Genomic DNA, 57671 nt, shown 5'->3' with positions numbered 1-57671 from the left:
CTCTTGGTATAGAACTAGGTGCAATGTACTGGCACTTTTTGGACTTGCTGTGGGTTTTATTATTTTTATTTTTATATTTCTTTAAATAAGAAAAAAACGTAAATTTGGAAACTTTTTAACGAATAACTTTTATGGAAGCGACAGTTACTACTGCAAATAGTGAAGAAAAAACTTGGGGAGGCGGCAATGAGCCAATGAGAGCAAGTTATGGAAAAATGATGATGTGGTTTTTTATCGTATCAGATGCCTTAACATTCTCTGGATTTCTAGCAGCTTACGGTTTTTCTAGATTTAAATTTATTGAAACTTGGCCTTTGGCTGATGAAGTGTTTACTCACTTCCCATTTTTACACGGAGTTACTGCTCCTATGTATTATGTAGCATTAATGACATTTATTTTGATTTTCTCTTCTGTAACGATGGTTTTGGCTGTTGATGCAGGACATCAGATGAAGAAAAACAAAGTAATTTTGTATATGTTCTTAACCATTATTGGTGGTTTGATTTTCGTTGGTTCTCAGGCTTGGGAGTGGAAAAACTTCATTCAGGGAGAATATGGTGCTATCGAAACAAAAGGTGGAAGTTTATTGCAGTTTGTTGATAAAGACGGAAAGCGTGTAGCGCTTGCTGATTTTGCTGCGACTTTACCGGAAGAAAGAGCTCAGTTGTCAAGAAGTAAAGCAACCTGGTTTATGGAAGAGGCTGATTTGCCTTCTTACTCAGTTGCTGAAGTACAGGCCGGATTTAAAGCGCACCCTGATTTATTAATTAGAACTGAGGTGTTGACTGAGAAAAAAGAGAAAACTGTTCTTTCCAGAGCCGAATCAGAAGAAAGATTAGCTCAGGCAGCTTATGTAGTGGAAGGAGCTAACTTAGAAAGAAACGAATACGGAAGTAAGTTGTTTGCTGATTTCTTCTTCTTTATTACCGGATTCCACGGATTCCACGTTTTCTCAGGAGTTATTATCAATATCATTATATTCTTTAATGTTCTGCTTGGAACATACGAGAAAAGAAAAAGTTATGAAATGGTGGAGAAAGTTGGGCTATACTGGCACTTTGTTGACTTAGTATGGGTATTTGTTTTCACAGTTTTCTATCTGGTTTAATTTTTTAAAGTTATTATTATGTCACACGCACATGAATCAAACACTGCTAGAATCTGGAAAGTATTCGCGATATTATCAGTAGTTACAATTATAGAGGTTATTTTAGGTATTTATAAACCTGCGTCATTAAATTTCAGCCATTTTCTTGGTATGAATTTGTTAAACTGGATTTTTTATATACTAACTGTTTTTAAAGCTTATTACATTGTTTGGGCTTTTATGCACATGGAAGGAGAAACTTCCAGTCTTAGATGGTCAGTAGTTTTACCAGTAGTTTTTCTTGTATTATACTTGCTTTTCATTCTGTTGACAGAAGGGAACTATATTTATGGGGTTTTTAAAGATTCAACCATTAAATGGAATTTTTAACACTATATTAATTCAAAAAAAGGGCACGCATTGCGTGCCTTTTTTTATTTTTGCACTTAAAATTAATTTTTCTCTGATGAAAAAAAATATAGTTCTTTTTACCCTCTTTATTCTTCCTATTGTTGCTTATCTTTTTTTTGCTTCTGGTGTGAATAGTTTTACTAAGCTGCCTGTAATTACCCCTAAGGTTGCCGATTTAGGTGATTGGAAATCTTTAAAAGGTGAAAAGGTAACTTTAGATAATAAAATTACTATTCTGGGGTTTTCCGGAACTGAAATTCTGAAAAACAGAGGAAATCTTTTTAATTTGAATGAAAAAATTTATCAGCGCTATCATTCTTTTAAGGATTTACAGTTTGTAATGGTTTGTCCGTTAGGAACTGAAAAAGATATTCAAAATATTATGGATGCTTTTGATGATTTTACAGATGTTTCTCAATGGCATTTTGTTTTTGCAACTCCCCAAGAAATACAATCCTATTACAAGCAATTAAAATTAGAACATCAGTTAGATGCTAATGTGGGGACTTCTAATGTTTTTATAATCGATAAACAAAGAAATTTAAGAGGAAGAAAAGATGCTAAAGAGTATAAGGAAGGTTACAATACTTTTCATCCTTCAGAATTGAGCAATGAAATGTTAGACGATTTTAAGATTATTCTTTATGAATATCGTGCTGCGCTTAAAAAGAATCATAACGCTACAAAAAAGCTGTAAATACAAATTATGTTAAAAAATAAATCATACATCGGGATTGCTTTTATTGTTTTAATTTTTGGAATTTATGCCGTTCCAAAGATTGTTTCCCGTATTCAAAATGGTGCTGTTGTAAAAGGTAATCGTTTGGATAAAGTGGATTCAGGAATGAGTTCGGAAGAGTCTTTGGTAAAAATTGGACCGGCTCCAAAATTTGAGTTAATCAATCAGGATAATAAAAAAATTAATAATGCTACTTATAAAGGGAAAGTGTATGTATTGGAATTTTTCTTTACAACATGTCCTTCCATTTGTCCAAAAATGAATCAAAGTATGCTGGTTTTAGAAAAGAAATTCTTTGGGAATCCTAATTTTGGAATCGTTTCTATTACCATTGATCCCAAACACGATACTCCCGAAGTTTTGAAATCGCATGCAGAATTATTAGGTGTTAAATCGTCTAATTGGAATTTTCTAACAGGCGACAGGCAAACCATATTTGATTTGGCCAACAAAGGTTTTAATCTTTATGCAGGTGAAAATAGTAAAGTGAGTGGTGGATTTGAACACTCGGGGATGTTTGCTTTGATAGATAAAAATGGTAATATCCGTTGCCGAAAAGACGAATTTGGGAATCCGATTTTATATTATGACGGTTTAGAAAAAGCAGGAGTTAGAGATATTCAACAAGATATTAGTGTGTTATTAGCGGAATAGGTTATGGAAAAAAAATTAGAAACAAAATACAATAAGTGGATTGTAGTATTATCGGTAGCAATTCCGTTAGTGGTGGCTTTACTTTTTGGTGTTAATTTGAGAAAATTAGGGTATGATGTTGAGCCGCTTTCGTTTCTGCCGCCTATTTATGCAACAATAAACGGAATTACAGCAATCTTGCTGGTTTTAGCGGTTATTGCAGTAAAAAAAGGGAATATTAAATTGCATGAAAATTTGATGAAAACAGCAATTGCCTGTTCAGTTGCCTTTTTAGCAATGTATGTGGCTTATCACATGACTTCTGACTCGACCAAATTTGGCGGTGAAGGAATTGTAAAGTATGTTTACTTTTTTATTCTGATAACTCATATACTCTTGTCTATTGCGATTATTCCGCTGGTTTTAATTACCTATGTCAGAGCTTTGGCTCAGGTGTTTGATAAGCATAAAAAAATTGCTAAAATTACTTTTCCTATCTGGTTGTATGTGGCTGTTACTGGTGTTATTGTTTATTTAATGATTGCTCCTTATTATGTTCACTAAATTTAAAAGTCAGAAGTTAGAAGTTGGAAGTAAAAATGCCCAATATCAAATTTTAAATTGCTTCGCCAATTCGCTAGCGCTCGGGTTCAAATTGAAGACTGTTCTTTTTGGAATTTGTTTTTTCTTTTTTGGAATTTCTTCTTATGCCCAATGTGCTATGTGTCGTGCTGCCTTGGCCGGAGATGCTAATGTGGAAAAGGCAAAAGCGGTCAATGACGGTATTGTTTTTTTAATGGTGGTGCCTTATTTGTTAGTAGCTGTAATTGGTTATTTTGTTTATCAAATGAGAAAAAATAAAACGAAGTAAGTTTATTTAAAACCGTCAACGGTAATGTTGATGGCTCCGTTTACTTTTACAAAAGCGATAATGGCATTTTGGCTTAGTTCGATCTTTTGAAATTGAATATCGTCCATTTTTCCATTTACAAAAACACCTGGCATTGGTGAATAATTATTCAGGTAATTGAGCATGGTTTTCTTTCCTTCTTCGAGGTTAGGTTTGATGGAATAGCGGCAGTTCTCCTGAATTTTTTTTAAAATAATACCCTGAGCCAGCCAGTTGGCAGTGCGCATTAATTTGTTTTTAGTGTCTAAGGCATAATCCAGTCCGTCAAAGTATATTTCTTTTTTCTCAGGATTGTATTTTGGAAATCCTGCCAAATAAATTGTTCCGTTTAAAGAGCCACTCAAATCTAAGGCAATAACCATTTTTCCGCTTTTGTGCCAGATGGCAACGTCTTCGACTTTAATTTTTCGGCTGCCGGATGAAAATTCTTCTCCTGCGAAGTTTTTCTTTATTATTCTCGAAGCGTCGGCATAACTTGATACAGCAGTAATATTGGCTGTAATCTGATTGGGTATTTTGCTCACCGCTTTCAGTGTAATTTGATTTGGGTTGAATTTGGTTTCCGGTACTTGCCCTATTATGGTTTCCATGTTGCATTTCATACCCATTTGCAATAGAAAAGATTCGTTTTTTAAATGAGCAGCTGTTGAATAAATTTCGGTTGGAACAATACGGAGCCAGCTTTCATAGGCTTCATTCATTTGAAAAGGAGAGCATATTTTTTCTAATGCCGAAAGCACATTAGGCTTAAAATCAGTTGATTTTTCAATAGCGGCATCAATTTTATGTTCAATTTTAGATTTGAATAATTTGATTGAAGGGTTAATAAGGTACGTTACGGGCATATTTTTGCCAAAAATGCTCATAGTAGGACTTTCATTCCAGTCTAAAGAGGCTAACTCTGTTTGTGTTTTGAGTTTCCAGTTGTTTAAACTTACGGTGCTGTTTAGGGTGACAATTCCGTTTAGGTGAAATTCTTTGGTGTTGTACATTGAAACGCCCATTGTTTTGGTTCCGATACGGTATTTTATGGTTGCTTTTAGAGGAAGTACAGTGGTGATTTTGTCTGAAGTTGTACTGTTGCCATTTTTGATGGTGATAGGGCCTAATTTCCAAATTGTCATTTCTATATCATCATCCTCAATATTGTTGTCTTCGTATATCAAGCCATTTAGTGCTGTGTTGGTTTGATTTTCAATGTCTTTTAGTTTGATACTGATAGGTAAATTGATAAATGACGGAACATTGTTGTAAACAATTGGGCTCGCATCGTCCGGTTCGGGTTTTAGAGTAGCTATTTTTTTTGATGTTGAACAGCCGATAATGGTCAGCAGGTTTGTGAAAACAACTAAAAAGACAATTTTTTTCATGAGATTGATTTGAGGCTGTAAAATTAGAAAAAGCTTTTATTCTCTTGGCTAATTTAAGTGAGTATATTTTAATTTGTTAGACTGTTAAATGTTTTTAAAAGTTGTGATTATTCTTAATTATAAAAAGCTATTTTTGTGTAGTAACTTTACTTCATTTAGTTCGAATAAATATGAGTCCAAAAATATATTATAGTTCGTTATTTTTTATAATAATTAGTTTTTATTCGAATGCACAATCGCGTCTTTGGTCCTTAGAAGACTGTGTAAAATATGCTTTGGAACACAATATTTCCATCAGACAGTCGGATTTGGATATTCAAACTGCTCAAATTGATAAGAAAGATGCTTTTGGCGGTTTTTTACCTAATGTTTCAGCCAGTGCTTCTCATTCCTGGAATATTGGTTTGAATCAGGATATTACCACCGGACTTTTACAAAATCAAACCATTCAGTTTACTTCGGCCGGAGCTAATGTTGGGATTGATATTTACAAAGGTCTGCAAAATGTATATACTTTAAGAAAAGCCAATCTTTCTATAGTTGCTGCCAAATACCAATTGCAAAAAATGCAGGAAGATATTGCGCTGAATGTAGCTAATGCTTATTTGCAGGTGCTGTTTAATAAAGAAAATTTAAAGGTTCAGAATGAGCAATTGGCTATTGATAATAAACAATTGAACCGGACTCAGGAATTAGTAAATGCAGGTAATTTGCCCAAAGGTGATTTGTTGGACGTCAAAGCCACTATTGCAGCCGATAATCAGAAAGTAATTAATGCCCAAAATACCTTGTTGATTGCAAAGTTAAGCTTGGCTCAATTATTACAATTGGATAGTTTTGACAATTTTGATGTTGTTGATGTTAATGAGTTTCAAATGGAACAGTCTCTTTTGTCGCAAACGCCAACATCAATTTATGATAAAGCAAAACAGCAACGGGTGGAGTTGAAAATTGCACAGACCAATCTTGAAATTGCCGAAAAAAATGTGGCTATAGCAAGAGCGGCTTATCAACCCACTTTAAGAGGTTTTTATAATTTTAACAGCCGTGTTTCTTATGCTGATATTGCTCTTAGAGACAACACCGGTGCTATTATAGGAACGCAGCCGCCTCCTAAATTTATGGATCAGTTTAATGATAACAAAGGTCAGTCTTTTGGTGCACAATTGAACATTCCTATTTTTAGTGGTTTTGCTGTTCGTAATAATGTGGAGCGAAATAAGGTGAATTTAGAAAAATCTAAAATTGCTTTAGAACAACAACAATTGGATTTGCAGCGTAATGTTTATACCGCTTTTACCGATGCTAAGGGAGCTTTGAAAGCCTATGAATCGGCAATTGAAGCCTTAGATGCCAGAATGCAGTCTTATAATTATTCAAAAGAAAAATTTGAAGTAGGTTTGATGAATGCTTTCGAATTGAGTCAGTCGCAAACGCTGTTGGCCAATGCGCAATCGGAAGTAATAAGAACCAAATACGATTATATTTTTAAAACTAAAATTTTAGAATTCTACTTTGGAATTCCCATCATAAAAAAATAAATAAGTTATGTCTAAAAAAAATATTTATATCCTTGCTGCTGTTTTTGTAGTTGTAATTGGTTCATTGTTATACTTTGGGAAAAAAGGTGTTTTTGGAAATAAAGACGATGTCAAAGAAATAGAAACCGCCAAAATTGTGCCTATGACTATTGTAGAGACCGTTTCGGCAACCGGGAAAATTCAACCTGAAATCGAAGTGAAAATTGCACCGGAAGTTTCTGGCGAAATCATTTTGTTGAATGTAAAAGAAGGTCAGGTGGTTAAAAAAGGGGATTTGTTAGTAAAAATAAATCCTGATTTATATACCTCAAGTTACAATCGTTCGGTTTCTAATTTATCCGGAACAAAAGCTGGTTTGACTCAATCCGAAGCCAGTTTCAAAGAAGCTAAAGCCAATTACGAAAGAAATAAAACCTTGTATGAAAAAGGAGTAATCTCAAGATCAGACTGGGATAAATCTATTGCCTCATTTGAGGTTGCAAAAGCAACCAGACAGTCGGCTTATTACAATGTGCAGAGTGCTTCGGCTTCTGTTAATGAAGCCAAAGATAATTTAGGGAGAACGACCATTTATGCACCGGCCGACGGAACAATTTCAGTATTGAATGTCGAGATAGGTGAGCGCGTTTTAGGAACGCAACAAATGGCAGGAACCGAGCTTTTAAGAGTAGCCAATTTGAATAATATGGAGGTTGAAGTAGATGTAAATGAAAATGATATTGTGAAAATTAAAGTTGGTGATTTGGCGAATGTTGAAGTAGATGCCTATTTGAAAAAACAATTCAAAGGAGTTGTAACTAGTATTTCTAATTCCGCCAGTTCCACTTTGACCGCCGATCAGGTGACTAATTTTAAAGTAAAAGTTCGAATTCAAAAAGAGTCTTATCAGGATTTATTAGTTGGAAAACCAGAAACCTATTCACCATTCAGACCCGGAATGACTGCTACGGTGGATATTATTACCAAAACCAAGAAAAATGTTTTGGCAGTACCAATTAGTGCTGTTGTTGTAAAATCGGATACGACGGCTGTAGCGATTTCAGATAAAGAAATTCCTGATCCGAAAGAGGAGAAAAAGGAAGCGCCTAAAAGTGATAAGAAATTTGAATGTGTTTTCCTGAAAGTAGGTGATAAGGCTAAAATTAAGATTGTGAAAACAGGAATTCAGGACGATACTAATATTGAAATTATAAGCGGTGTCAAAAAAGGCGATGAAGTCATTACCGGACCTTATACAACTGTAAGTAAAGAATTAAATTCAGGCAATAAAGTGAAGCTTAAAACGGAAGAGACTAAGAAATAAGACTGTTCTTTTTCGGACACATTTGAATTTTTTTCGACCTTTGCAAAAAAAAAATAAATACCATTGAACTATATACTGAACATAGAAACGGCTACTAAAAGATGTTCTGTTTCCATTGCCAAAGAAGGGAAAACGATTGTTTGTAACGAAATAGCAGAGGAAGGTTATTCGCATGCCGAACGTTTGCATGTGTTTATTGAAGAAAGCATTGCAGCAGCGGGAATCAGCTATTCTGATTTGGCTGCTATAGCGGTAAGTCAGGGACCGGGTTCTTACACTGGACTTAGAATAGGCGTTTCGGCGGCAAAAGGTTTGTGTTATGCTCTGGGGATTCCGTTGATTGCTGTGGATACCTTGCAATCATTAGCAGCTCAGGCAAAGATTGAAAAAGGGTTAATTGTTCCGATGTTAGATGCCCGAAGAATGGAAGTCTATAGCGCTGTTTTTTCGAGCAATTTAGAATCAAAAAGAGCTATTCTTGCAGAGGTTATCACGGAAGATTCTTTTCAGGAATTTGAGGAAACCTTGTATTTTGTGGGTGATTGTGCCGGGAAATGTAAAACGGTTTTAACTAAAGAGAATTTTGTGTTTTTGGATGAAATTGTATATCCGTCTGCAAAAGAGATGAGCGCATTGAGTTATGATAAATTTTTAAAGAATGATTTTGTAGATGTAGCTTATTTTGAGCCTTATTACTTGAAAGATTTCATGATTACGACTTCTAAAAAATAATAAGTTATTTTAATCTTATTTTGATAAAATTTAAAGCCCAAAAGTACTCCATAGTAAAGCAATGCTTGATTAGCATAATATTAATATTTGTAGTATCTGTAATTTGTTTTTTTTCGTCAAAATATATTGATTATCGTATTACAGCTCTCGTTTTGTTAATGATTGTTTCGTTTGTAGCGATGCTTTTTGATATTTTTCCTGTGTTACTGACGGCTGTTCTGAGCGGTTTGATTTTAAACTATTTCTTTATTGAGCCACTTTTTACATTTCACATTACGGATACTGAAAATATCCTGTTGTTTTTAATGTATCTTATCATTGCGTTAGTAAGTGCTGTTTTTACTTTTAAAATCAGGGAAGCCGAAAATAAAGTACGTGAAAAGGAAGAAAAAGTAAAAACATTACAGCTTTATGATACCTTGCTGAATTCACTTTCTCATGAGTTGCGAACTCCAATTGCTACTATTATTGGTTCTGTCGATATTCTGAAAGAAAATAAAAACAAACTTTCTGAAACTAATCAGGCAGAATTATTGGAAGAAATTGATAAGGCAGGTATTCGACTCAATGGACAAGTTGAAAATTTATTAAACATGAGCCGACTGGAAACGGGGATGTTAAAACTAAAAGAGGATTGGTGTGATATAAATGAACTTATTTGTACTCTTATTCAGAAAAATACTCCTACTAAACACAATCATACCATTCATTTTACTCCAAATGAACAACTGCCATTATTCAAATTAGACACTGGGTTGATTGAAGAAATTATTCAAAATTTAGTCACCAATGCGATACAATATACTCCTGAAAATACCATTATAACAATTGATGTTCAGTATCAATCAGATTGTTGTGTGTTTTCCGTTTCGGATAACGGAAATGGTTTTCCTGAGAAAGAAATTCCATTTGTATTTAATAAATTTTATCGTTTACCCAATACAAAAACAGGAGGAAGCGGTCTGGGTTTGTCTATAGTAAAAGGTTTTGTTGAAGCGCACAACGGAACAATTGTATTAAAAAATAATCCAAATCATTCCGGGGCTTGCTTCACTATAAGTATACTGGCAGAAACGTCTTATTTAAATCATCTCAAAAATGAATAAAGCAGAAATACTGGTTATTGATGATGAAGCACCAATTAGAAAATTACTCGAAATAACTTTAGAGAGTAACGACTACAAAGTCTGGTTTGCTGAAACAGGAAAAGAAGGGATGATTTTAGCCGTGAATCATCCCCCTGAATTAATTTTACTGGATATTGGTTTACCTGATAAAAGTGGTCACGAAATTCTTCAAGAACTCCGTGCTTGGTACAATAAGGCAATTGTTATACTGTCGGTTCAGGATAGTGAAGAAGATATTGTAAAAGCCCTTGATAACGGTGCTACCGATTATTTGACAAAACCTTTCAGAACTGCCGAACTTCTTGCCCGAATTCGTTCGGCCATTCGTAGAAACCAATTACATAATGACAGTAGTATTCTTTCTTGTGATGATTTACAAATAGATTTTGGAGCACGAATAGTAAAGCGAAACAACGAAATAGTTAAACTTACTTCTACCGAATTTAATTTATTGGCTCTTTTTATGAAGAACGAAGGTCGGGTTTTGACCCATCAGTATATTTTAAAGGAGATTTGGGGTATTGGTTATCAGACCGAAACCCAATATCTGAGAGTTTTTGTTGCAACACTGCGTAAAAAAATAGAAGAAAATCCAAATCAGCCTAAGCACATTATTACAGAAAGTGGCGTGGGCTATCGCTTTAGTTAATCTTTATAAAATCTTTATATCAGGCATATTTATCTTTATATTCTGTAAATACCATTTGGTTGAACTTTGTATCATTAGAATTTTTAATCAAATATATAATGAATACAACAAAAAATGGAGTTGCAAATAAGGTAACAATTGCGTCTCTTTTAGTCGCACTTGGGATTATTTACGGAGATATTGGAACGAGTCCGCTATACGTTTTCAAAGCAATAATTGGCACCAAAGAGATTAATACAATGTTGGTTTATGGTGGAGTTTCCTGTGTGTTTTGGACCTTGATTTTTCAAACCACCATCAAGTATATCTGGCTCACCCTTCGAGCCGATAATCAGGGAGAAGGCGGGATTTTCTCTCTCTACGCATTAGTGAGACGCTATGGTAAAAAATTAGTAATCCCAACGATACTGGGAGCGACCACTTTATTAGCTGATGGTATTATTACACCACCCATTTCTGTTTCATCAGCTATTGAAGGACTGAGTATGGTTAAGGGGTTGGAAAACACAATTATCCCGGGTAATTTTTTGACCATAGGCATTGTGGTAGCTATTTTGTCGTTATTATTTTTCTTCCAGCGTTTTGGGACACAGGTAATAGGGGAGACTTTCGGTCCTATTATGACTGTTTGGTTTACCATGTTATTTGTTGCCGGAATCAATCAAATCAATCATCATCCGGATATTTTGAAGGCATTAAATCCATATTATGCCTATGATTTATTAGTTAATTATCCCAATGGGTTTTGGTTGTTAGGTGCTGTTTTTCTTTGTACAACAGGAGCTGAAGCTTTATACTCTGATTTAGGACATTGTGGAATTAAAAACATTCGTATTACCTGGATTTATGTAAAAATAAGTTTAGTTATTGCATATTTAGGGCAGGCAGCCTGGTTGATGCATCAGGGAGAGCCATTGTTAAATGGCAGAAACCCATTCTTTGAAATCATACCTACTTGGTTTTTGCTTCCTAGTATTATGATATCAACCTGTGCTACAATCATAGCTTCGCAAGCATTGATAAGTGGTAGTTTTACGTTAATTAGTGAAGCTATGAATCTTAATTTCTGGCCAAGAGTTACTGTAAGACAACCCAGTGATAGTAAAGGTCAAATCTACATTCCAAGTATCAATGCGATACTTTGGTTTGGTTGTGTTTTAATGATGATTTATTTTAAAGAAAGCGCTCACATGGAAGCGGCTTATGGTTTTTCTATTACCATAACAATGATGATGACTTCCCTGTTATTAAGCTATTTTATTTATTACCGATTAAAATGGAAAAAAATATATGTTATTTTATTTCTTACTGTTTTTGGGGCTATAGAAATTTCTTTTTTTATTGCCAATGTGGCTAAAATTAAGGAACGTTGGATGTTTTTATTTTTTGAATTGTTTATTTTTATAGTAATGTATGTTTGGTATTTTGCCCGAAAAATCAATAACAAATTCACTCAATTTGTACAATTAGGCAAGTATAGTACTCAACTGGCCGAGTTAAGTCAGGATGATGCTATTCCTAAATTTGCAACCCATTTAATTTATCTTTCTAAAGCCGACAGAAGATATGAAATAGAAGAAAAAATCATCAAATCTATTTTTTCCAAAAAACCGAAACGAGCGGATGTATATTGGTTTTTACATATTAATCGCACCGAAGACCCTTTTACGTTGTCTTATGATGTGTCTGAATTGGTTGAGGATAAAGTGATTAAGGTAAATATTAATGTTGGTTTCAGGATTCAGCCTAAAACGGAATTGTATTTCAAATATATTGTCAAAGAATTAGTAGCCAATAAAGAGCTCAATTTGCATATTAGATCAGATGGATCCAGCAAATACAACAATGAACCCGATTTTAAATTTGTTGTTATCGAGAAATTTTTGTCAATTGAAAACGAATTTGCCTTGCGTGAAGGTCTTTTGTTGAATGGTTATTTCTTCTTGAAACGTTTGGGAGTAAGTGATGAGAAAGCGTTCGGATTAGAAAAATCAGATGTTGAAATAGAACAAATTCCGTTGGTTTATCAGCCAATAACCAACATCAAATTGAATCGGGAAATGAGGTGATAATCAAAAAAAGGAGTGATCTCCATTGTGTGATCAACTTGATGAGATTCCTCCTTCATCGGAATGATAAACTAAATGTTATATTCTGATTCGAGATCATAAAAAAAGCGTTTCAATCGAAACGCTTTTTGCTTTTTAAGAGGGGCTGTTTTAAGCATTAATAGCTTCAACCTGAATTCTGTCATCATTTAGCATGCTTTTCAACATGTTTTCGATTCCTGATTTTAAGGTAAAAGTTGAAGAAGGACAGCCACTGCAAGCTCCCTGAAGAATTACCTTTACTGTTTTGCTTTCTTCGTCATAAGATTCAAAAGCAATATTTCCACCGTCGGCAGCTACTGCGGGTTTTACGTATTCTTCTAAGATATTGATGATTTGTTGCGAAGTAACATCCAGTTTTTCGAACTCCTCGTTTTTAATTTGCTCTTGCTTTTCGGCATTGATTACAACACTGTCATCAAGTACAATTCCGCCATTTTCAATATATTGTTTGATGAAAGTTCTTAGTTCTAAGGTAATTTCGTCCCAGCTGTTTAAGTCGTATTTGGTTACAGAAATATAATTTTCATCAATGAAAATTTCTTTCACATAAGGAAATTTGAATAATTCTTTTGCCAATGGTGAAGAAGCAGTTTGGTCGATGTTTTTATATTCGACTGCGTTTTTAGTCAGCATTCTGCTTACTACAAATTTTAATGCCGAAGGATTTGGAGTTGTTTCTCCGTAAACTGTAATGGGTTGTTTTTTAGGTTTGTTGTCATCAAGGTTAATAATGACACCTCCATTGTTTACAAAGTTTTCAATTTGCTCAGCAACAGCTTCTTTAACATCGTCCCATTCTACAATGCTGAATCTTTCGATAGCAATAAAATTGCCCGAAATATAAACGGTTTTTACAAATGGTAAATAAAATAATTGTTGGGCAAGAGGAGAAGATTTGGCTTCATCTATGTTTTTAAACTCAAAACTTTCGTTTCTGGTAATAAAATCCTCAAATTCAAACTTTAATATCGTAGGGTTTTGTGTTTCTTTAACGGTTATTTTTGTCATGATTTTTGTAAATTTTTACAAATTTAGTAAAGTTATTTTCTATGATTAACTATATTTGGATTATTAATGAATAAATTAACTTAACTTTAGTTTTTGGCTAAAGTTTTGGTTGTTTTATAAAGCATCCTGATGAATATAATCTATTACATGAATACTAAATTCAACTATTTTTTAATCTGTTTTTTTATTGGTTTGTATTCCTATTCTCAGGAAGGTATTCCTGTATATTCAGATTATCTTTCAGATAATTATTACCTGCTGCATCCTTCGATGGCAGGAGCTTCTAATTGTGCTAAACTGAGATTAACAGCCCGTAAACAATGGTTTGACCAGGAAGATGCACCTTCGCTTCAAACCTTAAGTTATAACGGCAGAATAGGCGAGAAAGCCGGTGGAGGAATTATTCTTTTCAATGATAAAAATGGTTATCATTCTCAAAAAGGAATGAAACTGACTTATGCTTATCATTTGATGTTTTCCAGAGATGAAATCGATTTGAATCAGTTGTCTTTTGGTATTAGCGGAGGTTTGATTCAAAGTCAGTTGGATGAGACTTCTTTTATACAATCAGGAGATTTTGATCCAATAGTTGACGGGACAATTGTTCAAAAAGCGTCTTATTTTAATGTAGATATTGGGATGTCTTACAACTATTTGGATTTTTATGTACACGGAACTATTAAAAATGCAATTGAAACCCGACGTAAGATTTATTCCGGATATGAAAGTGATAATTTGAGAAAATTTATTTTAAGCACAGGCTATATTTTTGGTGACAGAGACCGAATTTTATGGGAACCTTCGGTGTTGTTTCAATATACTAGCCAAACTACTGAAAAGGCTATTGATCTTAATATGAAAGCATACAAAGCCATGGATTTTGGTACATTATGGGCCGGTTTGTCGTACAGAACCAGTTTTGACGGAGCTGAATTTAACAACGGCAATGGAACATCAAGACAAAGATACCAGTCTATTACCCCTATTTTAGGTGTGAACTACAATAATTTTATGTTTGCTTATACCTATTCTCAATTGGGAGGAGATGTGAAATTTGGTACAGGTGGTTTTCACCAAATTACATTAGGTCTTAATTTGTTTTGCAAACGTGAAAAATACGAATGTCACTGTCCTGCAATCAACTAATACCGATTGTATATTCAATAGTCCAATGCATAGTACTATTTTCATATTACATCGGCATTACACCAGTCCCGAACTATCGGGAGAACTTTAATATAAATTCATTTGTATAAAATAATTTACACTTAGAAATGATAATAAAAGCGGTTAAAGGGAAATCACCCAGTATTCCTGAGGATTGTTATGTAGCTGAAAATGCTACCATTGTTGGCGATGTTACTTTTGGAGCTTCTTGCAGTGTTTGGTTTAATGCAGTAGTAAGAGGTGATGTGAATTATATCAAAATTGGCAACAAAGTCAATATTCAGGATGGAGCCGTTATTCATTGTACCTATCAAAAATACCCAACGATAATAGGAAATAATGTTTCAATTGGACACAATGCAATAGTTCACGGCTGTGTGGTACAGGACAATGTCTTAATAGGAATGGGAGCTATAGTAATGGACAATTGTACTATCGAAAGTAATTCTATTATTGCAGCAGGTGCGGTAATTACTCAAAATACCGTGGTCACTTCAGGTTCTATATGGGCGGGAGTGCCTGCTAAGAAAGTAAAAGATATCAACCAATCTAGTTTTGCGGGCGAGATTGAGCGTATTGCCGAAAATTATTTGTTGTATTCCAGTTGGTTTAAAGAACAGGAATAATTACAAATTAATTTTTTCAAAGAAAGCGGTTTTGTAGCTTTCGCTGATAGGAATTCGCTTGTCGGCAATTAATACCTTGTTTTTTTGTATGGATTTCACGTATTTGATATTGATAATATACGAGCGGTGAATTCGGGCAAAACCTTTAGAGGAAAGTGTGTTTTCCAGTTTGATTAAGCTGGTTAAAGTTAGGGTGTATTTATTATCAGTAGTGTATATTTTTACATAATCTTTTAATCCTTCGATAAATAAAATATCTGAAAAATTAATTTTTACATTTTCGTATTCTGAACGCACAAACATAAAATCAGGTTCTGTTTCAGAAGTAGCCGTCGGAAGAGTAGCAGTTGTCGGAGCTGTTTTATTAGAAAGAAATAGTTGTTGTGCTCTCATAACCGATTTTAAAAAACGATTAAAAGGAATTGGTTTTACCAAATAATCGACGGCGCCAAGATTAAATCCTTCTACAGCATAATCGGAATAAGCTGTTGTGAAAATTACTAAAGGTTTTTTGTCAATGGCGTTTAGGAAATCGATACCTGAAAAATGTGGCATTTCTATATCTAAAAAAATCAAATCCACATTGGAAGTATTAATCATCGCGATGGCATCAATAGCATTATTGAAAGTATTGATGAGTTCGAGACTTTCTACTTTGCTTACAAACTCTTTGATTAAATCAACCGCTAAGGGTTCGTCATCAATAATTACACACTTCATCATGTTTATTTTTCCAATGTTTCTAATTCTAAATTCAAATGAACGCTGTATTTGTTATCCGTTTGTTCAATAGCCAGTTGGTGTGCGTTTGGATATAAAATATTCAGTCTGTTTTTAATATTGGTTAAACCAATTCCGGAGTTGTTTGGGTCTTTGATTTGGTTTTCAATTTTATTTTCAATCCAAAAATCCAGGATATTATTTTCTATACTGATTTTGATTTTTACAAAAGCGGCTCCTTTATAATCGGTTCCATATTTAAAAGCATTTTCAATAAACGAAATCAGTAATAAAGGCTCAATTAATTTGTTTCTGGTATCGCCATGAATGTTTAAAAAGATGTTTTCGATGTTGTTTAATCGCAATTTTTGTAAATCAATATAGTTTTTAATATAGTTGATTTCCTTTTCTAAAGATACAGCTTTGTTGTCGGTTTCATACAACATATAACGCATCATTTCGGACAAAGTTACAATAGCATCCGGAACTAAATCGGATTTTTTATAGGCTAATGAATAAATACTATTCAAGGCATTGAACAGAAAATGTGGATTAGTTTGCTTTCTTAAATAGTTTAATTCTGTTGATGTTTTATTGGTTTCAGAAATTAATTTGTTTTGTTCGTTAGTGTAAAATTCTGAAAGTGTTTTGATTAAAGTGCTAATCGAAACAATGAATAAATAAAATAAAGAAGGAAAAAATTTAAAGAAAAATGGAGGTTTTTTTTGAAAAATTTTATCCCGAATGATTTCTTTTCCATTAATGTCAAATATTCTTTGAGCCATTTCCGGTTTATGAAAATCAGGGCTGAAATAGAAAATTTTAATACAGCTTAAAATCGTAACAAGGCTTACTATTATTGCTAAATATGCTGTGTGTTTTTTTTGTAAAAGTAATTTGGGTACAAAATAAAAGTAGTTAGCATAAAACAATACAATACCACTGGACCATTGGATATAAAATTCGGCATTAATGCTGGTGAAATTTTGATAAAACGGCAGTAAGGAGGCAATTATTAAAAAGCACCAAATAATACTGTGTATCAGTATTTTGTTAGTATTGTTGTTTGTAATTCCCTCTATGTTCATTTAGATTCTAATTGACAATAAAATTAAATCTTTTTTTGTAATTGTGGGTGATGTTTGTTGTTTCAATTTGTCTAAAACCAAATTCCCTGTTTTCAGTGCATCTTCTTCATTTTCAAATGATTTGACGTCTTGAATGACAGGAATTATAGATTGTCTGATCATAATTTTGTCATTTTTTTTAATCACATATCCCCAGCCAGTTGGTGTTTTTATGGATTCTAAGCTCAAGTCTTGTTTGTTGTTACAGGCTATTAAAAGTAGTAAACAGCTTATTGACGCAAAGAATAAACGATTCTTCCGGATGTGATTCCGGAAGAATTTTGTGTTTGTGTTAATTATCATCGTCATTTTGTTCTTCCAGTGGTTTAAATTCCCATACATCATCATAATAAGAAGAACCTGATCTTCCTAATAGTACAAAACCTCTTTCGTTGATTGAAAATCCTATTGCATCGGTTCTTCCTGCTCCTTCCAGTGCTGTTTTTTCTTGCCAAACATCAGTTGAGGGATTGTATTCCCAAATGGTTTTAGAACTTTCTCCACAAGCCAGATATCCTAATCCGTTTATTGAAAATGCCGATGCGTTAGAACGAGTAATTACATAATCGTCGTTGTATGTTTCATCGTCATCATCGTCCTGGTCAATATCACGTTTTTTAGTCCAGGTTTCGGTACTTGGGTCAAACATCCAGAAATCGACCTGATAAGTGCCGTTGTTGATTCCTGCTACCAGATAAGCTCTGTTGTCAATAATAAAAACCGAAGCATTACGTCGTTTATTTCCGCTAAAACCATTAACCTGTGTCCAACTGTCGGTATTAGCATCGTATTGATAAAAATCTTTTAGGAAGTTGTTGTCATATCCGGTTCCAAAATAGGCTTTTCCTCCCACTTGAAATCCTACAGCCGAATAGCGTGCACTTCCGGCAAAATCAGCTTTTTGAGTCCAGCTGTTCGTGTCCGGATTATACTGAAAGAAATCTTTTAGTTTATTGGTTCCGTCGTATCCAAGACCTATGTATCCTTTTCCGTCTAACTCAAATCCGGAAGCAGAACTTCGTGCCACTCCTGTAAAATCGGCTTTTTGTTCCCAATAATCGCCATCCGAATTGTATGCCCAAAGGTCTTTTAAGTACTCATCACCCGTGTATCCTGTAGCAACATAAGCATAAGAACCTATTACAAAACTGCTTGCACTGGATCTGGCAGGACCGTCAAATGAAGATTTCTTAATCCAGTTTCCTAATAATTCTTCTTCATCGTCATTGCTGCAACCCACAAATACTAATCCCATGAACAGCATGGTGATTAACGTTCTTCCTTTTAAAATAGCCATAATTTTTTTATTTGTTACTGTTTGTATTTTATGCCAATGTTAAAGAGGAAACCATCATTAGCGTCGAAATTATATTTTGTTGTTCCTCTATTGTTTGTTAATGTGTATTTTTTGTCAAATTGATAGCCTCCCTGAAAACTCATATACCAGTTGCTGTCAACATTTCTCTCATATTCTAATGCAGTGGTCATCTGGGAGAAACTTATTTTAGTTGCGCTTAGATTATTGATCACTTTTGGCTGATCCAGATTGTAATATTCACCATCAAATACGTTTGTTAGTCGGAAAGCGTTTCGTTCATTATTGGAATAGCGAATGCTTGAATTTGGGAATCCGATTTCAATGGATGTATTGGAATTGAACTGACTCTGAAAAGCAAACGTAGGAAGTATTTGAGCTTTGCCGAAAACGGTCATTCTTTGTACTCCCAGATGGATGTTGTTTTTTTCGTTAAAAGCATAACCAATTCCTGCACCTCCAAGGAGGGTGATGTCAGGGATATTTAATTTATTTTCAAAAGAAGCTACAGTTTTCAATTCTAAATCCCAATTGATTTTATTGTTTATTTGATGTGTCAATACCAGTTTGTTTTCTATCCAGTTGTATTTATTGTTGTTTTCGGAAACATCATTGTGCAAACTATAATTCAAACTACTGTTTTTGTATGTCAGACTGTTTGTGATTTTGTTTTTGGAATCTAAATTTTGATGAAAATAAAAGCCAATTCCGGATTCATTTTTGGTGATTTCCCGGGTTGGAATTGTCTTTAAATTCAATTCAAGTGAATAGTTGCTTTGGGCAGTTATCTCAGGAATTGACATCATAAAAATCAGAGTTGTAATTACTTTTAACTTCATTTATTTTTTTATTGAGCCAAAAGTAGCTGCTCTGTCTATTTTAAAAAAAGAAGATATATGGATGACTGTTTTTTATAGACAAATTGAGGATTTGTCCGGTTGAATTCAATTTGCATGGCGCTTATTGTTTTGTAGATTAAAAATCAGCTTTTATAGACGCAAAATCCCCGCTTGTATATGTTGTTAGGCTTTGTAAATAGTGCTCTGCTATATTTGTCCAAAAATGTTATATGTATAGATTGTTTATCCTATTGTTTGTTGGAGTGCTTTTTGTTTCGTGTGATTCTGATGTAGATGCGGGAGAATTTGTAGTGGGTTCAGATAATTTATCGGTGACTAATAAAGTGATTTTGATTGATACTGCAACGGTTGAAGTTTCGACCATCAATTTTGATTCCTTGGTTACGTCTAATCAAAGCAGAATACTTTTAGGGAATTATGATGATCCCATTTTTGGAAAAGTAAAATCAGACAGTTATTTCGAGCTCACATCTTCGGGTTATAATTTACAAACAACCAGTTCGGATACCGAAGGAGCTAATTATGTTTTTGATTCCATTCGAATGGTTTTAATCCCGGATAAGTATTATTATGGTGATACTACCAAAGTACAATCTATTAGTGTTCATCGTTTATTGCAAAAAGTGAAGCCTAATTCAGAAGATGATAATTTTTATAATAATTCGAGTTTGAGTTATGACGTAGTGAGTTTAGGTACAGCTTCATTTTTGCCACAGCCACTCCGGCAGGATTCTATTTTTGTTAAATTGGATAATACTTTTGGGGATGCTCTTTTTCAAAAACTCAAGAAGAGAGAAATTACTACTCAGGAAGAGTTTGTGGAGTATTTTAAGGGGCTGACTATTCAATCACTGACAACAACTTCAGGCTGTGTAATAGGGTATGGAGTTACAAGTAAACTTCAGCTCTATTATTCAAAAAAAGTAACCGATTCGGAAACCTCAATTTTAAAAGAATTTACCATTAGTGATTATGCGAAACAGTTTAATCGAATTTCCTTAGACCGGACGGGTACTGTTTTAAGTGAATTACCCGGAACTACAGGGCGTTTGTCAGCAAATTTAACTGCTAATCAATCTTTTATTCAATCGGGAACCGGACTGGCTTGCAGAGTTGATTTTCCGAATATAAAAGAATTAAAATACATAACCGAAAAAGGTGCTATTGTTGATGCTCAGTTAATTATTCGTCCGGTGAATAATACCTATTCTAAAACTTATCCATTGGCAGATTCATTAAATGTATTTGTTGCCGATCAGTTAAACCGAATAGGGGGTACACTCAATTCGGCGGCTGGAACTCCTATTTATGCTGTGCTGAATAAAACCGAAGATGAATTTGATGAAAATATTGGTTACAGTATTCCTTTGGGGACTTTTATGCAAACTGAAATGACGAAGCAATCCGATGACAGGTCGGCACTTATTTTAACTATTCCCAATATTTCTAAGGCGGTTAACAGATTGGTTTTAGGGAATCAAAAAAATATCGGAAATAAAATTCAATTGAAAATTTATTATATCTCTTATTAGATGAAAAATAAAATCACCTTTTTATTCTTTTTGATGATGGCTTCTTTTAGCACATTTTCACAAAGTTTGTCCAGTTCTCCTTATTCGATTTATGGTTTAGGAAGTTTGTATGATTCTGATTTTGGAGCCATTTCAGCTATGGGTTCTTCGGGAGTAGCCTTGCCATCGGAGCGATTTATTAATAATTTGAATCCGGCTTCTTTAGGATTTATGTATCAAAATCACTTTTTGTTTGATGTAGGAGGGAAGGCCATTCAAACTTCCTATCAAAATTTGTCTAAAAAAGAAAATCGAAATAACGTACAGTTTTCACATATTGCATTTGCTTTTCCATTGAGTTCAAAATCAGCGGTTAGTCTTTCTTTGAAACCATATTCCAGTGCAGGATTTAAAATATCGGATTATAAATTGCCAATACAGGATAGCAATGAAGAATATACTTTGAGTGCAACAGGAACTGGAGGTTTGAACAATTTTGATATTTCTTACGGACATCGAATTGGTAAAAAATTAGCTTTGGGTTTAGTTACTTCAGTGCTTTTTGGAAGTACAACGGATAACAGGGAGTATTTAATTGGTAATTCGGTTACTACAATTGATAAGGAATCCAGTTATAGTGGTGTTCGGTTAAATGTGGGCGCACAATTTAAGGTTGATTCTACTTTTACCATCGGTGCTAATTTTAAATCACCTTCGCAGGTCAATGCTACAAAGGTTCAATCGGTGGTGAGTTATAACGCTGATCTGGAAGCTTCCAATACAATAGAATCTCAAGCCAGTTCCGATGTAGATGATTACTATTTACCAACCGAATTTTCAGTTGGTTTTCATAAAATGTTTAAGAACAAATTTGGCATAAGCGCCGATTATGAGAAAGCTTTTTGGGAAAATACCAATCAGAATGCAATGTATGGAAGTTATCTCAATCAGGATAAGTTTAAACTAGGATTTTCTTTTCGAAAAGGAAAAAATCTAAGGAATTATTTTGATAGGGTTCAGTTCTCGGCCGGGTTGAATTATGATAGCGGTTTTTTAGAAATAGACAATAAACGAATTGAAAATAAGGCGGTTTCTTTTGGGATTTCTCTGCCTATCGAAAATACGTTTTCGGCACTTAATATTTCGTATTCATACGGACAAAAAGGAAGGATTAGCAATGGATTGATAAAAGAGAATTATCACAAAATATCGCTTAATCTGTCTTTGGACGGAATTTGGTTTGTAAAAAGAAAAATAGAATAGTTTAAAAATCTTTTTCTTGTACATTATACTTGTCACCTAAAATGTTTTGCAGCACTTTAGGATTGGTATTCGTATAAAAAATGGGCTGGTTGTTATTGTCACTATTAAAACCGATTTGGCTTAATAGATTTTGTGTTTGTCTTGCCACGGCCAAACCGGAATCGATTATCTGAATATGATCGGGAAGAATAGTTCTTATTTGAGGGATGAGATACGGATAATGACTGCAGCCCAGTACAAGAAAATCAATGTTGGCCTCAATCATGGGTTGTAAATAGGAATGTAATAATTGGTTCATCTCCGCTGAATCAATTTGACCGTTTTCGATTAATTCGACCAGACCATAGCCAATTTGTTCAATGATTTTGATGTGCTGGAACATTTCAGTTGTTTTATGAAACAATTCGCTGTTCAAAGTGCCTTTAGTGGCCAGAATGCCTATAATTTGGGTTTTGGAATTAATTGCGGCTGGTTTTATGGCAGGTTCAATGCCTATAAACGGGACGTCGTATTTTGCTCGTAATTCCCATATAGCATTGGTGGTCGCTGTGTTACAGGCTACAACAATGAGTTTGCAATTCATGTCAAGCAGAAAATCCGTGTTTTTCATGCTTAACCTAATGATTTCTTCTCTGGATTTTTCACCATAAGGAGCGTTTTTGCTGTCGGCTAAGTAAATGGTTTTTTCGTTTGGTAAAAGATTATGAATCTCTTTCCAGATTGAAGTTCCTCCTATGCCGGAGTCAAAAACACCTATTGGTTTGTTGTTGTCCATTGAAACAAATTTAATAGCTACAGATTAATTTTCCTAAAAATAACGCATAAAAAAAACCGCTCAATTCTGTGTAGATAAAAGAGCGGTTTTTTTGATTTTATAAGATTGTGGATTAGAATCCTAAGTCTTTTTTAACGTCAGCGGTGATGTTTGGACCATCAGCTAATAAAAGATTAGCACTGTCTAAAATATATTGGAAACCTTTCGCTTTACCTACTTTTTGGATTGCAGCTCTCACTTTTTCCATTAATGGTTTTACAATATCAGATTCTTTTTGTTGTAATTCTTTTTGAGCGTTATCTCTAAAATCAACAATTCTTTTTTGCATATCCTGAACTTCTTTACCACGTTCAGTGTTTACAGCTTCAGTTACAGTTGTAGATTCAGCCTCATACTTTTTTAATTTAGCCTGATATTCTTCTACCATTTTTTTGTAATCGGCGTCGTATGTAGTGCTTAATTTTTCTAATTGACTTTGAGCATCAAGCATAGCCGGCATTTTTGACATAATTTCACCTGTATCTACATGGGCAACCTTAGCTTGTGCATTGATGGTTTGGTTTGCTCCAAAAACGAAAAGAGCAGCAATTAATAAAGTTTTAATTTGTTTCATTGGTTTTAAAATATTAAGTAATTAATTTATTGTTTTAATTTTTCTTCTCTAGCAGCTTTGATAGAGTCTCTTTGTTTAATAATTTGTAATCTTCTTTCTTCTAATGCTTTTTTGCGATCTTCAATAATTTTTTTTCTTTCTTCCAGAGATTTTGTTTTAGCTTCTTCTATTTTTTGTTTGGCTAATTCTGCTTCCGTTTGCGATGGTTTTGTTGTGTCTTTTACAACTTCAGTTTTAGTATCGCTCGAACTTGTTGTTTTTTTTGCGGCAGCAGCTGCGGCTCTGTCATCCAGAATTTTTTGTCTTCTTTCTTCTAATTCTTTTTTACGGTCTTCAATTGTTTTGTTTCTTTCTTCAACTGCTTTCGCTTTAGCATCTGCTGCCTTTTGTTTGGCTATTTCAGTTTCAGTTGGAGCGTCCAGAGTTGCAACTTTTTGAACCTCTGTTTTAGCTGTTTCAGAAATCGTGCCATTTTTTTTGGCGGCTCTTTCGTCTAAGATTTTTTGTCTTCTTTCTTCGTATTCTTTTTTCTTTTGTTCTACGGCTGCTTTTCTGTCGGTCATTATCTTGTCTCTTGCCGCTTTTCTTTCGTCTAAGATTTTTTGTCTTTCAGCAAGACCTGGATTGTCGTCTATAGCATCTTCTTTGTTTTCCTTTTCTTCTTCGGCTGCTAATTCTTTTTTGCTTAGCTGTTCTCTTTTTTCAGTTCGGGTAATGATTCGTAGTACCTGATCGCTGATGTCAAATCTTTTGTCGGCAAAAATCATCGTTAAATCAGAGGATTTGTCAAAAATGAAATCATACTTTTTTGCTTCGGCAATATCCTGAACTGCTGTAAAAACCTGGTCTTGTATTGGTTTTACTAATAAGGTTTTCTGACTCATCAGTAAACCATTTGGGCCAAATCTTTTTTGTTGCAGTTCTAATAGTTCATTTTCCAGAAAGCTGATTTCTGTTTCTCTTTCTTCGATTAATGATTTGGTTAATAAAGCTTTCTCTGCGGTGAGTGCCTCTTTGACCTTGTTGATTTCTAGTTTTTTAGCTTCTATTTCCTGTTTCCATTTTTCTGCTTTTTCTTCTAACAGCGAATTAGATTCGTTATAACTCTTTACATTTTGTAAAATGTATTCCATGTCAATAAAACCCACTCTGTTTCCACGAGTTTGCGAATGAAGGCTGTTTGCAGCAATCGCGGCTAAAAATAGCAATAAAAAATGTTTTCTCATAACTTTAAAGTATTAGAAAATCAGTTAAGCAATTTTTAAAATTGTTGCCCAATAATGAAATGAGTTTCCCATCCGTTTGGAGTATTTAATCCCGGTAAGGCATCAAATCCATGCGCAAAATCAATTCCTAGTAATCCAAATGCCGGCATAAATACTCTTAAACCAAGTCCCGCTGAACGTTTGATGTCAAACGGATTGTAGGTTTTGAAATTGTTAAAGGCATTACCTGCTTCCAGAAAAGCCAGTGCATAAATAGATGCTGCTGCTTTTAATGTTATAGGATAACGCAATTCCATAGAGAATTTATTATATACTGTGGCTCCAACTTGTGCTCCATTTTGAAGTGGTGTTAATGAGCTGTTAGGATATCCTCTTAACTGAACGGTTTCTCTACCATCCATTGCAAAGTTTGCCATACCGTCTCCACCCACAAAAAATCTTTCAAAAGGAACTAAACCTCTCTCTTGGTTGTATGCACCAAGGAATCCAAATTCAGTTAATGTTCTTAGAACAAATTTACCATAAACTTTGGTGTACCAATCCGCTTTGAACTTAATTTTATAATATTCTAACCAATTGTATTTTTTTTGATCTACTTTGGCGTTATCAGCAGAAGCGTCTGATGCAGAGTTTGCTCTCAAATAAGTTCCTGAACTTGTTCTTTTGAGATAGTCGTTTTCTGTAGGAATTCCATTGCTGTTGTCAATTGTTAATCCTGCATCTGGATCATATTTTAGTTTGTAAGCTTCCTGATTTTCTAAATCTCCATAATCAACTCCGTTAAATAAAGAGTAAGGAGGTGTGAATTTTGCAGAAATACTAAATTCAGAACCGTAAGTTGGGAATATTGGATTTACCCCTTTGTTGCTTCTTGAAAGTCCTACGGTATAAGCCAGGTTTCTTGAAGATCCGTTTCCAAAAGTAAATAATCCTGTATTGTAATTATTCAAATCATAATGTTGGTAACTTACAGATTGTGATAATACAAAGAAATCATCAGGAACGGTTAAACGTTTTGCAAGTCCCAGCGATACGGTAAAAATGTTAAAACTTCTGGATTTATCAACGTCAAAAGTGATAAAGTTGTTTAAGAATTGTTTACTGTATGAAATCGATGAACTGAATTGTACTGGCTTTTTTTGTCCAAACCAAGGTTCAGAGAACGATACACTATACGTTTGGAAATAAGTACTTCCCTGTAAACGTAAGGATACTTTTTGACCGTCACCCATTGGTAATGGTTTATAAGCAGCTTTGTTTCCTATGTTTCTTGCCGAGAAGTTGTTGAATGAAAGTCCTAAAGTTCCAATGAAACCACCTCCGCCGTAACCTCCCTGAAGTTCAATTTGGCTGGATCCTTTTTCAACTAAGTTGTATTCAATATCAACTGTTCCGGCAGCACCATCCACGTTTTTGAATTTTGGATCAATAGCTTCAGGGTCAAAATAACCCAGCTGACCTATTTCACGCACTGTTCGCACCAGATTTTCTTTACTGTATTTTTCTCCCGGTTTGGTTCTTAATTCTCTATAGATAACACGGTCATTGGTTTTGTCGTTTCCTACTACGGTAATGTGGTTAAAATAAGCCAAAGGACCTTCGGTTACTCTCACTTCAAAATCAATAGTATCATTGGCTGTTTTTACTTCTACCGCATTGATGTTAGAGAATAAATAACCATTGTTTTGGTATAAATTGGTAATGTCTTCTCCGTCAGGTTTTGATTTATCGGCAATTCTTTTTTCAAGTAAAACTCCGTTGTAGGTTTCTCCTTTTTTAATACCCAAAATTCGGTTTAGAAATTGATCTGAATAGACAGTGTTTCCTAAGAATTTAATGTTTCCAAAGTAATATTTATTTCCTTCTTCAACATTTACTTTGATAGCTAAGGTGTTTTTGTCTTTGTTGTAACTTACAGTATCCGAGACAATTCGGGCATCACGATAACCTTTTTCTTTGTAAGCTTCAATTATTTTGTCTAAATCTTCTTTGTATTTTTCTTTGACAAATTTTGATGCCTTCAATAAACGAATAGGATTTTTTTGCTTGGTGTCTTTCATTGCACCACGCAATTTTTTATCCGAAAGTTTGGTGTTGCCTTCAAAGTCAATAGCGCTGATTTTTATCTTATCGCCTTTGTCAACGCTCACAACCATATTTACCTGATTGATGGCTGAAGTGTCTTTTACCGTATTAATATTAACTTTAGTATTAAAAAAACCGTCTTTTTTATACTTGTTTTCGATGTAGTTTTTAGTTGTAGTAATCAAGTTTTCGTTTACTACTTTGCCCTTTGTGAGGCTATTGTCTTTGATTAAAGCTTCGGTTTTACTTTTCTTAACGCCTACAAATTTTACATCATTTAATTTAGGAAGTTCTTTGATGTCTAAATCCAGGTAGATGCTGTCGTTCTCAATGCGATTAACGTAAAACGAAATTTCGTCAAAAAGTCCCAGTTTCCCCAGTTTTTTGATTGCCGAACTGATTTCTTCACCGGGTACTGTGATTTCCTGCCCTTTTTGTAAACCTGCAAAAGTGACTACTGTTTGGTCGTTAAAACTGATTTTATTGGTCAATTCAACCTTGGCTAAGATGTATTTTTTGCCCTGGTCAAATGGTACTCTGTCTTGTGCCTTTATTTGTGAAAAACTTCCCAGAAATACTAGGGTAAGTAATGCCTTGATACTTTTATTCAACACTAAAAAATTATTTAATTTGTTCACTTGTTTTTCCAAATCTACGTTCTCTTTTTTGATAACTCATGAGTGCCTCATAGAGGTGCTCTTCTCTGAAATCAGGCCACATAACTTCAGAAAAAAATAATTCAGCATAAGCAATTTGCCATAGTAAGAAATTGCTTATTCTGTGTTCTCCGCTTGTTCTAATTAATAAATCTACATCGGGTAGATTTTGCGTGTAAAGATGCTCATTTATAATTGAATCGTCAATAGCGTCAATTGAAATTATATTATTTTTAACTTTATCAGAAATCTTCTTTACTGCGTTTACTATTTCCTCTCTTGAACCGTAACTGAGGGCTAACGTTAGGGTCATTCGGGTATTATTTTTCGTTTTTTCTATTACATCAAGAAGTACTTTTTGAGCTGATTTTGGCATCAGTTCAATGTTTCCTATCGCATTGAGTTTGATATTGTTTTCTTGAAAAGTACTAAATTCCTTTTGTAAGGACTTGATTAATAATTTCATCAGGGTTTCAACCTCCAGTTTCGGTCTGTTCCAGTTTTCGGTAGAAAAGGCATACAATGTTAGGTTTTCAATACCTAATTTGATACAGTTCTCTATGGTGATCTTTACAGATTTTGTGCCGTTTTCGTGACCTATTGATCGCAATAAGCCTTGTTTTTTTGCCCAACGACCATTGCCGTCCATAATAATGGCAAGGTGTTTAGGTAAGTTGTTTTTATTTAAAGTATCCAGTATGCTCATTTTTTATTGTGGACAGTAGCAGGGTTTTTCGCCAAAGGTATAAGTTAATGTTATCCCCGAAAAAACATACCAATCATTATTATTTAAATTTCCAAAACGCAATAGGCTTAAGCTGTTGTCTTTTGGGTTGCTGCCATCAAGATTATCAGTAAAAGTATAGCGTGCTCCAGCCTCAACTCCTAATACAAAGCTTCTTGATATTTTGGATTTTATTCCTACAATCATCGGAATTGCAATCCCGCTTTTTCCTTTATTTTTCTTAGTTTCTCCTAATTCGACATATAAATCGTCATACCTTAAAAAATTAATTCCCGAAGTCACATAAGGCGTGATTTTACGGTCTAAGGTGTGAAGATCAAAATCAAAAAAGTTGAATTCAAGGGCTAAAGATAGTTCTTTTATGCTATTTTCAAAATGATAGCCTCTAAGACTTCTTCCGGGTTCTTCAGAATCGCGGTCGTCAGCAGTAATTGTGGACTGCGAATAGGAGATTCTCCAGGAATGTCTTGGGCTTTTGTTCCATTTGTACAAAATGCCAAATGCAGGCTCACCAGGTGCAATATAAGTGGTTGATCCTACATCGCCTATGTAGTTACTTCCGCCAATAAAAACTCCTATTTCGTGTATTTGTGCCTGTAAACTCACGCTTAGCAAAAGACCTATTATTACGCTTAAATTTTTTTTCATTTTCATAGAAAATTCTGCAAATATAACAATTATCAATACGAAACAATGCCCGTTGAAATAAATGTACTTTTTTTTGAAAAAAAATCCATTTATCTTAATCAGAAGTCGTTTTTGTTTTTATTTAAACGTTAAATTTTGATCGTATTGTATAAATTAGCAGATAAAAAACTAATTTCTTTTGTCTTCTCCCCAAAGCAATTTGCTTCTTAAGGTTTTTAAGAAAGTTTCGTTAGGGATTTCGACCATATTAATTTGAAATGGCGTTTTTTTAATGGTTAAAACCGTTTCATTTCCCATAGATGTAATCCTGGAATCCAGTGAAACTAAATAATTTTCTTCTCTGCCGGAAACCTTTAACATGATTTCGGTTTCATCAGGAATAACTAATGGTCTTGCGTTAAGATTATGAGGAGCAATAGGTGTGATGACTAAACTTTTCACGTCAGGAGTTAATATTGGTCCGCCGCAACTTAGTGAATATCCGGTAGAACCTGTAGGAGTTGAAATGATAAGTCCGTCAGCCCAATATGAGTTTAAAATTTCTCCATTGAGATAGGTTTCTATTGTAATCATCGATGTGGTGTCTTTTCTGCTTACCGAAACTTCATTCATGGCAAAGTTAATGTCGTTCAGAGCTTCGTTCTCAGGAGTAGAAGTCAAACTTAGCAATGTTCTTTTAGAAAGCGTATATTTTTTATCGATTACAATCTGCAAAAATTCGTCGATTTTTTCTTTTTGAACGGTGGCCAGAAAGCCCAGTCTTCCTGCGTTGATACCTAATATTGGTATTCCTGAATTTCTAACTAAGGCAGCAGCTCTTAAAATGGTTCCGTCTCCTCCGATGCTTAAAAGCATGTCAAAACCAGAGTCTAATTCGGTGTGGGAACTAAAGGTTTTGTATTCTTTTTCGATGATTTTTTTTTCCTGAATTAGCGCTAAGAATTTGGATTCGATGACTATTTCGATGTTTCTTTTGTTGAAAAATACAAAGATGTCTTTTATAATTGGTTCTGTACTATTTTGATAATATTGACCGTAAATGGCTATTTTCATTGGGTTTACATGTTAAGATATTTGTCTAAATAGTCTGAACGTTCTTTTAAATTAGTGATATAAGTGTCTTCGTGGTGTTCGGATATAATTTCGTAATTGTATCTTCTAAAGGTTTGGATAATTTCATTGATGGCTCCGGAACTTATTTTTATAGTTACTTCGACACTGTCAATATCAGATTCGGATATAAACAATCCTAAAAGTTTGCCGTTATTGCTTTCGACAATTTGAGTAATTTGACTCATCGAATAGTCCAGAATCCCTTTTCTGATTTTTACTATAGCACCCTGTTCTTTGATAAAAGGAGTCTGATGGAAAAAATTGATGATGTCTTCCATTTCATAATAACCAACATACTTATTGTTTTCGTCTAAAACCGGAATCAAATTGGAATGGTTTTTAGCAAAAACTTCTAAAACTTCCATCCAGATAGCATCTGTTCTGATGAAAAAAGTTTCCAGACTGTATTTGTAATCCTGAACTTTTTTTTCTTCTTCAAAAGTTTCAACATCTTCCGCCGAAATACTTCCTATGTAGATTTCTTCTTCGACTACAGGGAAGTGAGAAAAATTGAAATCGCCCAAAAAATCCCTAACAGTACCAATAGTTTCCTGGCTGTCAATAGGTTTGAAATCGTTAGTGATGTAGTTTGTAATTTCCATTTTGTTTGAATGCTCAATTTTTATGCAAAATAATCAAAAAAAGGCAAAATCGCCTAGCTTTTACTTTGTATTTTTGTAACCAAATTATAGTTTTTCGTAATCAAAAATTGTTCCAATGACAAAATTAAGTGTAAACATCAATAAAATAGCAACTTTACGTAATGCCCGTGGAGGAAATGTCCCGGATTTATTGAAAGTAGCGACCGATATTCAAAAATTTGGCGGACAGGGAATCACCATTCATCCACGTCCCGATGAGCGTCACATTCGTTATCAGGATGCCCGCGATTTGAAATCGATAGTTTATACTGAATACAATATCGAAGGAAATCCACAGCATAATTTTATTGATTTAGTTTTGGAGTGTAAACCGGATCAGGTAACTCTTGTTCCGGATGCTATTGGGGCGATTACTTCTTCTGCGGGTTGGGATACGGTGAAAAATCAGGCTTATTTAACCGAGATGATTCAGGAGTTTCAACGCAATGGAATTCGTACCTCTATATTTGTTGATCCGGTTCTTGAAATGATTGAAGGAGCAAAAAAAACAGGAACAGATAGAATTGAATTATACACCGAAGCTTTTGCACATCAATATGCTTTAGGGAATGAAAAAGGAATTGAGCCTTATGTGAAATCGGCTGTTTTGGCCAATGACTTAGGTTTAGGAATCAATGCAGGACATGATTTAAGTTTAGATAATATTCAGTTTTTTAAACAGAATATCCCGGGATTATTGGAGGTTTCTATTGGTCATGCTTTGATTTCCGAGGCTTTGTATCTTGGTTTGGAAAACGTAGTTAATATGTACTTGCGAAAATTGAAATAACTTTTTGTTTCGCAAAGATGCGCCAAGGATTTAGCAGAGGGTCACAAAGAAAATAATATCTGTTTTCGAAAAGACTCCAAGTTTTTTCAAAATAGTAAATGGTAATTCTCTTAGCGTATCTCTGTGTTTACTTTGCAAGACTTTGTGGAATAATTTTTTAAAATCTAATAAATGCTTTATTCAAAAATAGAAGGAGAAGGGAACCCTTTTTTAATTATACACGGATTTCTGGGAATGTCCGACAATTGGAAAACCTTAGGGCAGCAATTTGCAGCTGAAGGTTTTCAGGTACACATGATTGATATGCGCAATCACGGGCGCAGTTTTCAATCGGAAGAGTTTAGTTACGAATTAATGGTTCAGGATGTTTTTGACTATTGTCAGGCTCATTCTTTGGAGTCAATCAATATTTTAGGGCATTCAATGGGCGGGAAAATAGCGATGCTTTTTGCAACCCGATTCCCTGAAATGGTCGAAAAATTAATTGTTGCCGATATTGGTCCTAAATATTATGCGCCACATCATCAAACCATTTTAGCGGGATTGAACGCTGTGGATTTTTCGGTTAAACCAAGTCGTGCCGATGTTGAAGCAACTTTAAGTGAGTACATCACCGATTTTGGAACCAGACAATTTTTGCTAAAAAATCTGTATTGGCAAGAACCGGGACAATTGGCATTCCGATTTAATTTGGCTGTTTTAAATAAAGAAGTTGTAGAGATAGGAGTTCCTTTGCCATCGGAATTGGTTTTTGAAAAACCAACACTTTTCATCCGTGGCGGTAGTTCCAATTATATTTTAGACTCAGATGTTGAAAATATAGCTGCTCATTTTCCACTCATGAAATTAGAAACAATTCCAAATGCAGGACATTGGCTTCATGCCGAAAATCCGGTCTTGTTTTACCAAATGGTGATTTCGTTTTTAAAATAATGTTTGAAAATAGAACTAAATGATTTATACAGAGCAGCAACTTTCGGGTTGCTGTTTTTTTTAGATATATTTTGATAAATGTATAAAAAACACTTATGTTTGTGCTCTTCGAAAAAATATTATTTAACCACCAAACCAAAATAAAAATGATTGTTACTATTTGTTCTGATTTTTTGAAACGTTTTGAACCAAAAAGAGTTGTTTTGTTCCTGTTGACAATGCTGCTTTTGCAAAGTTGTGGTTCAGTGAAAAATAAAAATAATCACTCTTCGAAAGAAAAAATGAGTGCCTATTTAATGACTTACTTTAAGGATGATACTCACGGATTGTATTTTGCATTAAGTAAAGATGGTTATAGCTTTACTGATGTTAACAGTGGTAAACCGGTTATTGCAGGCGACACGATTGCCGAGCAAAAAGGAATTCGTGATCCTTATATTATGCGTGGCAACGATGGCTACTTTTATCTGGCTATGACCGATTTGCATATTTACGGTAAACAAAAAGGTTATCGTGAAACCGAATGGGAGCGTCCCGGGGATAAATACGACTGGGGGAACAACAGGGATTTGGTTTTGATGAAATCAAAAGATTTAATTCACTGGTCACATTCTATTTTAGATATCGATAAGGCTTATCCGGAGTGGAATGTGGGTTGTGTTTGGGCTCCCGAATTGATTTATGATGAAGTGAAGGACAGAATCATGATTTATTTTACGATGCGAAAAGGCAAAGGAAAAACCCAATTGTATTATGCTTATATGAATAAGGATTTTACAGCATTGGAAACAACTCCGGAAATTCTTTTTGAATATCCGGATAGCACAAAACAGGTTTTAGATGCTGATATTACAAAATTGCCGGATGGAAGATTTTGCATGATGTATGTGGCACAGGAAAATCCTGGCGGAATTAAAATGGCATTTTCGGATAAAATAAACAGTGGTTATGTTTATCAGCCGGAACAAATAGATTTCGAAAAAAAATCATGCGAAGCTCCAAATGTATTTCAGCGTTTAAGCGACAATAAATGGGTGTTGATGTACGATATTTTTAGTGTTAATCCACATAATTTCGGATTTGCAGAAACTACCGATTTTAAAACATTTACTGATCTTGGTCATTTTGATGAGGGTGTGATGAGACGTACCAATTTTACGGTTCAAAAGCATGGTTCGGTTATTCATTTAACAAAAAAAGAAGCACTTCAATTAGCGAAGCATTGGAATACAAACTTTTCATTTGAAAAATAAAAATAGCACAACATGAATAAATATGTATTAAAAACAATTCTTTTTACGATTATAGGTTTTTCAGGTTTAGTTGCCCAAAATAAAAAGATGGAAGGCTACTTGTTTGCTTACTTCGAAGGTAAAGGAGCTGGCGAAAAGCAGGAACAACTGCGTTTTGCCGTGAGTGATGATGCGGTAAATTGGAAAGCCTTAAATAATAATGAACCTGTAGTAGCATCTAAAGATATTTCAAATACAGGAGGAATTCGCGATCCGCATATTTTAAGAAGTGCAGACGGAAACCGTTTTTATATGGTGGCAACCGATATGAATACTAAAAAAAATGGCTGGGATTATAATCCGGGAATCACTTTACTTAAGTCTGATAATCTGTTGGATTGGAAATCAAGTGTTATTGATTTAGAAAAATTATATCCGGTGAAATTCAAAGGGATCAAATGGGTGTGGGCTCCACAGACATTTTATGATACCAAAGCCAAAAAGTATTTGGTGTATTTTACAGTTCGATTTAAATACAATGAAAAATTGGATTTTTATTGTGCCTATGCCAATAAAGATTTTACCGGTTTTGAAAAAGAACCTCAGTTAATGTTCAGCCCAAAAGACGGCGCTATTGACGGAGATATTATTTATAAAGACGGGATGTATCATTTCTTTTATAAAGGAAATACCAAAGATGAAAATGGCAAAGAAATTAAAAACGGAATCAAACAGGCTACAAGCAAGAAATTGCATGGGCCATGGAAAGAAAGCTTCGAATATTTAGATGCTTATGCTAATACAAATACGAATGTAGAAGGCTCTTCGGTTTTTAAATTAAATAACAGTGACGAATACATTTTGATGTATGATTTGTATTCTAGTGGTCGATATGAATTTCAGCGTTCCAAAGATTTGTATCATTTTACCGAAAAAACAGAATCATTTACGAAAGATTTCTTCCCAAGACACGGAAGTGTAATTAGTATCACTAAAGAAGAAGCGCAACGATTAAACGAAAAATGGGGAGGAGTGCCACAAAGTTTGTTATTGTCAAAGGATGGAAGTTATCGTTTTCAATCGGCAGGAAATCCAATTATTAAGCATAAATATACTGCTGATCCGGCTGCATTTGTGGAAAAGGATACGCTTTGGCTATTTACCGGTCATGATTATGAAGGCGGACAAAAAGGCTATAAATTGAAAGATTGGTTGGTTTTTTCAACCACCGATTTGAAAAATTGGACCGAATATCCTGTTCCTTTAAAAATCGAAGATTTTAAATGGGATAAAACCAATGATGCTTATGCCGGACACGCTATTAAAAGAAATGGGAAATACTATTGGTATATCAGTACCAACGGTTCTGGAATAGGAGTAGCGGTGGCTGATAAGCCGCAAGGTCCTTATAAAGATGCTTTAGGGAAACCACTTTTAACAAATGCTGATTGTTTTGCTTCTACTCATGGCTGGACGTGCATCGATCCTGCAGTTTTTATTGATGATGACGGACAGGCTTGGTTGTTTTGGGGGAATGGAGTTTGCTATTATGCTAAGCTGAAAGAGAATATGATTGAACTGGATGGTCCGGTTAAAAAAATCGATTTTGAGGGATTACAATTTACCGAAGCTCCCTGGGTACATAAAAAGGATGGAAAATACTATCTGAGTTATGCTAGCGGTTTTCCTGAAAAAATTGCCTACGCCATGGCGGATTCCATCGAAGGTCCATATGTGTATAAAGGGATTTTAAATGAAATTGCCGGAAATTCAAATACGAATCATCAGGCAATACTGGAGTTTAAAGGAAAGCCTTATTTTATTTATCATAACGGAGCAATGCAAACAAATGGTAGTAGCTACAGTCGTTCTGTTTGTATTGATAAATTGGAATATAATTCGGATGGTACTTTAAAAAGAGTTATTATGACATCTGAAGGAGTAGCAAAATAAAACGACGTAGGATTTGGCAATTTCTTATTTAAAGAAATTGCCACAATTTAAAATAGTAGTATTTTTGAGCTATTAAAAAATACAGTCAATGAAATTAATTATTAGAATTTTAACTACTTCCATCTTAGTATTGCTTATTTCTCATTTTATGAAAGGTGTGCATGTAGCCAGTTTTTCAACATCAATTATAGTAGCAATAGTTTTAGGATTGCTAAATGTTTTTATTAAGCCTATTTTGGTATTGTTTACCTTGCCAATTACTTTTTTTACACTAGGACTGTTTTTGTTAGTCATCAATGGTTTAATTATTATATTGTGTGATAATATTGTAGGCGGTTTTGATGTTGATTCTTTTTTTACAGCCTTGCTTTTTAGTATTATATTATCGGTTTCACAATCTATTGTCAATCTTTTTGTGAAGGATTAGTAATTTATAAAATAATCATAAATACAAACGGCTTTTATTTTGGCAAAATAAAATTTATTAATTTTGTGTCATAATGGATTTAAAATGAACAAAATCTACTTCATATTGTTGGTATTACTGGGTTTCTTTTTGATGCCCGGTTCTGCGTATGCTTGTGGGGCAGGTTCAGGAAAACATTCCTGCAAAATGGAAATGTCTTCCAAATCAAAAAAGCACGATTGCTGTAGCAAAAAATCAAAATCCAAAGAAACGAAAGACAAAGGTTGTTCCGGTAAATGCGGACAATCCATGTGTAGTGTTTCTCCCGTAAATATTGGAATTGCTGCTCCCATGCACTATGAAATACTAAAACCTCTTTTTAGTATTACTGAAAAAAAACAAAATTTCTCTCATGTAATATCTGTCCTTTCCGATGGATATACTTCACTTTGGCTTATTCCTAAAATAGCCTAAAATTTCTTTTTTGATAGCCATTGGTGTATCAAATTCAAAGTAAATTTACTTTACAATCATTCAAATTTTCGGTTAATTAAATAAATGTGCAAAGGCGTTTTTGTCTGCTTGCTGTTATTGATTAACTTTTTATTCAAATAAATATATAAAATCATGAAATCATTAAAAAAAATAATGATAGCAGTAGTTGTATTGCTATCAACTCTGGCTGTTAATGCACAAGTTAAAAACAAAAAAACAGAAACTGTAAAAATATCAGGCAACTGTGAAATGTGCAAAAAGAACATTGAAAAAGCAGGTAACTTAAAAAAAGTTGCTGTTGTAAACTGGGATGTAGATAGTAAAATGGCAACTTTGACCTATGATTCCTCTAAGACAAATGCGGATGAAATTTTAAACCGAATTGCCAAAGCCGGATACGATAACGAGAAATTCTCCGCTACCGAAGAACAATACAAAAAACTGCATACTTGTTGTCAGTATGACAGAGATTCTTCCGGAACTACAGAGAAAAAAGATAAAAATCATCACTAAATTATTCTTTTAGTGCTACAGCCTTTAGGTTGTTTTTAAAATTCCTAAAGGCTGTATTACATTGATAATTTTCAAAATTTAAAAGCAATGAAAATTGATAATATAAAAAAACTATTGCTCGTATTTGTAATGCTGTTTGCTGTTATAAATTCGTATTCCCAAATTTCGAAAGCCGAAATTATAGCTACCGGCTTAACTTGTTCAATGTGTTCGAATGCTATCAATAAACAACTTAAGGCAATGCCTGAAGTTGAAAAAGTAATAATCGATTTGAATGCCAATACTTTTATGGTTTCTTTAAAAAAGAATAGTGGAATTACGCCTCAGGCATTAAGAACGAGCATTGAAAAAGCCGGATTCTTTGTGGGTTCCATGGTTTTGACTGTAGATGTTGATAACGCAGTTCGGGTAAAAGATAATACAAGTTTTAAAAATGCAAGTGGAACTTATGTTTTTGTGAATCCTGACGAGGATATTACCGGTGCTACACTTAGATTAAAAGTACTGAATAGTGGTTTTGTAACTAAAAAAGAGTACAAACAATCGACCAAAATGCTGTCGAAATATATTGGTTTTGGAACCCAAGAAGGAATCTATTATGTAAAAACTATATAGATGAGGAAATTTATAATAGTAACACTGTGTTTGTTGTCGTTTCAAATCAATGCGCAGGAATTATTTGTAATGACCGAACCTGCCAGTAATATGCCTACAGGCTCGATAGGCGTCAGGGATATGAGTCTCTTTGCTTTCAAGAAAAACGATGGTTATAATTACCATAATATGCCCGAATTAATGTGGGGTGTAAACAAGGATTGGATGATTCATGCTTCGGCTTTTTTGAGTGATAAAAAAGGTGATTTAACTTTAGAAGGAGGAAGTTTGTATGCTAAATATCGATTTTTCTCGGTTGATGATTTGCATAGTCATTTTAGACTGGCGGTTTTTGGGCGAATCAGTACGAGTAATGCTAATGTTCATCAGGAAGATATAGAGACTATGGGTATGAATTCGGGTTATGAAATAGGAGCTGTAGCCACTCAATTGATAAATAAAACCGCTTTGAGTGCTTCGGTAAGTTACGAAAGAGCCCTGAATAATCAGGATAATATTTTTCCGGATACATTCAGCAATAGTGCCATGAATTATACTTTTTCGATTGGGCAATTGATGTATCCTAAAAAATACACTAATTTCAAGCAGACAAATATCAATACAATGCTGGAGTTTTTAGGACAACGATTGAATCAAAATGGGAAATCTTATCTGGATGTTGTACCTTCGGTTCAGTTTATTATCAATAGTCAGGCTCGAATAGATTTGGCATATCGTCGCCAAATATATAGCGAAATGGAACGCGTTAGCACCAATAGTATTTTGTTGAAGTTAGAGTACACTTTTTTTAATGCAACCAATTAATTTTAATAATTCTAAAATTTTAAAAATGAAAAAAATAATTCTTTCCAGTCTTTTATTAGCCGTTGTATGCTTCAGTTGTAATCAGAAAAATAAAGAGGAGGAAAAATCAAAAACTGTAGTCGAAACTGCAAAAGCAGAGGAAGCAGCAGCAATTGAGGAAATTACAGAGGTTAGTGATGTTGTAAAAGCATCTGTTTCCACTGAGGCTATTATCGATAGTTATTTGGAAATTAAAAATGCCCTGGCAAATGACAATTCTGCTGAAGCGGCAACAATGGCGGCTGATTTTTCTAAAGCGGTTGAGGCTACCAAAACTGATAAAATAGCAGTTGAATTAAAAGACAAATATTCTGAAGCTACAGAAGAAGCTAAAAAACAAGCGGCTTTAATTGTGTCGAATTCAGGGAAAATAGATCAGCAAAGAAAATCTTTTGCTGTTTTAAGCAAAAATATAACAAGCCTGATTGCTACTTTTGGGACAAATAAAAAATTGTTTCAGGATTATTGTCCAATGTATGATGAAGGAAAAAGCGGTTATTGGATAAGCGAAATGAAAGCCATCAGAAATCCGTATTATGGTTCAGAAATGCTGGAATGTGGAGGAATGATAAAAGAAATTAAATAGAGTTTTTGTTTTAGTCTTTTTTTTAACCACAATCCCGATAGCTATCGAGACACGAAGTTTTTCGCAAAGTTCACGAAATTTTTTAAATAATCTGTGATAATCTGAATAATCTCTGGTTGAAAATAGAGGCTAAAAATAAGAGTTTCATAAAATTTAAACCATTAAGGTAGTTAAGGTTCATTAAGTTTTACTTAATTTTCTTAACTACCTTAATGGTTTTAAAGAATCCAGCTATTTATAGTTTTTTATTATTTTTGAAAAAAAATAAAATGTTGCAACTTTCAGAAATCTGGATTTATCCTGTAAAATCATTGGGCGGAATTGCTTTAAAAGAAGCTAAAGTTACCGTTCGTGGTTTGGAAAATGACCGCCGTTGGTTGCTGGTGGATGAAAATGGACTGTTTGTTACCCAAAGAGAACATCCCGAATTAGCTTTGTTTCAGCCCGAAATGGATTCTGAATTTTTGAAAATTACCCATAAAGGAAAACAATCAGAAGCTTTGAAAGTTAGTGTTGCGACTGATTATCCCAAACTAAAAAGCAAAATCAAAGTCCAAATTTGGGAAGATGAAGTGGAAGCTTATGAGGTAAGTGATAATGCCAATGCGTGGTTTTCTGAACGATTGGGTTTTGTAGCAAAGCTGGTGTATATGCCCGAAGAAAATCACCGAAAAGTAGATCCTGATTATGCGGTGAGTGCTGATAATGAGACTGCTTTTTCAGATGGATTTCCGTTTTTACTGATAGGTCAATCTTCTTTAGATGATTTAAATTCACGATTAGCAATTCCTGTTCCGATACTTCGTTTTCGACCTAATATTGTTTTCACAGGAGGCGAAGCTTATGAAGAAGAAACATGGAAAGAGTTTACAATTGGTTCGCTTGTTTTTTATGGCGTAAAACCCTGTGGACGTTGTGTTATGACTACCGTAGATCCTGAAAATGGGAATTTTGCAGGCAAAGAACCTTTGCACACTTTATCGCAATACCGTAAAGTAGGTAAAAAGGTGATATTTGGGCAAAATGTGATTGCTGGTCAGGAAGGTGTTTTACAAATAGGAAACATGCTTCGTATACAAAAAAAGAATCCTGTTTTATAGGGGTCTTCTTTTTTAATGATTAATTTCTTCCAATACAGTTTTGATTTCTTTCAGACTGATAGGTTTTATTAAATAATTCCCGTTTAAATTGTATTCTTCTGCTCTTTGTTTATCTTCCTCACTATTGGAGCTGGTAAGTATGTATATGGTAATTTTAGTTTTAATAGGTATTTTAGTGAATTCATCTAAAAATTGCCAGCCATCCCAAACAGGCATATTTAGGTCTAATAATATAATTTCAGGAAGCTTTTCACTAGAAAGAAAGATAGCTTTCAGTTTGTCATAGGCCTCTTTACCGTTTTTATAGACCATAATGTTTTCTACCATACCTGACATTTCAATCATTTTTTTGGTTATGAACAGGTGTGTTGGATCATCTTCTATGATGCATAACAGATCAAATTTTTTCATGTTCTAAATATATTTTAAAAGTTGTACCAATGTTTACTTCACTTTCGACTTCAATTTTACCATTCATCGATTCTATTTGGTTTTTGGTTATAAATAGACCAATACCTCTGGAGTCGCTGTGGTTGTGAAAGGTTTTGTACATGCCAAATAGTTTGTGACCATGCTTTTTTAAGTCAATTCCTAAACCATTGTCAATAAATTTTAGAATGACATGTTTGTTGGTTTCTTCAGTTTGAATTTTCAAATAACTTTCACGCTCGTTTGATTTATACTTGATTGCATTTGTAATGAAGTTCATTACTACACTATCTAGATAGGCAGGGATTGCTTTTACAGTGGTATTTGTATTTACTTCGTTTGAAATTTTGATATTTTGCCTTTTAGTCTGAGTGATTAAGCTATTGACGTTCTTTTCAATGACGGTATTTAAGGAAACGTTTTTAAATTTTTCTTTGGTAGATAGATTAATTTGGACTACTTCGGTTAGATGTTCTATGGTTTCGGAAAGATTTGAAGAGGATTTTTTTAAATAATCAAAAAACTCGGTTTGTCCAAAATCCGGATAATCAGATTCTATCATTTCAATTAATGTACTAATACCTCCTGAGTGTGAACGTAAATTATGAGAAACAATGTAAGCAAAGTTTTTTAGGCGTTCGTTTTGTGATTCTGCAATTTCCAGTAAAGCAAGAGTTTCCTGTTCGGCCTTTTTTAAGTTGCTAATATCCGTGGCTACACCCAGAAAACCGGTTAATACTCCGTTTTGAATAAGCGGGTTAACTGATAATAAAACAAGAAATGTACTTCCGTCTTTTCTAACATATGTCCACTCTCTGGTTTCGGAAATTCCTTTTCGGGCTTTATGTACAAAAACATCAAAACCTTCTACTTTTTCACCTGTTTTTTCATAGATTTCCTGACCAACATTAATTACTTCCTCAGCAATATGAATGATTTGGGGAGTAACTTTGCTAATTACTTCTTCGGCTTTATAACCTAATAAAAATTCTGCACCCTCATTAAATGCGGTAATTGTTCCATTAAGATCTGTACCTATAATGGCTACTTCGGAGCTGGCATTTAGCAAAGCTTCGTTATACGCATTGGTTTTTGCTAATTGTCTTTCGAATTTTTTTTGAGCCGTAATATCTAATATTTGGGAGATAAAGTATAAAATAGCTCCATTTTCATCCCGTACCATTGATACACCCAGTATGGCATGAATGATTTGTCCGCTTTTGTGAAAATAACGTTTTTCCATGGTGTAGCCATCACGGTTGCCGTTGATTAATTCTTCAAGTAAATTTAAATCGGCTTCCAGATCATCAGGATGTGTGATGTCTTGAAAAGTGAGTTTTATTAATTCATCCTCTGAATAACCTATGATTTGACAAAGTTTTTTGTTGACTTTTAACCATTGTCCTTTTTCGTTTAATAATGCCATACCTATGGCTGCCTGTTCAAAGTTGCCTCTGAAAGCCTCTTCGTTGATGCGTAATTTTTCTTCTCTGAATTTTCTTTCGGTGATGTCTTTATGAGTTCCATACATCATAAGTGGTTTACCATCGTCAGTCCAGCTGAAAACTTTTCCTCTGTCATGAACCCAAACCCAGTTACCGTCTTTATGCTTCATACGAGCTTCTAATTCGTAGAATTCAGCTTTTCCTTCAAAGCATAAATTTAATCTTCGTCCAGATTCTTCCAGATCATCAGGATGGGCGAGTTTTATCCAGGTATCTATACTTATTGGTTGCAATTCTTCCAATGTATAGCCTACTATTTCTGCCCAACGTTCATTGAAAATAGTTTCTCCGCTTTGAACATTCCATTCCCAGGTACCCACATTAGTTCCTTCTAAAAGGGCTTTAAAACGAAAACGATCATCGACTATTTTTTGAATAGGTCTTCCTTCCGGAACGATAAAAACAACATTGTTGTTTTGGTCAAAAACTGGGCGCATACTGAAAAGTATCGTTACCGGATTTTGATTAGCAATCCATATTAATACTTCATATGAGATTTCTTCCCCATTTAGTACTTTATTGAAATTTTCTTTTAAGGTTTTTTGGGTCTCTTTTGAAATTTGCCACCAATAACAATCCCAAAATGGTTTGCCAATAACATCTTCTGATTTAATACCAGCTGTTTTGATAGCGGTTTCGTTGGCTTCAATTAAAATTCCTTTAATATCCAATAAGCCAATAAATGAAAACGTAGAGTTGAAAATTCCTTGGTATTTCTGTTCTGATTCTTTGAATTTTGTGATGTCTTGAAAAGTTCCAAAAAGTTTGGTGATTTTTCCGTTTTCGATCCATGCCTTACCAGATGAACGTACCCATTTGAAATTGTTTTTGGCTGTAATAAAACGACATTGCACATCAAAAGGTTTTCCTGTTTTTATTGTGTTTTCGATAGCATTTATTATAATGTGTCTATCGTCAGGATGATAAAATTCAATCCCTTTCGTTTTGTCAAAAACTAAATCATTCGCTACCTCATGAATTTGATAAACTTCATCAGTCCAAAAAGCAATCCCATTGGATAAGTCTAGCTCCCAAGCACCAATTTTATTGATTCGTTGACTTTCATTGAATAAAAGAGATGTTTTTTCAAATTCTTTATTTTGTTCTTTTAGTTCAAAAGTTTTTCTGCGAAGTTCTAATAGATTGATTACTTGTTTAGCGAGTAATTTTAATGAGTCAATTTGCTTTTCAGAAAGTTTTTTAGGATTGTCGTCAATAACGCAAATTGTGCCTAAAGGGAAGCCGTTTTCATTAATTAATGGTATTCCTGCATAAAATATCACTTTTGGGTAATCAGTAACTAATGGATTGTCAAAAAAACGTTCGTCCTTGTTAGAATCTTCGATGATGAAAATTTCATTAGGTTGATTGATAGCGTGAGCACAAAAAGCTAAATCTTTTGCTGTTTCACGTTCTTTTAATCCATGATGAGATAAAAACCATTGTTTATTTTCGGTAATAAGGCTAATTAAAGAGATTTTTGTTCCACAAATTTCGGCTGCCATTCGGGTCAAAAAATCGTAATCTTCGTTTTCTAGAGTCCCAATAATTTGGTACGAATGAAGTTCTGCTAATCTTTGATCTTCGTTTTCTGGTATATGTGGTATTTCCATCTTAATGAATTAAGGATTTATGGTCTTTGTAAGTGGCGAATCACCTAGGGTTTGCTATAAAAGTATAAATATAGATTGCTAAAAACAAGAAGAAATAGTGTTAAAAAAAATAGTTTTTTTTATGATAATGTAAGAAATGAGATTATTAAATATAACGTATTACGGAAATGTTTAGTGTGTTTTAGAAGTTTTGACTTTCACAAATCATTTAGTTTTTGTTGTTTTTAGTTGAATTAAAAATAAAAAATGTAAGTCGATTTTTGGTTAAATAACTGCCTTGAATTCAATACTAAAGGTTCCGATGCAAAAAGCTTGCTGAACTTATAAAAATTTTATAATTTTGCCGTCCAATTTTATTACGTAAATTAAAGAAGAAGATGGATATTAAAAGAGTAGCAATAGACGCTGTAAACGAGACAATTGTAATGACTGTGGTTCACATGGATTACAAAGGTCAGGTAGCTAAAAGAATCAACGAAAAAATGCCTTTAGCACAAGTAAAAGGTTTTAGAAAAGGTGCTGTGCCTAAAGACCTTGTTGAAAAACAATATGGTAAAGCAATTAAACAAGAAGAGGTTAAGAAAGTAGTTGACTTGGCTTTAGAGCGTTACATTCAGTCTGAAAGATTAAATCTTTTAGGTACTCCACTTCCTAAAGTAAACGAAAATTTAGATTGGTCAGCTGAAGAATTAGTTTTCGAATTTGAAATTGGTTTAGTGCCAAACTTCGAATTAGACTTAGATGCTAAAAACGATATCGTAAAATATGTAGTTACTGCCGACGATAAATTAATCGACGGACAAGTAGAGCGTATTCAAAAACAATTTGGAAATGCTATTCCACAAGAGGTTGTTGTAGAAGGTGCTGATTTGAAAGGGATTTTCACTAACGAAGCGGAAGGAATCGGAAATACTACAACTATCTCTTTGGATGTTTTCAAAGACAAAGCTACTGCTGATAAATTCATCGGTAAAAAAGTAGGTGATGTAGTTACAGTAAATACACAAGGTTTATTCCAGGATGATCACCAATTAATGGATTACTTAAAAGTAAGTCATGATGTGGTTCACACTTTAGCGGTTGATGTTGATTTTACAATCGAAGCAATCACTGTATCTGAACCAGCTGAATTAAACCAAGAATTATTTGATAAATTATTCGGAGAAGGAAAAGTAGCTTCTTTAGAAGAATTGAAATCAAAAATTAAAGAAGATGCTGAGTCTCAATTTGTGCAACAAGCGGATCAAAAATTATTAGGAGATGTAACTGAGTTTTTAATCGAAAACACAAAATTCGATTTACCAGCTGAATTCTTGAAAAAATGGTTGCAAACTGTAGGTGAGAAAAAATTAACTGCAGAAGAAGCTGAGGTAGAATACGCTCGTTCTGAAAAAGGATTGCGTTTCCAATTAATCGAAGGAAAAGCATTATCTCAAAACGATATCAAAATTACTTTTGAAGATTTAAAAGCTTTTACAGCTAAAAATATTAGAATTCAAATGGCTCAATTCGGACAAACGAATCCTACTGACGAGGAAGTTGAAGGAATTGTTGCCAGAGTTTTATCTAACCAAGACGAAGTGAAAAGACTTTCTGATCAGGTAGTTGCTGAAAAATTATTGGAGTTGTTTAAAGAAAAAGCAAATCCAACTACTAAAGAAGTGACTTACGAAGAATTTATTGCAGCTTCTTACGGAGAATAAATAATCTCGTGAATAGCTTTGGCATTAGCCAAAAGTTAAAAAAATAGTTATATTTGAGCGTCAGAAGTTTTTTTGGCGCTCTTTTGTTTTAAATGTTTGTGAAAACAAAAAACAAGACAGAATGACATTATTTGTAAAGAGGTATGACCTTTGCTTTAATGAAAAAATAAGATATAACTTAAAACATAGAACAAATAGATATGAATTACGGTAAAGAATTTAAAAAGTTTGCTACAAAGCACCAAGGAGTAAATGCTATGTATTACGATAAAATCGTAAATGCGATGACACCTACTAATATGACTCCGTATATTATTGAAGAACGTCAATTAAACATTTCGCAATTAGACGTTTTCTCAAGGCTGATGATGGATAGAATTATTTTTCTGGGAACAGGAATTGATGACCAGATTGCAAACATCGTTCAGGCACAATTACTTTTCTTAGAAAGCGCTGATGCCTCTAAGGATATTCAGATTTATTTGAACTCTCCGGGAGGAAGTGTTTATGCCGGATTAGGGATTTATGATACCATGCAATATATCAAACCTGATGTAGCGACAATTTGTACCGGAATGGCAGCTTCTATGGGAGCAGTATTGTTATGCGCCGGTGCAGCAGGAAAACGTTCGGCTTTACCACATTCAAGAGTAATGATTCACCAACCATCAGGAGGAGCACAAGGTGTTGCATCTGATATGGAAATCAACTTACGCGAAATGTTGAAATTGAAAGATGAGTTATACAGAATTATTTCTCATCATTCAGGACAGGAATTTGATAAAGTATATGCCGATAGTGAGCGTGATTACTGGATGATTGCCGAAGAGGCAAAACAGTACGGAATGATTGATGAAGTTTTAATAAGAGGATAATTAGTTAAGGGTTTGTTGTTTATTGTTTATGGTTCGTCCAAAACAACAAACAACAAACCACAAACAAAAAAGAATGGCAAAAGAAGTATTAGAGTGTTCGTTTTGTGGGAGAAAAAAGCCGGAAACCAATTTATTGATTGCTGGAATAAATGCGCATATTTGCGACAGATGTATCGAACAGGCTCATGGAATTGTTCTTGAAGAGTTGAAATCAAGCGGAAGTTCAAAATTAATTGGTGATTTGATTTTGTTAAAGCCAAAAGAAATCAGAGCTTTCCTGGATCAATACGTTATTGGACAAGACCAAACTAAAAAAGTGATGTCGGTGGCGGTGTACAATCACTACAAACGTTTGATGCAACAGCAACTGGAAGACGAAGTAGAGATTGAAAAAAGTAACATCATTATGGTGGGACAAACCGGAACAGGAAAAACATTAGTGGCAAAAACCATTGCTAAAATGTTGGATGTTCCTTTGGCTATTGTAGATGCTACCGTGTTGACTGAAGCAGGTTATGTGGGGGAAGATGTTGAAAGTATTTTAACGCGTCTTTTGCAGGCTGCCGATTATGATGTGGCTAAGGCTGAACGCGGAATTGTATTTATTGACGAAATTGACAAAATTGCCCGTAAGAGCGACAATCCGTCTATAACACGTGATGTTTCAGGCGAAGGAGTACAACAGGCTTTGTTAAAATTGCTTGAAGGAACGGTTGTGAATGTGCCACCAAAAGGAGGACGTAAACACCCGGATCAAAAATTTGTTGAGGTGAATACACAAAACATTTTGTTTATTGCCGGTGGTGCTTTTGATGGTGTAGAAAGAATTATTTCTAAACGTTTAAATCGTCAGGCAGTAGGTTATAGTTCATCTAAAAATACGGATGCTATTGACAAAGACAATTTGTTGCAATATATTATTCCTAAAGATATTAAGGATTTCGGATTGATTCCTGAGATTATTGGTCGTTTACCGGTGTTAACACACATGGATCCTTTGGACAGAGCAACTTTGCGTGCTATTTTGACCCAGCCTAAAAATGCGTTGATTAAACAATATCAAAAATTGTTTTTAATGGATGAGGTGGAATTCACCATTACTGATGAAGCTTTGGATTTTATTGTTGATAAGGCTTTGGAATACAAATTAGGAGCTCGTGGATTGCGTTCACTTTGTGAAGCTATCTTAACGGATGCAATGTACGAATTGCCAAGTTCTGATGATAAAATATTAGAAATTGATAAAGACTACGCTCAGGAAACTTTAAATAAAAATTTATTGAAGCGATTAGAGATTGCCTCATAATTTTTAATCGATACAATTTTAAACCCGTCTCGTTTTTTAGAACGAGACGGGTTTTTTTATGAGTTTGAGTTAGCTTAAAATCATCTCTTTGTAAAAAACACGCGATATTTTTTTTTATCTACAATAGATTGTCGATTTTTGTCGCTTCTAAAATCAATATAGATTAAAAATGGCAATTGAGGATAAAGAGATAATTTTATTAAAAGTTTCTGGTCAAGATAAACCAGGGGTAACAGCTGGTTTAACATCAGTATTGGCGATGTATAATGCCGTTATTTTAGATATAGGACAAGCGGATATCCACGATACACTTTCGTTAGGAATTTTGTTCGAAATTGAAGCTGGTTCTTCTTCGGCTCCGGTTTTAAAAGACTTGTTGTTTAAGGCTTATGAATTAGGGATAAAAGTGAAATTTATTCCTATTACCATTGAGGATTATGAGAAATGGGTAAAAGCACAGTCTAAACAACGTTATATCATCAATATTTTAGGAGAGACACTAGCTGCGGGACAATTGGCCGCGGTGACTAAAATAATGTCCGACCAAAATCTGAATATTGATTCGATAAAAAGATTAACAGGAAGAACTTCTATTGTAGAAACAGAAGTATATCCCCGTTCTTGTGTGCAATTATCGGTTTCGGGAGAAATTGTAGACAAAACCGTTATGACAGCCAGTTTTATGGAAATTTCCAGAACTTTAGACGTTGATATCTCTTTCCAGGAAGACAATATTTACAGAAGAAACCGTCGTTTGGTGTGTTTTGATATGGATTCGACTTTGATTCAGACAGAAGTAATAGATGAGCTAGCAGAATTGGCCGGTGTTGGAGAGCAGGTGAGAGCTATTACTGAATCGGCGATGAATGGTGAGATTGATTTTAGCGAAAGCTTCAAAAAACGTATGGCTTTGCTGGAAGGTTTAAGTGAAGATGTTTTGCATAATGTCGCCATCAATTTGCCAATTACCAAAGGCGCGCACCGATTGATGAAAGCCCTAAAATATTATGGTTATAAAACCGCTATTTTGTCAGGAGGATTTACCTATTTTGGAAATTATTTGCAAAAAGAATTAGGTATTGATTATGTTCATGCTAATGAGTTAGAGATTAAAGACGGTAAATTAACAGGTAATTATATTGGTGAAATTGTTGACGGTCAAAAGAAAGCTGAATTCCTAAAAGCAATTGCTGAAAAAGAAGGGATTCACATCAATCAAACGATTGCTGTGGGTGATGGTGCCAATGATTTACCAATGATTAATTTAGCAGGATTAGGAATTGCTTTTCATGCTAAACCTACGGTAAAAGAAAGTGCGGCAACTTCTATTTCGAGTTTGGGTCTTGACGGAGTTTTATATCTATTAGGGTATCATGACCGTCATATTGATATGATGGATAATATCTAAATAGCTTAGATATAACGTTTTAAAAACCTTAGCTTTAATTTTGAGCTAAGGTTTTTTTATTTCGTTACGTTTAAAATTGTATTTTTATAATACAGACTTAAATAACGTACAATGATAACAGTTCAAACAAAAATTCAGGCTCCCATAGACAAGATTTGGGATTTATGGACATTGCCGGAGCATATTACCCAGTGGAATATGGCTTCTGAAGATTGGCATACACCTTTTGCAGAGAATGATTTGAAAGTAGGTGGTAGATTTAAATCGACTATGGCTTCAAAAGACGGAACAATGAGTTTTGACTTTGTTGGAACATATTGCGCTGTTTTAGACAAAAAATTAATTGCTTATACTATCGAAGACGGAAGAGTAGTTATTATTGTTTTTGAAGAGCTGGAAGATGGATTTGAAGTCAGAGAATATTTTGAACCCGAATCAGTAAATTCAGAAGAGTTACAATATCAGGGTTGGCAGGCTATATTGGATAATTTTAAGAGGTACGTTGAGAATAATTTGAGCTAAATTCAATACGATGGCAAAACAAATATGGCTTAATCTTCCGGTAAAAGATATTAAGCAATCCAAGATGTTTTTTTCTAAACTTGGTTTCTCTTTCAATGAGCAGCATGATACAGAATATTCAACCTGTTTGTTAGTTGGTGAAAATAATTTTGTAATCATGCTTTTTGAAGAAACCATGTTTCAGGAATTTATAAAAAATCCAATTACAGATACCAAACTAAGTTCGGAGGTTTTAATATCAATTGATGCCGAAAGTTGGGAGGAAGTTGATGCCATTGCCCACAGGGTTGAAGAAGCCGGAGGAACAGTCTTTTCAAAACCGGCTTTGAGTCAGGGTTGGATGTATGGGTGTGGTTTTGCTGATTTAGACGGACATCGTTGGGGTGTTTTGTATATGGATTTTAGTAAATTGTCTTAATAAATATTGAATATGAAAACATTAACTTTTAAGATTGAAATTCAGGCGTCCAGAGAAAAAGTTTGGTCAGTTTTGTGGGAAGAAGCCAGTTATAGAAAATGGACGGGTGTTTTTTGCGAAGGCAGTTATGCTATAAGCGACTGGGAAGAAGGAGGTTTTGTTCAATTTCTTACACCCAATGGTGAAGGAATGTATAGCATTATAGAAAAGAAAACAGAAAATGAATATATGGCTTTCCGACATTTGAATATGATGAAAAACCATGAAGTTTTGCCTGTTGATACTGCAACTCAGGAATGGGTTGGTGCCATGGAAACCTACCGTTTAACTGCCAGTAACGGAATGACTGTTCTGGAGGCTACAGTAGATACGACTGAGAAATATATTGAGCATTTTAATACTACATTTTCAAAGGCATTAGCTCTGATAAAAGAATTATCAGAAGAATAATTAATTTAAAATAAGAATCATGACAACAATCAATCCGTATTTAATTTTTAATGGTAATTGCGAAGCAGCATTTTTGTTTTATAAATCCGTTTTTGGAGGAGATTTTCCATACATTGGAAGGTTTAAAGATATGCCGGCAGGCGATAATACTCCTGAATTGTCAGAAGAAGAAGGAAATAGAATCATGCACGTTTGCCTGCCTATTGGTTCAGCTGTTTTAATGGGAAGTGATAGCAATTCGGCCAGTGGTGATGTGGTTTTTGGTGGAAATATGTCTATTTCTGTTAATGTCGAAAGTAAGCAGGAAGCCAATCGAATTTTTAACGGATTATCAGCGGGAGGAAATGCTTATATGCCAATGGCGGATACTTTTTGGGGAGCTTATTTTGGGATGTTTACCGATAAGTTTGGAATTAATTGGATGGTCAATTTTGATAAAAATGAAAAGCAATAAGTATGAGAATAATCAAAAAAATAGTATTTGGACTTTTAGCTCTGATAGTATTGCTTTTAGTAGTAGCTTTGTTTGTTCCAAAGGATTATACCGTTTCCGTTTCTGCGACAATCAATACACCAAAAGAAAAAGTTTTTAATTATGTGAAACTGATTAAAAATCAGGAAGAATATAGTGTATGGGTGATGCAGGATCCTAATGTTGTGATGAATTATACCGGAACTGACGGAACTGTAGGTTTTAAGGCGGAATGGAATAGTAAAGACGATAATGTAGGCGAAGGCTCGCAGCAAATTTCAAAAATTACCGATGACAGGATTGATGTCGATTTGCATTTTGAACGACCAATGAAAGGAGATGCTAAAGCGGCTACTTTTGTAGAGGATGTTTCGGGAAATCAAACTAAAATCACCAATGAATTCTATGGGCATTCCGATTATCCAATGAATTTAATGTCGTTGATAGGGAAGAAATTCATCACCGATGCACAAACTCAAAATTTAGCTAATTTGAAGAAGATTTTGGAAAAATAATAAGTTTTTTAAGCCACGAATTCACGAATAAAATGCAAAAGAGACTATCTTTTTACAATGCCACTAAATTTTAAAATTACTTTTCTTAGTGGAATTTTGATATTATATAAATTAGTGAATTCGTGGCTAAAATAATTATACTATCACTTTCTCTTGCATACTTTTCAATTGCTCCAGATAATCTCGTTGATTGGACAATCTTGGAATTTTGTGTTGTCCCCCCAGTTTGTTATTGTCTTTCAACCAATCATAAAACAAGTGCTCTCTGGCAACATTAATTACCAAAGGATTTAGCGTCATGTTGTTGTAGCGTTTGGCCTCGTAGTCGGAATTCAAAGTTTGTAAAGTTTCGTCCAACGCTTTTTGAAAAACATTCATGTCAGCCGGTTTTTTCTTAAACTCAATCATCCATTCGTGTGCTCCTTTTTCTTTTCCATCCATAAAAATTGGTGCAACGGTATAGTCTATTATTTCAGCATGGGTGATATGACAGGCTTTGGCAAGTGCCTGATCGGTATTTTCGACCATTAATTCTTCTCCAAAAACGTTGATGTGGTGTTTGGTTCTTCCGGTAACCCTGATTCTGAATGGATTTAGCGAAGTAAAACGCACGGTATCTCCCACTAAATAGCGGAACAATCCCGAATTAGTGGTGATAACAATAGCATAGTTTTTATTCAATTCTACATCGGCTAAACGGATTACTTTTTGATTGGGTGTTCCAAAAGTATCCATTGGAATGAATTCATAGAAAATTCCATAGTCGAGCATTAATAATAAATCACTGGAATGATTCAAGTCCTGAATGGCAAAAAAACCTTCGGAGGCATTGTATATTTCGTAATATTTAAAATCTTTTTTAGGTAGCAGGTTTTGGTATTGTTCACGATACGGATTAAAACTCACGCCACCGTGAAAATAAACTTCGAGGTTTGGCCAAATTTCAAGTAAATTCCCTTTGCCGGTTTCTTCAAGCATTTTGTTCATTAACACCAGCATCCACGAAGGAACTCCTGCAAAGCTGGTTACATTTTCTCTTTTGGTTTCGTTGATAATGGCTGCCATTTTGGATTCCCATTCGCTCATTAACGAAATTCTATTGCTGGGCGTACTGCTGAATTCAGCCCAAATAGGCATGTTTTCAATCAATATTGCCGATAAATCCCCGAAAAAACTGTTGTTGTCTTCGTAAATTTGAGAACTTCCTCCCAAACGTAAACTTTTGCCTGTAAATAGCTCCGAGTTTTCATTATTATTCAAATACATACACAGTAAATCCTTACTGCCTTTGTAATGGCAATCCTCTAGTGCTTCGTAGCTTACAGGGATAAATTTGCTTTTGGCATTGGTAGTTCCGCTGGATTTTGCAAACCATTTGATAGGCGATTCCCAAAAAACATTTTGTTCTCCCTGACGCGTTCTTTCAATTAAAGGCTGTAATTCTTCATAGGTCGAAATCGGAATTCTTTCTGCAAAAGTAGCATAGGAATTAATCGAAGCATAATTGTATTTTTTACCCAATTCGGTGTTTTTTGCAGCCGAAATTAAATTCATAAGCAGCTCTTCCTGAACCTCGTTTGGGTATTTCAGGAAAAGTTCGATTTGATGGATTCGTTGTTTTAAAACCCAAGAGGCAAATGAATTGATAAGCTGTGTTGGCATTTTTAAAAAATAGGGTTATGAAATTTAGCTTAGGAATAATAACTTTACCAAAAATAGCAAAATTTACGAAACAGCAAACCTTAAAAATTCAATCTTAATGCAATACGAAGGCGTACTTACTAAAATGGAAACCGAATATGGAAAACCTATTCAATATTATTTGGTTTTTGAAACTAGTTTTTTGAATGTTAATCAGCTGATTGGTAAAGATATTTCCATTGATTTTGTAGGTTTTCAATGCTTGAATTGCAATAAGAAAAAGAAAATTTTCCGTCAGGGATTTTGTTACGAATGTTTTTATTCCAGTGCTGCTGTGGGCGACTGGATTATGAAACCTGAGTTGAGTACCGCACATTTAGGAATTCCAGATCGTGATTTGGCTTATGAAGAAAAAGTGCAGTTACAACCTCATATTGTGTATCTGGCTTTGTCAAGTGAAATAAAAGTAGGTGTAACGCGTAAAACCCAGGTGCCTACACGATGGATTGATCAGGGAGCTAATGAGGCGATTGCTATCGTAGAAGTTCCGAATCGTTATTTGGCGGGAATTACCGAGGTGGCTTTGAAAGACCATTATGCCGATAAAACCAATTGGCGTAAAATGTTAACTAATGACATTGAAGCTGTAGATTTGGTTGCCGAACGATTAAAGTTAGAAAATTTAATTCCAACAGAAGTTCAGCAGTATTTTTATTCAGAGAAAAATGATTTGTACCAAATGGAATATCCCGTTTTGCAATATCCTTCAAAGGTGAAGAGTCTGAGCTTAGATAAAACCCCTAATTTTCAAGGGAAATTGACCGGAATAAAAGGACAGTATTTATTGTTTGAAGATGGAACTGTTTTTAATGTTCGTGGTTCTGAGGGTTATGTGGTGAGGATTGCGGTGTAAAAAAAATTCATTAGAAAATTCTTCTTTGAAAAAAAACAAACAAGCCGTCTCAAAGTTCTATTTTGAGACGGCTTGTTTGTATAAAAAGAAAAATTTTTAACTCGCGTTATGCAGAAATACTTCGGCAGGAATGCTAAAATAGTTTTTTAGCTTTTGAGCCATTTTTAAAGTAATTTCTCTTTTCCCTGAAAGAATTGCCGAAACATGACCTTTACTTCCTATAATTGGTTCAAGATCTTTAGCTTTTATTCCCATTTCCTCCATTTTATATTTAATTACTTCTAAGGCATCGAGCTCAGGTAATTGATAATGTTTTTCATCATAATCTTTTATCAAAACAATCAATAAATCCAATTCATCACTTTCAGCTGAGTTGGGTTCGGCATTAAAGATTTCCATCATTCGTATTGAAGCCTTATTGTAATCGTCTTCTGTTTTTAATACTTTCCAGTTCATAATTAAATCTTTTTATCTGTTAGAATTGTGGTGTCAAATGCAATAGTTTCTACATTTATTTTGTCATATTCTTTGTGTGTTCCAAACCAAATTACATAACACGCACTTTGTAGAAAATTAACTGAGATGACTAATCGAAAATCATTTCCTTTGATGTTGAAAACTACACGGTTGTTATTTACAATACTTGCATTTCCATAGACTCTTTTGAGTTCATTGAAGTTGTTAAGTTCCAGTTTTGAAAATTCATTGTACCAAATTAGCAATTGTGTTGCTGCCATTGGATACTTTTTGATGTAAAATAAAACCGTTTTCTTTACAAGGATTTTCATTTAACAAAAGTAATTAAAAGTTTTCAATTTGCAAACTTTGTTTTAATGTCGAAATTTTTTAAAACTGTTGATGTTTTTAGTTAATAGTAATCATTTTGCCTTTTTTATCAGAGAAAACAAACAAGCCGTCTCAAATACTATTTGAGACGGCTTGTTTGTTTAAAAAGAGTATAACTAATTCGTTTTTGTAGTATCCGCTACTTTTTTCTTTTTGTTAAAGAGATTGTTTAATAAATCGGTTGCTTTTGCTTTTACCTCTTCTTTAGCTTTCGTTTGCGCTTCAGCTTTGGTTGCAGGAATGACTGTTTTTGTAGTATCTCCGGCTTTTTTGTTTTTATTGATAATGTCGGTCAGGGCTGCGTTTCCTTTGCTGACTAATTTTTGTTTTTGTTGTTGGATTAGTTGATTGGTCAAATTGGTTGCAGCAGCTTTTAAATCAGTGGTGATTTTAGGTTTTGAAAAACTACCGCTTAAAAGTGCATTGACAGGAATATTTTCCAGTTTGGCGGCATCGGCAGCAGATAATTTTGAAATTAACGCATTGGCTTCTGTACCTAAATATTTAGCAGGAACATTGAATTTGATATTGTAATTCATACTCTGATCAAAACCATGTGTTCCGCCAATAGTTGCCTGAATATCCTGATATTTGATATTAAAAGGTTTTACGTTTACTTTTCCGTCTTTGAAAGTAATGGCAGCTTTCAAATCGTTTAAATTGATTTTGTTCAGGTCTAAGAATTTAATATTCGAAGTTAAAGCCGTCAACAGCGTCGAATTACTGGAATTGATAGTGGTAGATAGAAATTGACCTAATAAATCTCCGGTAATGGTTTTTAAATCGGGAGTAAGTTCATGTGCATCCAAGTTTCCGTTTAATTTGATAGTGGAGTTGATTTTTCCATTCACAATTCCGGCAATGGGAGCCAGTTTTTTAAGCATGTCTAACTGAGTGAATGATTGCGCAATATCCACCTGGTTTAATCCCAAATCCATATCAAATGTTGGTGTTTTTCCTTTGGTAGAAACCGCTCCGGACAAACCTATCGAACCTCCAAAAATGTTGGTTTTAATCTTTTCCATCGTTAGTTTTTCGTCTTTAACGATTAATTTACCCGAAACATTTTTCAATGTTAAATTATCATACAATACCGTATTGGCCTTTGCGGTAAGCGTGCAATCCAGATAAGCAGGGATTTTCATGGCTTCTGTTTTGGTAGCTTTAGTGCTCTCAGTTGTTGTATTTGTTGTTGCTGTTTTTGGTTTTTCTTCAGAAGTAACAAAATCATTGACCGCTAATTGATTGGAAGTCAGATTGAAATTTCCCTGTAGGTTTTGATTTTTAAATACAAAGCCATAGAAATTTTCTAAAACTCCGGTAATACTCAGATCGCTTTTTCCTGTGTAGGCTTTAAATTGTTTCAGGTTTACTCTTGACGGATTAAAGGCAATTTCGGCTGTGCTAATGTTCATTGATTTGCCGTTTTCGTCGGTGTATTTAAATCCTGACAGACTCATTATTCCGGCGTTTTTAATGTTTTGATACTGGCTTTTTTCTACCGATTGCATGTCGAATTGAGTAGTTACATCGGCTTTTAAAATTCCGCTTAAAGGTTTGTCGAGTTTAACAGGATAGGCTTTCGATAAATTTCCTAAGTTGATGGTTCCTTTCAACATGGCATCTACAAGAGCATTTTGGGTAACATTTTTAATATTGGCTTTGGCATTAAAAACATCCTGATCAATGCGGAAAGAAAGTTTGTCTAAGTTGACATAAGTATCATTTAAAATTCCGGTTTGATTGATGATTTTAGTGTCTATAACAATGTTTTGAACCGATTTAGGCAAATTAGGATACTGAAAAGAAGCGTTGTTAGAAGCAATTTCAATATTGAATTTTGGCACCGTTGTATCCGAATACAATCCTTTGGCGAAACCGGCTACGGTGAAATCACCTGTAGTTTTTACATTGTCCAGATTAGCTGCATAAGCGGCAGGAATCACTCCAAGGAAATTTTTAAATGAAGATGTTGGTGTTTTAAATTTCAAATCGTATTCCTGACCGGCATCAACTAATTGAATAAATCCGTCAAATTCCAAAGGTAATTGATTGATTAAAGCCTTGTTTTCCTTGAAAGTATATTTGCTTTTTTCTAAATCAATTCCCAGAATGGCATCCAGCGTCAGGGCTACATTGTTCATATAATTCACCTTGTCCATATCCAGGCTAATTTTGGCTGTTGATTTGGTGTTTAAATCTAATTTGGAAGCTGCAAAATCTCCGGTTCCTTCGTGGTTCAAACTGTCAATTAGCATTTTTATTTTCGAACTTTCGTCAAAATAGCGGAATTGAAAATTTTCCAGTTTGTAATTCTGAATGTTCAAAGCCAACGGTTTGCTTTTTGAATCCTCTTTGGTTTCTGAATCGTCTTTTATCGCAATATCATAATTTCCAACTCCATCTTTGTTGAAAATAATATTGATTAAACCATCTTTAGAACTGATCCCGTCAATATTTATGGGCTCATTATCGCCTTTAAAAAGTTCTTTGATTGACATTTTTAAATTCAGTTCGCCTAATGCAACTAAAGTATCACCTTCAAAAGGTGCTTTGTTAATGATAGCTAATTTTTCGATGGTCACATTCGCATTGGGAAAGTTTTTAAACAAACTCAAATCGGCATCGGCAAAACTTACTTTGGCATCCACTTTTCGATTAATGGCATCAGTGATTTTAGCTTTTATCTGATCCTTAAAAAAATAAGGAATTGCAAATAATGATCCTGCAAATAAAAGGATGATGCTTCCTGTAATTATGATTGTTTTTTTTAACATGGCGATGGATTTTGTCTTTATAAAAGGTATTCTATTACAAAAATAAAAGATTAGCAGCTAAGTAGTTTATAATATTTTCACAATATCTTACAATTTTTA

General features: G+C 34.2%; 59 protein-coding genes (1 of these 59 only partly in view). 38 read left to right on the top strand and 21 right to left on the bottom strand.

Going from position 1 to position 57671, the window contains the following annotated elements:
- The 7 genes from IEV84_RS09675 to IEV84_RS09645 all read left to right on the top strand — a co-directional run.
- A protein-coding gene (locus tag IEV84_RS09675) for a cytochrome c oxidase subunit 3 (RefSeq protein WP_188494085.1) crosses the window boundary here: on the top strand, nt 1-89 show its 3' portion. It extends 499 nt beyond the left edge of the window; only the last 89 of its 588 coding nucleotides appear in the window; its start codon lies beyond the left edge, outside the window; it ends in the stop codon at nt 87-89.
- Between the two features lie 42 nt (nt 90-131).
- The gene (locus IEV84_RS09670) at nt 132-1109 is read left to right on the top strand and encodes a cytochrome c oxidase subunit 3 (RefSeq protein ID WP_188494084.1); all 978 of its coding nucleotides are present in this window, start codon (nt 132-134) and stop codon (nt 1107-1109) included.
- Between the two features lie 18 nt (nt 1110-1127).
- On the top strand, nt 1128-1478 hold the full coding sequence (locus IEV84_RS09665; protein WP_188494083.1) for a cytochrome C oxidase subunit IV family protein: 351 nt from the start codon (nt 1128-1130) through the stop codon (nt 1476-1478).
- A 76-nt stretch (nt 1479-1554) separates the two neighbouring features.
- Complete coding sequence (locus tag IEV84_RS09660; RefSeq protein WP_188494082.1) at nt 1555-2196, top strand: hypothetical protein; 642 nt, start codon at nt 1555-1557, stop codon at nt 2194-2196.
- 9 nt (nt 2197-2205) lie between these two features.
- On the top strand, nt 2206-2892 hold the full coding sequence (locus IEV84_RS09655; RefSeq protein WP_188494081.1) for an SCO family protein: 687 nt from the start codon (nt 2206-2208) through the stop codon (nt 2890-2892).
- A gap of 3 nt (nt 2893-2895) precedes the next feature.
- Nucleotides 2896-3435, top strand: a complete 540-nt coding sequence (locus tag IEV84_RS09650; RefSeq protein WP_188494080.1) for a DUF420 domain-containing protein — start codon at nt 2896-2898, stop codon at nt 3433-3435.
- A 91-nt stretch (nt 3436-3526) separates the two neighbouring features.
- Complete coding sequence (locus tag IEV84_RS09645) at nt 3527-3742, top strand: CAMCR motif-containing small membrane protein (RefSeq protein ID WP_188494079.1); 216 nt, start codon at nt 3527-3529, stop codon at nt 3740-3742.
- 2 nt (nt 3743-3744) lie between these two features.
- Here the strand turns inward: IEV84_RS09645 and IEV84_RS09640 are convergent, their stop codons facing one another.
- Nucleotides 3745-5151 (bottom strand): DUF4403 family protein, encoded by a 1407-nt coding sequence (locus IEV84_RS09640; protein WP_188494078.1) that lies wholly within the window; start codon nt 5149-5151, stop codon nt 3745-3747.
- A 170-nt stretch (nt 5152-5321) separates the two neighbouring features.
- Between IEV84_RS09640 and IEV84_RS09635 the strand changes: the two genes are divergently transcribed.
- From IEV84_RS09635 to IEV84_RS09610, 6 genes are all read left to right on the top strand, one after another.
- Entirely contained in the window at nt 5322-6692 is a 1371-nt protein-coding gene (locus IEV84_RS09635; protein ID WP_188494077.1) for a TolC family protein, read from the top strand.
- Between the two features lie 7 nt (nt 6693-6699).
- The gene (locus IEV84_RS09630) at nt 6700-7995 is read left to right on the top strand and encodes an efflux RND transporter periplasmic adaptor subunit (protein WP_188494076.1); all 1296 of its coding nucleotides are present in this window, start codon (nt 6700-6702) and stop codon (nt 7993-7995) included.
- A gap of 63 nt (nt 7996-8058) precedes the next feature.
- Complete coding sequence (gene tsaB / locus IEV84_RS09625) at nt 8059-8727, top strand: tRNA (adenosine(37)-N6)-threonylcarbamoyltransferase complex dimerization subunit type 1 TsaB (protein ID WP_188494075.1); 669 nt, start codon at nt 8059-8061, stop codon at nt 8725-8727.
- A gap of 20 nt (nt 8728-8747) precedes the next feature.
- Nucleotides 8748-9833, top strand: coding sequence for a sensor histidine kinase (locus tag IEV84_RS09620; RefSeq protein ID WP_229732651.1), 1086 nt, complete (start codon nt 8748-8750; stop codon nt 9831-9833).
- The gene (locus IEV84_RS09615; RefSeq protein ID WP_188494074.1) at nt 9826-10503 is read left to right on the top strand and encodes a response regulator; all 678 of its coding nucleotides are present in this window, start codon (nt 9826-9828) and stop codon (nt 10501-10503) included. Before IEV84_RS09620 ends, IEV84_RS09615 begins: the two co-directional genes overlap by 8 nt.
- Nucleotides 10504-10601: 98 nt before the next feature.
- Nucleotides 10602-12572 carry a KUP/HAK/KT family potassium transporter gene (locus IEV84_RS09610; RefSeq protein ID WP_188494073.1) on the top strand — a complete coding sequence of 657 codons (1971 nt, stop codon included), beginning with the start codon at nt 10602-10604 and terminating at the stop codon, nt 12570-12572.
- A 150-nt stretch (nt 12573-12722) separates the two neighbouring features.
- Here IEV84_RS09610 and IEV84_RS09605 read toward each other — a convergent pair whose 3' ends face one another.
- Nucleotides 12723-13622: a NifU family protein gene (locus IEV84_RS09605; RefSeq protein ID WP_188494072.1), complete on the bottom strand. Its 900-nt coding sequence runs from the start codon at nt 13620-13622 to the stop codon at nt 12723-12725.
- A 147-nt stretch (nt 13623-13769) separates the two neighbouring features.
- On the opposite strand from IEV84_RS09605, the gene IEV84_RS09600 reads away from it, so the two are divergent.
- Both IEV84_RS09600 and IEV84_RS09595 read left to right on the top strand, forming a co-directional pair.
- Nucleotides 13770-14768: a PorP/SprF family type IX secretion system membrane protein gene (locus IEV84_RS09600; protein ID WP_188494231.1), complete on the top strand. Its 999-nt coding sequence runs from the start codon at nt 13770-13772 to the stop codon at nt 14766-14768.
- A 128-nt stretch (nt 14769-14896) separates the two neighbouring features.
- Nucleotides 14897-15415: a gamma carbonic anhydrase family protein gene (locus IEV84_RS09595; RefSeq protein ID WP_188494071.1), complete on the top strand. Its 519-nt coding sequence runs from the start codon at nt 14897-14899 to the stop codon at nt 15413-15415.
- Here IEV84_RS09595 and IEV84_RS09590 read toward each other — a convergent pair whose 3' ends face one another.
- The 5 genes from IEV84_RS09590 to IEV84_RS09570 all read right to left on the bottom strand — a co-directional run bounded on the left by IEV84_RS09590 (nt 15416) and on the right by IEV84_RS09570 (nt 19416).
- Nucleotides 15416-16135, bottom strand: a complete 720-nt coding sequence (locus tag IEV84_RS09590; protein ID WP_188494230.1) for a LytR/AlgR family response regulator transcription factor — start codon at nt 16133-16135, stop codon at nt 15416-15418.
- A gap of 5 nt (nt 16136-16140) precedes the next feature.
- Nucleotides 16141-17223, bottom strand: a complete 1083-nt coding sequence (locus IEV84_RS09585; protein WP_188494070.1) for a sensor histidine kinase — start codon at nt 17221-17223, stop codon at nt 16141-16143.
- Complete coding sequence (locus IEV84_RS09580; RefSeq protein ID WP_229732650.1) at nt 17224-17451, bottom strand: DUF4907 domain-containing protein; 228 nt, start codon at nt 17449-17451, stop codon at nt 17224-17226.
- A gap of 103 nt (nt 17452-17554) precedes the next feature.
- Complete coding sequence (locus tag IEV84_RS09575) at nt 17555-18559, bottom strand: Kelch repeat-containing protein (protein WP_188494068.1); 1005 nt, start codon at nt 18557-18559, stop codon at nt 17555-17557.
- Nucleotides 18560-18573: 14 nt separating this feature from the next.
- Entirely contained in the window at nt 18574-19416 is an 843-nt protein-coding gene (locus IEV84_RS09570; protein WP_188494067.1) for a DUF6268 family outer membrane beta-barrel protein, read from the bottom strand.
- A gap of 230 nt (nt 19417-19646) precedes the next feature.
- On the opposite strand from IEV84_RS09570, the gene IEV84_RS09565 reads away from it, so the two are divergent.
- Nucleotides 19647-20969, top strand: coding sequence for a DUF4270 family protein (locus IEV84_RS09565; protein ID WP_188494066.1), 1323 nt, complete (start codon nt 19647-19649; stop codon nt 20967-20969).
- A complete protein-coding gene (bamG, locus tag IEV84_RS09560; protein ID WP_188494065.1) occupies nt 20970-22211 on the top strand; it encodes a BamG family beta-barrel-assembly machinery protein in 1242 nt (413 codons plus the stop codon). It begins immediately after the preceding gene.
- Between the two features lies 1 nt (nt 22212).
- On the opposite strand, the gene murI is transcribed toward bamG, so the two are convergent.
- The 8 genes from murI to IEV84_RS09520 form a co-directional block, all read right to left on the bottom strand.
- Nucleotides 22213-22986, bottom strand: a complete 774-nt coding sequence (gene murI, locus IEV84_RS09555) for a glutamate racemase (RefSeq protein WP_188494064.1) — start codon at nt 22984-22986, stop codon at nt 22213-22215.
- A gap of 112 nt (nt 22987-23098) precedes the next feature.
- Nucleotides 23099-23599: an OmpH/Skp family outer membrane protein gene (locus IEV84_RS09550; RefSeq protein ID WP_188494063.1), complete on the bottom strand. Its 501-nt coding sequence runs from the start codon at nt 23597-23599 to the stop codon at nt 23099-23101.
- A 26-nt stretch (nt 23600-23625) separates the two neighbouring features.
- Nucleotides 23626-24825: an OmpH/Skp family outer membrane protein gene (locus IEV84_RS09545; protein ID WP_188494062.1), complete on the bottom strand. Its 1200-nt coding sequence runs from the start codon at nt 24823-24825 to the stop codon at nt 23626-23628.
- A gap of 35 nt (nt 24826-24860) precedes the next feature.
- The gene (locus tag IEV84_RS09540; protein ID WP_229732649.1) at nt 24861-27524 is read right to left on the bottom strand and encodes a BamA/OMP85 family outer membrane protein; all 2664 of its coding nucleotides are present in this window, start codon (nt 27522-27524) and stop codon (nt 24861-24863) included.
- A gap of 7 nt (nt 27525-27531) precedes the next feature.
- Entirely contained in the window at nt 27532-28272 is a 741-nt protein-coding gene (gene uppS, locus IEV84_RS09535) for an undecaprenyl pyrophosphate synthase (RefSeq protein WP_188494060.1), read from the bottom strand.
- A 3-nt stretch (nt 28273-28275) separates the two neighbouring features.
- Nucleotides 28276-28959: a type IX secretion system protein PorG gene (porG, locus tag IEV84_RS09530; RefSeq protein WP_188494059.1), complete on the bottom strand. Its 684-nt coding sequence runs from the start codon at nt 28957-28959 to the stop codon at nt 28276-28278.
- 168 nt (nt 28960-29127) lie between these two features.
- Complete coding sequence (locus tag IEV84_RS09525) at nt 29128-30012, bottom strand: NAD kinase (protein WP_188494058.1); 885 nt, start codon at nt 30010-30012, stop codon at nt 29128-29130.
- Between the two features lie 5 nt (nt 30013-30017).
- Nucleotides 30018-30674: a CBS domain-containing protein gene (locus IEV84_RS09520; protein WP_188494057.1), complete on the bottom strand. Its 657-nt coding sequence runs from the start codon at nt 30672-30674 to the stop codon at nt 30018-30020.
- A 115-nt stretch (nt 30675-30789) separates the two neighbouring features.
- On the opposite strand from IEV84_RS09520, the gene IEV84_RS09515 reads away from it, so the two are divergent.
- The 11 genes from IEV84_RS09515 to IEV84_RS09465 all read left to right on the top strand — a co-directional run bounded on the left by IEV84_RS09515 (nt 30790) and on the right by IEV84_RS09465 (nt 40179).
- A complete protein-coding gene (locus IEV84_RS09515; RefSeq protein ID WP_188494056.1) occupies nt 30790-31503 on the top strand; it encodes a pyridoxine 5'-phosphate synthase in 714 nt (237 codons plus the stop codon).
- A 171-nt stretch (nt 31504-31674) separates the two neighbouring features.
- Nucleotides 31675-32436, top strand: a complete 762-nt coding sequence (locus IEV84_RS09510; protein WP_188494055.1) for an alpha/beta fold hydrolase — start codon at nt 31675-31677, stop codon at nt 32434-32436.
- Nucleotides 32437-32582: 146 nt separating this feature from the next.
- Nucleotides 32583-33689, top strand: coding sequence for a glycoside hydrolase family 43 protein (locus IEV84_RS09505; RefSeq protein ID WP_229732648.1), 1107 nt, complete (start codon nt 32583-32585; stop codon nt 33687-33689).
- Nucleotides 33690-33701: 12 nt separating this feature from the next.
- Nucleotides 33702-35621 (top strand): family 43 glycosylhydrolase, encoded by a 1920-nt coding sequence (locus IEV84_RS09500; RefSeq protein WP_188494053.1) that lies wholly within the window; start codon nt 33702-33704, stop codon nt 35619-35621.
- Nucleotides 35622-35709: 88 nt separating this feature from the next.
- Nucleotides 35710-36048: a phage holin family protein gene (locus IEV84_RS09495; RefSeq protein WP_188494052.1), complete on the top strand. Its 339-nt coding sequence runs from the start codon at nt 35710-35712 to the stop codon at nt 36046-36048.
- Between the two features lie 84 nt (nt 36049-36132).
- On the top strand, nt 36133-36501 hold the full coding sequence (locus IEV84_RS09490; RefSeq protein ID WP_188494051.1) for a hypothetical protein: 369 nt from the start codon (nt 36133-36135) through the stop codon (nt 36499-36501).
- Between the two features lie 153 nt (nt 36502-36654).
- Nucleotides 36655-37035 carry a heavy-metal-associated domain-containing protein gene (locus IEV84_RS09485; RefSeq protein WP_188494050.1) on the top strand — a complete coding sequence of 127 codons (381 nt, stop codon included), beginning with the start codon at nt 36655-36657 and terminating at the stop codon, nt 37033-37035.
- 87 nt (nt 37036-37122) lie between these two features.
- A complete protein-coding gene (locus IEV84_RS09480; RefSeq protein ID WP_188494049.1) occupies nt 37123-37650 on the top strand; it encodes a heavy-metal-associated domain-containing protein in 528 nt (175 codons plus the stop codon).
- Nucleotides 37651-38454 carry a hypothetical protein gene (locus IEV84_RS09475; RefSeq protein ID WP_188494048.1) on the top strand — a complete coding sequence of 268 codons (804 nt, stop codon included), beginning with the start codon at nt 37651-37653 and terminating at the stop codon, nt 38452-38454.
- Nucleotides 38455-38479: 25 nt separating this feature from the next.
- On the top strand, nt 38480-39079 hold the full coding sequence (locus IEV84_RS09470; RefSeq protein WP_188494047.1) for a DUF3347 domain-containing protein: 600 nt from the start codon (nt 38480-38482) through the stop codon (nt 39077-39079).
- Between the two features lie 269 nt (nt 39080-39348).
- Nucleotides 39349-40179 carry an MOSC domain-containing protein gene (locus IEV84_RS09465; RefSeq protein ID WP_188494046.1) on the top strand — a complete coding sequence of 277 codons (831 nt, stop codon included), beginning with the start codon at nt 39349-39351 and terminating at the stop codon, nt 40177-40179.
- Nucleotides 40180-40191: 12 nt separating this feature from the next.
- Here the strand turns inward: IEV84_RS09465 and IEV84_RS09460 are convergent, their stop codons facing one another.
- Both IEV84_RS09460 and IEV84_RS09455 read right to left on the bottom strand, forming a co-directional pair.
- Nucleotides 40192-40590: a response regulator gene (locus IEV84_RS09460; RefSeq protein ID WP_188494045.1), complete on the bottom strand. Its 399-nt coding sequence runs from the start codon at nt 40588-40590 to the stop codon at nt 40192-40194.
- Nucleotides 40577-43726 (bottom strand): PAS domain S-box protein, encoded by a 3150-nt coding sequence (locus IEV84_RS09455; RefSeq protein WP_188494044.1) that lies wholly within the window; start codon nt 43724-43726, stop codon nt 40577-40579. Before IEV84_RS09455 ends, IEV84_RS09460 begins: the two co-directional genes overlap by 14 nt.
- 377 nt (nt 43727-44103) lie before the next feature.
- On the opposite strand from IEV84_RS09455, the gene IEV84_RS09450 reads away from it, so the two are divergent.
- From IEV84_RS09450 to IEV84_RS09410, 9 genes are all read left to right on the top strand, one after another.
- Entirely contained in the window at nt 44104-45429 is a 1326-nt protein-coding gene (locus IEV84_RS09450; protein ID WP_188494043.1) for a trigger factor, read from the top strand.
- Nucleotides 45430-45629: 200 nt separating this feature from the next.
- Entirely contained in the window at nt 45630-46304 is a 675-nt protein-coding gene (gene clpP / locus IEV84_RS09445) for an ATP-dependent Clp endopeptidase proteolytic subunit ClpP (RefSeq protein WP_188494042.1), read from the top strand.
- Between the two features lie 73 nt (nt 46305-46377).
- Nucleotides 46378-47610 carry an ATP-dependent Clp protease ATP-binding subunit ClpX gene (clpX, locus tag IEV84_RS09440; protein ID WP_188494041.1) on the top strand — a complete coding sequence of 411 codons (1233 nt, stop codon included), beginning with the start codon at nt 46378-46380 and terminating at the stop codon, nt 47608-47610.
- A 169-nt stretch (nt 47611-47779) separates the two neighbouring features.
- On the top strand, nt 47780-49018 hold the full coding sequence (gene serB, locus IEV84_RS09435; RefSeq protein WP_188494040.1) for a phosphoserine phosphatase SerB: 1239 nt from the start codon (nt 47780-47782) through the stop codon (nt 49016-49018).
- A 111-nt stretch (nt 49019-49129) separates the two neighbouring features.
- On the top strand, nt 49130-49540 hold the full coding sequence (locus IEV84_RS09430) for an SRPBCC domain-containing protein (protein ID WP_188494039.1): 411 nt from the start codon (nt 49130-49132) through the stop codon (nt 49538-49540).
- A gap of 10 nt (nt 49541-49550) precedes the next feature.
- Nucleotides 49551-49958, top strand: a complete 408-nt coding sequence (locus IEV84_RS09425) for a VOC family protein (RefSeq protein WP_066326923.1) — start codon at nt 49551-49553, stop codon at nt 49956-49958.
- A 12-nt stretch (nt 49959-49970) separates the two neighbouring features.
- The gene (locus IEV84_RS09420; RefSeq protein ID WP_188494038.1) at nt 49971-50408 is read left to right on the top strand and encodes an SRPBCC family protein; all 438 of its coding nucleotides are present in this window, start codon (nt 49971-49973) and stop codon (nt 50406-50408) included.
- A 19-nt stretch (nt 50409-50427) separates the two neighbouring features.
- Entirely contained in the window at nt 50428-50862 is a 435-nt protein-coding gene (locus IEV84_RS09415) for a VOC family protein (RefSeq protein WP_188494037.1), read from the top strand.
- Nucleotides 50863-50864: 2 nt separating this feature from the next.
- Entirely contained in the window at nt 50865-51395 is a 531-nt protein-coding gene (locus IEV84_RS09410; protein ID WP_188494036.1) for an SRPBCC family protein, read from the top strand.
- Between the two features lie 135 nt (nt 51396-51530).
- On the opposite strand, the gene IEV84_RS09405 is transcribed toward IEV84_RS09410, so the two are convergent.
- A complete protein-coding gene (locus IEV84_RS09405) occupies nt 51531-53057 on the bottom strand; it encodes a GH3 auxin-responsive promoter family protein (RefSeq protein ID WP_188494035.1) in 1527 nt (508 codons plus the stop codon).
- Between the two features lie 97 nt (nt 53058-53154).
- Here IEV84_RS09405 and IEV84_RS09400 point away from each other — a divergent pair, with 97 nt between their 5' ends.
- Nucleotides 53155-53949 (top strand): DUF2797 domain-containing protein, encoded by a 795-nt coding sequence (locus IEV84_RS09400; protein WP_188494034.1) that lies wholly within the window; start codon nt 53155-53157, stop codon nt 53947-53949.
- 96 nt (nt 53950-54045) lie between these two features.
- On the opposite strand, the gene IEV84_RS09395 is transcribed toward IEV84_RS09400, so the two are convergent.
- The 3 genes from IEV84_RS09395 to IEV84_RS09385 form a co-directional block, all read right to left on the bottom strand.
- Nucleotides 54046-54405 (bottom strand): helix-turn-helix domain-containing protein, encoded by a 360-nt coding sequence (locus tag IEV84_RS09395; RefSeq protein ID WP_188494033.1) that lies wholly within the window; start codon nt 54403-54405, stop codon nt 54046-54048.
- Between the two features lie 2 nt (nt 54406-54407).
- A complete protein-coding gene (locus tag IEV84_RS09390; RefSeq protein ID WP_188494032.1) occupies nt 54408-54737 on the bottom strand; it encodes a type II toxin-antitoxin system HigB family toxin in 330 nt (109 codons plus the stop codon).
- A gap of 174 nt (nt 54738-54911) precedes the next feature.
- Nucleotides 54912-57572 carry an AsmA family protein gene (locus IEV84_RS09385; RefSeq protein ID WP_188494031.1) on the bottom strand — a complete coding sequence of 887 codons (2661 nt, stop codon included), beginning with the start codon at nt 57570-57572 and terminating at the stop codon, nt 54912-54914.
- Between the last annotated feature and the right edge of the window lie 99 nt (nt 57573-57671).

The sequence above is a fragment of the Flavobacterium palustre genome (assembly GCF_014639535.1).
Taxonomy (GTDB): Bacteria; Bacteroidota; Bacteroidia; order Flavobacteriales; family Flavobacteriaceae; genus Flavobacterium; species Flavobacterium palustre.
The sequence above is the reverse complement of the archived record's forward strand: the minus strand, read 5'-3'. Positions and strand labels throughout refer to the sequence as shown.

Coding starts and splice junctions, on each gene's coding strand:
- IEV84_RS09670 (WP_188494084.1), top strand. CDS start 132: ATGGAAGCGACAGTTACTACTGCAAATAGTGAAGAAAAAACTTGGGGA.
- IEV84_RS09665 (WP_188494083.1), top strand. CDS start 1,128: ATGTCACACGCACATGAATCAAACACTGCTAGAATCTGGAAAGTATTC.
- IEV84_RS09660 (WP_188494082.1), top strand. CDS start 1,555: ATGAAAAAAAATATAGTTCTTTTTACCCTCTTTATTCTTCCTATTGTT.
- IEV84_RS09655 (WP_188494081.1), top strand. CDS start 2,206: ATGTTAAAAAATAAATCATACATCGGGATTGCTTTTATTGTTTTAATT.
- IEV84_RS09650 (WP_188494080.1), top strand. CDS start 2,896: ATGGAAAAAAAATTAGAAACAAAATACAATAAGTGGATTGTAGTATTA.
- IEV84_RS09640 (WP_188494078.1), bottom strand. CDS start 5,151: ATGAAAAAAATTGTCTTTTTAGTTGTTTTCACAAACCTGCTGACCATT.
- IEV84_RS09635 (WP_188494077.1), top strand. CDS start 5,322: ATGAGTCCAAAAATATATTATAGTTCGTTATTTTTTATAATAATTAGT.
- IEV84_RS09630 (WP_188494076.1), top strand. CDS start 6,700: ATGTCTAAAAAAAATATTTATATCCTTGCTGCTGTTTTTGTAGTTGTA.
- IEV84_RS09615 (WP_188494074.1), top strand. CDS start 9,826: ATGAATAAAGCAGAAATACTGGTTATTGATGATGAAGCACCAATTAGA.
- IEV84_RS09610 (WP_188494073.1), top strand. CDS start 10,602: ATGAATACAACAAAAAATGGAGTTGCAAATAAGGTAACAATTGCGTCT.
- IEV84_RS09605 (WP_188494072.1), bottom strand. CDS start 13,622: ATGACAAAAATAACCGTTAAAGAAACACAAAACCCTACGATATTAAAG.
- IEV84_RS09600 (WP_188494231.1), top strand. CDS start 13,770: ATGAATACTAAATTCAACTATTTTTTAATCTGTTTTTTTATTGGTTTG.
- IEV84_RS09595 (WP_188494071.1), top strand. CDS start 14,897: ATGATAATAAAAGCGGTTAAAGGGAAATCACCCAGTATTCCTGAGGAT.
- IEV84_RS09590 (WP_188494230.1), bottom strand. CDS start 16,135: ATGAAGTGTGTAATTATTGATGACGAACCCTTAGCGGTTGATTTAATC.
- IEV84_RS09585 (WP_188494070.1), bottom strand. CDS start 17,223: ATGAACATAGAGGGAATTACAAACAACAATACTAACAAAATACTGATA.
- IEV84_RS09575 (WP_188494068.1), bottom strand. CDS start 18,559: ATGGCTATTTTAAAAGGAAGAACGTTAATCACCATGCTGTTCATGGGA.
- IEV84_RS09570 (WP_188494067.1), bottom strand. CDS start 19,416: ATGAAGTTAAAAGTAATTACAACTCTGATTTTTATGATGTCAATTCCT.
- IEV84_RS09565 (WP_188494066.1), top strand. CDS start 19,647: ATGTATAGATTGTTTATCCTATTGTTTGTTGGAGTGCTTTTTGTTTCG.
- bamG (WP_188494065.1), top strand. CDS start 20,970: ATGAAAAATAAAATCACCTTTTTATTCTTTTTGATGATGGCTTCTTTT.
- murI (WP_188494064.1), bottom strand. CDS start 22,986: ATGGACAACAACAAACCAATAGGTGTTTTTGACTCCGGCATAGGAGGA.
- IEV84_RS09550 (WP_188494063.1), bottom strand. CDS start 23,599: ATGAAACAAATTAAAACTTTATTAATTGCTGCTCTTTTCGTTTTTGGA.
- IEV84_RS09545 (WP_188494062.1), bottom strand. CDS start 24,825: ATGAGAAAACATTTTTTATTGCTATTTTTAGCCGCGATTGCTGCAAAC.
- uppS (WP_188494060.1), bottom strand. CDS start 28,272: ATGAGCATACTGGATACTTTAAATAAAAACAACTTACCTAAACACCTT.
- porG (WP_188494059.1), bottom strand. CDS start 28,959: ATGAAAAAAAATTTAAGCGTAATAATAGGTCTTTTGCTAAGCGTGAGT.
- IEV84_RS09525 (WP_188494058.1), bottom strand. CDS start 30,012: ATGAAAATAGCCATTTACGGTCAATATTATCAAAATAGTACAGAACCA.
- IEV84_RS09520 (WP_188494057.1), bottom strand. CDS start 30,674: ATGGAAATTACAAACTACATCACTAACGATTTCAAACCTATTGACAGC.
- IEV84_RS09515 (WP_188494056.1), top strand. CDS start 30,790: ATGACAAAATTAAGTGTAAACATCAATAAAATAGCAACTTTACGTAAT.
- IEV84_RS09510 (WP_188494055.1), top strand. CDS start 31,675: ATGCTTTATTCAAAAATAGAAGGAGAAGGGAACCCTTTTTTAATTATA.
- IEV84_RS09505 (WP_229732648.1), top strand. CDS start 32,583: ATGATTGTTACTATTTGTTCTGATTTTTTGAAACGTTTTGAACCAAAA.
- IEV84_RS09500 (WP_188494053.1), top strand. CDS start 33,702: ATGAATAAATATGTATTAAAAACAATTCTTTTTACGATTATAGGTTTT.
- IEV84_RS09495 (WP_188494052.1), top strand. CDS start 35,710: ATGAAATTAATTATTAGAATTTTAACTACTTCCATCTTAGTATTGCTT.
- IEV84_RS09490 (WP_188494051.1), top strand. CDS start 36,133: ATGAACAAAATCTACTTCATATTGTTGGTATTACTGGGTTTCTTTTTG.
- IEV84_RS09485 (WP_188494050.1), top strand. CDS start 36,655: ATGAAATCATTAAAAAAAATAATGATAGCAGTAGTTGTATTGCTATCA.
- IEV84_RS09480 (WP_188494049.1), top strand. CDS start 37,123: ATGAAAATTGATAATATAAAAAAACTATTGCTCGTATTTGTAATGCTG.
- IEV84_RS09475 (WP_188494048.1), top strand. CDS start 37,651: ATGAGGAAATTTATAATAGTAACACTGTGTTTGTTGTCGTTTCAAATC.
- IEV84_RS09470 (WP_188494047.1), top strand. CDS start 38,480: ATGAAAAAAATAATTCTTTCCAGTCTTTTATTAGCCGTTGTATGCTTC.
- IEV84_RS09465 (WP_188494046.1), top strand. CDS start 39,349: ATGTTGCAACTTTCAGAAATCTGGATTTATCCTGTAAAATCATTGGGC.
- IEV84_RS09460 (WP_188494045.1), bottom strand. CDS start 40,590: ATGAAAAAATTTGATCTGTTATGCATCATAGAAGATGATCCAACACAC.
- IEV84_RS09455 (WP_188494044.1), bottom strand. CDS start 43,726: ATGGAAATACCACATATACCAGAAAACGAAGATCAAAGATTAGCAGAA.
- IEV84_RS09450 (WP_188494043.1), top strand. CDS start 44,104: ATGGATATTAAAAGAGTAGCAATAGACGCTGTAAACGAGACAATTGTA.
- clpP (WP_188494042.1), top strand. CDS start 45,630: ATGAATTACGGTAAAGAATTTAAAAAGTTTGCTACAAAGCACCAAGGA.
- clpX (WP_188494041.1), top strand. CDS start 46,378: ATGGCAAAAGAAGTATTAGAGTGTTCGTTTTGTGGGAGAAAAAAGCCG.
- serB (WP_188494040.1), top strand. CDS start 47,780: ATGGCAATTGAGGATAAAGAGATAATTTTATTAAAAGTTTCTGGTCAA.
- IEV84_RS09430 (WP_188494039.1), top strand. CDS start 49,130: ATGATAACAGTTCAAACAAAAATTCAGGCTCCCATAGACAAGATTTGG.
- IEV84_RS09425 (WP_066326923.1), top strand. CDS start 49,551: ATGGCAAAACAAATATGGCTTAATCTTCCGGTAAAAGATATTAAGCAA.
- IEV84_RS09420 (WP_188494038.1), top strand. CDS start 49,971: ATGAAAACATTAACTTTTAAGATTGAAATTCAGGCGTCCAGAGAAAAA.
- IEV84_RS09415 (WP_188494037.1), top strand. CDS start 50,428: ATGACAACAATCAATCCGTATTTAATTTTTAATGGTAATTGCGAAGCA.
- IEV84_RS09410 (WP_188494036.1), top strand. CDS start 50,865: ATGAGAATAATCAAAAAAATAGTATTTGGACTTTTAGCTCTGATAGTA.
- IEV84_RS09405 (WP_188494035.1), bottom strand. CDS start 53,057: ATGCCAACACAGCTTATCAATTCATTTGCCTCTTGGGTTTTAAAACAA.
- IEV84_RS09400 (WP_188494034.1), top strand. CDS start 53,155: ATGCAATACGAAGGCGTACTTACTAAAATGGAAACCGAATATGGAAAA.
- IEV84_RS09395 (WP_188494033.1), bottom strand. CDS start 54,405: ATGAACTGGAAAGTATTAAAAACAGAAGACGATTACAATAAGGCTTCA.
- IEV84_RS09390 (WP_188494032.1), bottom strand. CDS start 54,737: ATGAAAATCCTTGTAAAGAAAACGGTTTTATTTTACATCAAAAAGTAT.
- IEV84_RS09385 (WP_188494031.1), bottom strand. CDS start 57,572: ATGTTAAAAAAAACAATCATAATTACAGGAAGCATCATCCTTTTATTT.